General features: G+C 39.7%; 50 protein-coding genes and 1 tRNA gene (2 of these 51 cut by a window edge). 23 read left to right on the top strand and 28 right to left on the bottom strand.

All coding sequences use genetic code 11. The features are described 5' to 3' along the window. Nucleotides 1-1,045, top strand: the 3' portion of a protein-coding gene (locus tag OB69_RS17035; RefSeq protein ID WP_053224965.1) for a UDP-N-acetylmuramoyl-tripeptide--D-alanyl-D-alanine ligase. It extends 245 nt beyond the left edge of the window; the window shows 1,045 of its 1,290 coding nt (coding positions 246-1,290); the start codon falls outside the window, past its left edge; its stop codon occupies nt 1,043-1,045. Nucleotides 1,046-1,154: 109 nt separating this feature from the next. Here OB69_RS17035 and OB69_RS17030 read toward each other — a convergent pair whose 3' ends face one another. From OB69_RS17030 to OB69_RS17015, 4 genes are read right to left on the bottom strand one after another with little or no spacing between them, the layout of a single operon-like run. Next, entirely contained in the window at nt 1,155-2,117 is a 963-nt protein-coding gene (locus tag OB69_RS17030; protein ID WP_053224964.1) for a FecR family protein, read from the bottom strand. A gap of 54 nt (nt 2,118-2,171) precedes the next feature. After that, entirely contained in the window at nt 2,172-4,850 is a 2,679-nt protein-coding gene (locus OB69_RS17025; protein WP_157608620.1) for a TonB-dependent receptor domain-containing protein, read from the bottom strand. A gap of 3 nt (nt 4,851-4,853) precedes the next feature. Beyond that, nucleotides 4,854-5,759, bottom strand: coding sequence for a FecR family protein (locus OB69_RS17020; protein WP_053224962.1), 906 nt, complete (start codon nt 5,757-5,759; stop codon nt 4,854-4,856). Between the two features lie 13 nt (nt 5,760-5,772). Further along, nucleotides 5,773-6,264 (bottom strand): RNA polymerase sigma-70 factor, encoded by a 492-nt coding sequence (locus tag OB69_RS17015; protein ID WP_053224961.1) that lies wholly within the window; start codon nt 6,262-6,264, stop codon nt 5,773-5,775. 164 nt (nt 6,265-6,428) lie between these two features. Here OB69_RS17015 and OB69_RS17010 point away from each other — a divergent pair. Further along, nucleotides 6,429-6,503: transfer RNA gene (locus tag OB69_RS17010), tRNA-Val, on the top strand. 39 nt (nt 6,504-6,542) lie between these two features. Then, the gene (locus tag OB69_RS19000) at nt 6,543-6,827 is read left to right on the top strand and encodes a GIY-YIG nuclease family protein (protein ID WP_071426811.1); all 285 of its coding nucleotides are present in this window, start codon (nt 6,543-6,545) and stop codon (nt 6,825-6,827) included. 198 nt (nt 6,828-7,025) lie between these two features. Here OB69_RS19000 and OB69_RS17005 read toward each other — a convergent pair whose 3' ends face one another. The 3 genes from OB69_RS17005 to OB69_RS18735 form a co-directional block, all read right to left on the bottom strand. Beyond that, a complete protein-coding gene (locus OB69_RS17005) occupies nt 7,026-7,508 on the bottom strand; it encodes an MgtC/SapB family protein (RefSeq protein WP_053224960.1) in 483 nt (160 codons plus the stop codon). Nucleotides 7,509-7,582: 74 nt separating this feature from the next. Next, nucleotides 7,583-8,551, bottom strand: coding sequence for an MBL fold metallo-hydrolase (locus OB69_RS17000; protein WP_053224959.1), 969 nt, complete (start codon nt 8,549-8,551; stop codon nt 7,583-7,585). Between the two features lie 3 nt (nt 8,552-8,554). Beyond that, the gene (locus OB69_RS18735) at nt 8,555-8,728 is read right to left on the bottom strand and encodes a hypothetical protein (RefSeq protein ID WP_176699979.1); all 174 of its coding nucleotides are present in this window, start codon (nt 8,726-8,728) and stop codon (nt 8,555-8,557) included. Between the two features lie 124 nt (nt 8,729-8,852). Between OB69_RS18735 and OB69_RS16995 the strand changes: the two genes are divergently transcribed. From OB69_RS16995 to OB69_RS16975, 5 genes are all read left to right on the top strand, one after another. Continuing rightward, the gene (locus OB69_RS16995) at nt 8,853-9,419 is read left to right on the top strand and encodes an RNA polymerase sigma factor (RefSeq protein ID WP_053224958.1); all 567 of its coding nucleotides are present in this window, start codon (nt 8,853-8,855) and stop codon (nt 9,417-9,419) included. A 17-nt stretch (nt 9,420-9,436) separates the two neighbouring features. Continuing rightward, nucleotides 9,437-10,312 (top strand): DUF4097 family beta strand repeat-containing protein, encoded by an 876-nt coding sequence (locus OB69_RS16990; RefSeq protein ID WP_157608619.1) that lies wholly within the window; start codon nt 9,437-9,439, stop codon nt 10,310-10,312. 5 nt (nt 10,313-10,317) lie between these two features. Next, complete coding sequence (locus tag OB69_RS16985) at nt 10,318-11,115, top strand: HEAT repeat domain-containing protein (RefSeq protein ID WP_053224956.1); 798 nt, start codon at nt 10,318-10,320, stop codon at nt 11,113-11,115. Between the two features lie 25 nt (nt 11,116-11,140). After that, nucleotides 11,141-12,112, top strand: a complete 972-nt coding sequence (locus OB69_RS16980; RefSeq protein ID WP_053224955.1) for a DUF4097 family beta strand repeat-containing protein — start codon at nt 11,141-11,143, stop codon at nt 12,110-12,112. 170 nt (nt 12,113-12,282) lie between these two features. Beyond that, on the top strand, nt 12,283-12,879 hold the full coding sequence (locus OB69_RS16975) for a hypothetical protein (RefSeq protein WP_157608618.1): 597 nt from the start codon (nt 12,283-12,285) through the stop codon (nt 12,877-12,879). Between the two features lie 30 nt (nt 12,880-12,909). On the opposite strand, the gene OB69_RS16970 is transcribed toward OB69_RS16975, so the two are convergent. Further along, nucleotides 12,910-13,848 carry a carbon-nitrogen hydrolase family protein gene (locus OB69_RS16970; RefSeq protein WP_053224953.1) on the bottom strand — a complete coding sequence of 313 codons (939 nt, stop codon included), beginning with the start codon at nt 13,846-13,848 and terminating at the stop codon, nt 12,910-12,912. Nucleotides 13,849-14,337: 489 nt separating this feature from the next. Here OB69_RS16970 and OB69_RS16965 point away from each other — a divergent pair, with 489 nt between their 5' ends. Further along, a complete protein-coding gene (locus OB69_RS16965; protein ID WP_053224952.1) occupies nt 14,338-14,871 on the top strand; it encodes an REP-associated tyrosine transposase in 534 nt (177 codons plus the stop codon). 245 nt (nt 14,872-15,116) lie between these two features. Here the strand turns inward: OB69_RS16965 and OB69_RS16960 are convergent, their stop codons facing one another. The 3 genes from OB69_RS16960 to OB69_RS16950 form a co-directional block, all read right to left on the bottom strand. Next, nucleotides 15,117-16,682 (bottom strand): flotillin family protein, encoded by a 1,566-nt coding sequence (locus OB69_RS16960; protein ID WP_053224951.1) that lies wholly within the window; start codon nt 16,680-16,682, stop codon nt 15,117-15,119. 10 nt (nt 16,683-16,692) lie between these two features. Continuing rightward, nucleotides 16,693-17,274, bottom strand: coding sequence for a hypothetical protein (locus OB69_RS16955; RefSeq protein ID WP_053224950.1), 582 nt, complete (start codon nt 17,272-17,274; stop codon nt 16,693-16,695). 118 nt (nt 17,275-17,392) lie between these two features. Then, the gene (locus OB69_RS16950; protein ID WP_053224949.1) at nt 17,393-18,160 is read right to left on the bottom strand and encodes a DUF6503 family protein; all 768 of its coding nucleotides are present in this window, start codon (nt 18,158-18,160) and stop codon (nt 17,393-17,395) included. 134 nt (nt 18,161-18,294) lie between these two features. On the opposite strand from OB69_RS16950, the gene OB69_RS16945 reads away from it, so the two are divergent. The 3 genes from OB69_RS16945 (at nt 18,295) to OB69_RS16935 (ending at nt 24,372) form a co-directional block, all read left to right on the top strand. Then, nucleotides 18,295-18,606: a DUF6660 family protein gene (locus tag OB69_RS16945; protein ID WP_053224948.1), complete on the top strand. Its 312-nt coding sequence runs from the start codon at nt 18,295-18,297 to the stop codon at nt 18,604-18,606. 183 nt (nt 18,607-18,789) lie between these two features. Further along, complete coding sequence (locus OB69_RS16940) at nt 18,790-23,163, top strand: CusA/CzcA family heavy metal efflux RND transporter (protein ID WP_053224947.1); 4,374 nt, start codon at nt 18,790-18,792, stop codon at nt 23,161-23,163. 15 nt (nt 23,164-23,178) lie between these two features. After that, a complete protein-coding gene (locus OB69_RS16935) occupies nt 23,179-24,372 on the top strand; it encodes an efflux RND transporter periplasmic adaptor subunit (RefSeq protein WP_053224946.1) in 1,194 nt (397 codons plus the stop codon). An 80-nt stretch (nt 24,373-24,452) separates the two neighbouring features. On the opposite strand, the gene OB69_RS16930 is transcribed toward OB69_RS16935, so the two are convergent. The 5 genes from OB69_RS16930 to OB69_RS16910 all read right to left on the bottom strand — a co-directional run bounded on the left by OB69_RS16930 (nt 24,453) and on the right by OB69_RS16910 (nt 30,540). After that, nucleotides 24,453-26,648 (bottom strand): TonB-dependent receptor, encoded by a 2,196-nt coding sequence (locus tag OB69_RS16930; protein ID WP_245620843.1) that lies wholly within the window; start codon nt 26,646-26,648, stop codon nt 24,453-24,455. A 48-nt stretch (nt 26,649-26,696) separates the two neighbouring features. Further along, the gene (locus OB69_RS16925) at nt 26,697-27,008 is read right to left on the bottom strand and encodes a hypothetical protein (RefSeq protein ID WP_157608617.1); all 312 of its coding nucleotides are present in this window, start codon (nt 27,006-27,008) and stop codon (nt 26,697-26,699) included. Between the two features lie 72 nt (nt 27,009-27,080). After that, nucleotides 27,081-29,141: a copper-translocating P-type ATPase gene (locus OB69_RS16920; protein WP_053224944.1), complete on the bottom strand. Its 2,061-nt coding sequence runs from the start codon at nt 29,139-29,141 to the stop codon at nt 27,081-27,083. A 17-nt stretch (nt 29,142-29,158) separates the two neighbouring features. Then, nucleotides 29,159-29,887 (bottom strand): heavy-metal-associated domain-containing protein, encoded by a 729-nt coding sequence (locus OB69_RS16915; RefSeq protein ID WP_053224943.1) that lies wholly within the window; start codon nt 29,885-29,887, stop codon nt 29,159-29,161. Nucleotides 29,888-29,976: 89 nt separating this feature from the next. Next, nucleotides 29,977-30,540, bottom strand: coding sequence for a helix-turn-helix domain-containing protein (locus OB69_RS16910; protein WP_053224942.1), 564 nt, complete (start codon nt 30,538-30,540; stop codon nt 29,977-29,979). A 219-nt stretch (nt 30,541-30,759) separates the two neighbouring features. Between OB69_RS16910 and OB69_RS16905 the strand changes: the two genes are divergently transcribed. Beyond that, nucleotides 30,760-31,227 (top strand): DUF305 domain-containing protein, encoded by a 468-nt coding sequence (locus tag OB69_RS16905; protein WP_053224941.1) that lies wholly within the window; start codon nt 30,760-30,762, stop codon nt 31,225-31,227. Nucleotides 31,228-31,287: 60 nt separating this feature from the next. Here OB69_RS16905 and OB69_RS16900 read toward each other — a convergent pair whose 3' ends face one another. The 8 genes from OB69_RS16900 to OB69_RS16865 form a co-directional block, all read right to left on the bottom strand. Beyond that, the gene (locus tag OB69_RS16900) at nt 31,288-31,740 is read right to left on the bottom strand and encodes a DUF3347 domain-containing protein (RefSeq protein WP_053224940.1); all 453 of its coding nucleotides are present in this window, start codon (nt 31,738-31,740) and stop codon (nt 31,288-31,290) included. A 63-nt stretch (nt 31,741-31,803) separates the two neighbouring features. Next, entirely contained in the window at nt 31,804-33,582 is a 1,779-nt protein-coding gene (locus OB69_RS16895) for an efflux RND transporter periplasmic adaptor subunit (protein WP_053224939.1), read from the bottom strand. Between the two features lie 4 nt (nt 33,583-33,586). After that, on the bottom strand, nt 33,587-34,807 hold the full coding sequence (locus OB69_RS16890) for a hypothetical protein (RefSeq protein WP_053224938.1): 1,221 nt from the start codon (nt 34,805-34,807) through the stop codon (nt 33,587-33,589). Nucleotides 34,808-34,810: 3 nt separating this feature from the next. Beyond that, nucleotides 34,811-35,296 (bottom strand): TlpA family protein disulfide reductase, encoded by a 486-nt coding sequence (locus OB69_RS16885; RefSeq protein ID WP_053224937.1) that lies wholly within the window; start codon nt 35,294-35,296, stop codon nt 34,811-34,813. Next, nucleotides 35,293-35,871: a DUF2911 domain-containing protein gene (locus tag OB69_RS16880; RefSeq protein WP_053224936.1), complete on the bottom strand. Its 579-nt coding sequence runs from the start codon at nt 35,869-35,871 to the stop codon at nt 35,293-35,295. Before OB69_RS16880 ends, OB69_RS16885 begins: the two co-directional genes overlap by 4 nt. After that, nucleotides 35,868-37,259 (bottom strand): TolC family protein, encoded by a 1,392-nt coding sequence (locus OB69_RS16875; RefSeq protein WP_053224935.1) that lies wholly within the window; start codon nt 37,257-37,259, stop codon nt 35,868-35,870. Before OB69_RS16875 ends, OB69_RS16880 begins: the two co-directional genes overlap by 4 nt. Then, a complete protein-coding gene (locus tag OB69_RS16870; protein ID WP_053224934.1) occupies nt 37,256-41,002 on the bottom strand; it encodes an efflux RND transporter permease subunit in 3,747 nt (1,248 codons plus the stop codon). Before OB69_RS16870 ends, OB69_RS16875 begins: the two co-directional genes overlap by 4 nt. 153 nt (nt 41,003-41,155) lie before the next feature. Beyond that, entirely contained in the window at nt 41,156-41,677 is a 522-nt protein-coding gene (locus OB69_RS16865) for an HYC_CC_PP family protein (protein ID WP_053224933.1), read from the bottom strand. Between the two features lie 15 nt (nt 41,678-41,692). On the opposite strand from OB69_RS16865, the gene OB69_RS16860 reads away from it, so the two are divergent. Then, nucleotides 41,693-44,788, top strand: coding sequence for a VPS10 domain-containing protein (locus OB69_RS16860; RefSeq protein ID WP_053224932.1), 3,096 nt, complete (start codon nt 41,693-41,695; stop codon nt 44,786-44,788). 82 nt (nt 44,789-44,870) lie between these two features. Here the strand turns inward: OB69_RS16860 and OB69_RS16855 are convergent, their stop codons facing one another. From OB69_RS16855 to OB69_RS16845, 3 genes are all read right to left on the bottom strand, one after another. Then, nucleotides 44,871-45,434: an outer membrane beta-barrel protein gene (locus tag OB69_RS16855; RefSeq protein WP_185096921.1), complete on the bottom strand. Its 564-nt coding sequence runs from the start codon at nt 45,432-45,434 to the stop codon at nt 44,871-44,873. Between the two features lie 189 nt (nt 45,435-45,623). Then, entirely contained in the window at nt 45,624-46,118 is a 495-nt protein-coding gene (locus OB69_RS16850) for a Cif family virulence factor (RefSeq protein WP_053224930.1), read from the bottom strand. A gap of 126 nt (nt 46,119-46,244) precedes the next feature. Further along, entirely contained in the window at nt 46,245-47,891 is a 1,647-nt protein-coding gene (locus OB69_RS16845; RefSeq protein WP_053224929.1) for a S41 family peptidase, read from the bottom strand. A gap of 179 nt (nt 47,892-48,070) precedes the next feature. Between OB69_RS16845 and OB69_RS16840 the strand changes: the two genes are divergently transcribed. The 3 genes from OB69_RS16840 to def are packed head-to-tail and all read left to right on the top strand — an operon-like array spanning nt 48,071 to nt 49,789. Next, nucleotides 48,071-48,823 carry a hemerythrin domain-containing protein gene (locus OB69_RS16840; RefSeq protein ID WP_053224928.1) on the top strand — a complete coding sequence of 251 codons (753 nt, stop codon included), beginning with the start codon at nt 48,071-48,073 and terminating at the stop codon, nt 48,821-48,823. Next, nucleotides 48,823-49,233 (top strand): Holliday junction resolvase RuvX, encoded by a 411-nt coding sequence (gene ruvX, locus OB69_RS16835; RefSeq protein ID WP_053224927.1) that lies wholly within the window; start codon nt 48,823-48,825, stop codon nt 49,231-49,233. The genes OB69_RS16840 and ruvX overlap by 1 nt, the downstream gene beginning before the upstream one ends. Nucleotide 49,234: 1 nt before the next feature. Further along, nucleotides 49,235-49,789: a peptide deformylase gene (gene def / locus OB69_RS16830; protein WP_053224926.1), complete on the top strand. Its 555-nt coding sequence runs from the start codon at nt 49,235-49,237 to the stop codon at nt 49,787-49,789. A 213-nt stretch (nt 49,790-50,002) separates the two neighbouring features. Here the strand turns inward: def and OB69_RS16825 are convergent, their stop codons facing one another. Continuing rightward, the gene (locus tag OB69_RS16825; protein WP_053224925.1) at nt 50,003-50,590 is read right to left on the bottom strand and encodes a transposase; all 588 of its coding nucleotides are present in this window, start codon (nt 50,588-50,590) and stop codon (nt 50,003-50,005) included. A 556-nt stretch (nt 50,591-51,146) separates the two neighbouring features. Between OB69_RS16825 and OB69_RS16820 the strand changes: the two genes are divergently transcribed. The 6 genes from OB69_RS16820 to secDF form a co-directional block, all read left to right on the top strand. Further along, nucleotides 51,147-52,343, top strand: a complete 1,197-nt coding sequence (locus tag OB69_RS16820; protein WP_053224993.1) for a serine hydrolase domain-containing protein — start codon at nt 51,147-51,149, stop codon at nt 52,341-52,343. A 277-nt stretch (nt 52,344-52,620) separates the two neighbouring features. Beyond that, on the top strand, nt 52,621-54,303 hold the full coding sequence (locus OB69_RS16815; RefSeq protein WP_053224924.1) for an alanine/glycine:cation symporter family protein: 1,683 nt from the start codon (nt 52,621-52,623) through the stop codon (nt 54,301-54,303). Nucleotides 54,304-54,384: 81 nt separating this feature from the next. Continuing rightward, entirely contained in the window at nt 54,385-54,975 is a 591-nt protein-coding gene (locus tag OB69_RS16810; protein WP_053224923.1) for a non-canonical purine NTP diphosphatase, read from the top strand. A gap of 17 nt (nt 54,976-54,992) precedes the next feature. Then, nucleotides 54,993-55,625, top strand: coding sequence for a uridine kinase (gene udk, locus OB69_RS16805; RefSeq protein ID WP_053224922.1), 633 nt, complete (start codon nt 54,993-54,995; stop codon nt 55,623-55,625). 34 nt (nt 55,626-55,659) lie between these two features. Continuing rightward, nucleotides 55,660-56,031, top strand: a complete 372-nt coding sequence (locus tag OB69_RS16800) for a hypothetical protein (RefSeq protein WP_185096920.1) — start codon at nt 55,660-55,662, stop codon at nt 56,029-56,031. Nucleotides 56,032-56,175: 144 nt separating this feature from the next. Continuing rightward, nucleotides 56,176-57,671: the start of a protein translocase subunit SecDF gene (secDF, locus tag OB69_RS16795; protein WP_053224920.1), read on the top strand. Its footprint extends 1,540 nt past the window's final position; the window shows 1,496 of its 3,036 coding nt (coding positions 1-1,496); its start codon is at nt 56,176-56,178; the stop codon falls past the right edge of the window.

Here is a 57,671-nt window from a genome sequence, read left to right as displayed (position 1 = left end):
CTATCATAGAAAGGAGTTGAATATTCCTATTATCGCCATTACGGGTTCTAACGGAAAAACGACTACCAAAGAGCTAACAAGAAATGTTTTGGCTACGAAGTACAAGGTTTACGCCACCATTGGTAACCTTAATAACCATATAGGGGTGCCACTTACTTTGCTGAGTATTGGGCCTGATACAGAGGTGGTCATTGTAGAAATGGGTGCTAATCATGTGGGTGAAATTGCGGCTTTGTGTAAAATAGCAGAGCCCACTCATGGCTTGATTACCAATATTGGGAAGGCGCATTTAGAAGGTTTCGGAGGTTTTGAAGGAGTGATTCGCGGGAAGACTGAAATGTATCATTGGCTGATTGAAAGTGGGGGAACCATCTTTGTGAACTCTCAGAATGAAATTCTTTCGAACATCGCCCAGCGAAGAATTGAATCGCCCATTTACTATCCTGCTAAAGGTGATTATTTAGAGTTGAGTTTAATTGAAGCCAAACCGAATATTGTTTTCGAAGATGCCGATGGTGAGCGAACTACTACAACATTAAGTGGCGCTTATAACTTTGAAAATATTGCTACTGCGCTTTGCGTAGGGAAACACTTTGAAGTAGATATGGCCAAAGCCAAAAATGCTGTGGCCAATTATAGACCAGATAATAACCGGTCTCAAATTTTAGAAAAGGGAAGCAATACCATAATTATGGATGCTTACAATGCCAACCCTACTTCGATGAAGGCGGCATTAGAAAATTTGAGCTTATTAGGTACTGATAACAAAATGGCCATTTTGGGCGATATGTTAGAGTTAGGTGAAACCAGCCAAGTAGAACATGCTGCAATTGGTACATTGACTTCGGAACTAGGAATAGCAGAGGTGATTTTTTGCGGACCACAGATGAAGGCGGCTAAAGATGCAAATCCAAAAGCTTTGTATTTTGAAACAAAGGCGGCATTAAACAACCACCTAATGGCCAATACTATTGAAAACAGAACTATTCTTTTAAAAGGGTCTAGAGGGATGGGGCTGGAATCATTGTTAGATTTTATTGAGTAAAAAAATAGAGGAACGGCACCACCCGTTCCTCAACCTCAACCTAAGAAACTAGTGACATATAGCTTAACCATCTAATAATGCCACTTGTTAATTTTTAACGTTTAGACATTTAAGGTGTCTGAACGCTTCCACTCATTATCTTTACTTTCTTCTCTTCAATTTTAAAATTGAGTCCCATTGGGTTACAAACTAATTGAAGTGCTTCAGTTAAATTTTTGTTGTTAAAATAACCTGTGTAAGGTCTGTCTTGAATATCGTTTAAGTCATATTCAAGATTTACATCATATTGTCTTTCCAATTCTTCAAAAACTTCAGTGAGCATTACGCTTTCAAAGTCGAAGTCGCCCGTTCTCCAATTGTCTATGTAAGAAGGGGATATGGTTGAAACATTCTTAAATTTACCGCCTTTGGTGGTCAGAATTTGACCTGGAGTAATTATTTGATAATCACCGCTAGGCTTGATAATCACCTTTACTTTACCTGTTTTACAAGCTACTTCAAGAATATCTTTTCTTTCTTTAACATTAAAGCTAGTACCTAAAACCACTACATCGCCAAGGTTGGTTTCAACGGTAAAGTCACTTCCTTTTTTCACTTCGAAAAAGGCTTCCCCACTTAACTCTAAAGTTCGTTCCTCCTGCCATTGCCTTTCCGAGAATGAAATTTTTGAGCCCGCGTTCAAGTAAACGATTGAACTGTCGGGCAAGTAAACGGTTTGCACCTCAGCAAGTGAGGTTGCTATAATTGTTTGATTGGTACTTGTTGAGGATTGTTTGAAAATGAAAAATGCGCCAATGGCTAAGATTAATGAAGCGGCAATTCCCATCCAGTACGACCTGTAAAGTGGAATTACTTTTTGAGATTTTTCTTCTGAAATCTTTTTTTCAAGTTCGGCCCAAGCGTTATGCTTGGTTTTTTTACTAGGTGCATCAAAACCACTCGTTTTACTCAAAGCTTTGAGTAAAACCGAATCTGAGTCAATTGAATGCGCTTTTTGAAGAAATTCCTCCGTAGAAATTTCACCATTAAGCCACGCTGACTCGTGTTGATTAGTGTTTTGGTTTTGGTGCATTTGGGGATAATACACGTGTATAAACACATACCCTACCTTAAGGTCTAGAAAAAATTAAAAATAAAGGTTGAGAAATATCGATGGGGTGAAGTCAAGTAATACAATATCTCTATAAAGTTCACTTGGTTCTTCTCTGTTGTTAATTGCGCGTTCTATGGCGCTAACATTTAACCTTCGGTTCTGAATGTTTTTATGGTTGTAGGCATTGAGTATTGAAATGCCAAAGTCTCCTCTAACGTCTTCATTTTCAAATTTTAGGGCTGCAGAAATATCTAGCCTATGGTAAGTTGGTAGTCGTTCTACTGTTTTATTCAGGTTTAGAATTTCGTAATTAATTGCTGTGCCCCCATTGTCTCGAATAAAGTTGAGTTCAGGTTTGAAAAATGGCCTTCCGCTACCATATAGAAAAGTAGCAGATACATTGAATTTTTTAAACTCCAACACGTTAACAAATTTCGCCTCGTTACGCTGGTCTAACCTCGATGGAATACTTTGTCCATCATTAATCTGAGGATAAATACTACTCGATTTACTACGCGTATAGGATAACCAGCCGTGGTATGGCCCTACTTTTTTCTGGATCAGTACATCAAGGCCTCTGATTTTTTCTTCACCAACAGATTCTGTCACTAAGGGTTGAGTGTCATTTGGCATGTTTTGGTCAAACATGTGTGAAACTGTATACTCTACCAAGCCAGAAACATTTTTTTGGTAATACTCCATGTCTACCATAAAGCCATTCTTCGAGTAGTTTATTCCGCCAATCAAGTGCTCAGAGTTTAAGGCGCCAAATGCAGTGTTGCATGCTAAATTCCATCCATCCTGAAGGTTAGAGCGAGGGTCGTCATAGAGTACTTGTCTGGCCAGTTGGTAATATTGGCCATTCGATAATTTTAGTTTTATTGAAGGACTAATCTGATAGGTCAAGCCTAGTCGTCTGCCAAAGTAGTTTTTGTGAGTTAGGTTTGTAGCGGTATATCTGAAGCCCGCATTAAGTCGCAGTTTTTTATTAAGTCGCAGTTCATCTGAGGCATAAAGGGCGAAAATGCCACCCGATTGCTCGCGTTCCCCAAAAGGTAGTTGTATTTGCTCGTCAATGGTTACATCATTAATGGTGGTTATAGCCGACACGTTTAGGCCAAAATCGAGCTGGTGCCTTTCTTTGAACTTAAGTTCATTTTTATAATTGATTTGAAAGTCAGATACATCATTGAGTCGTGTGGCACTATAGGCATTTGTAACCTGACTGTTTTCATTTCGCTCTTCGCTTTCAAAAAGGTAATCGAAGTTATGTCCTGAGTACGCCACCTGAAAACTTGAGTAGTAATTTTTGCTCCAGTTTCTAGACCAAATGCCGCCTATACCTAGGTTTCCCCATTCTGCGATTTCGTCTGTATTTTCCGTTATTATACTCGTTCCGGAGCCTGTAATTTGATCGAAGTCGGTATAGAGTTCATCTCTGCCCCAGTACAACGAAAAACTGGCAATATCTCTTTTTGAGATGTTGTAGGTAGTTTTCAGGTTGACATCATAAAAATGGAAATTCGGTCTAAGCGAATTGTCATTTCCTTGGTCATCTACTTGGTTTGAGTTTTCTCGGTAGTTTTTGTAAAGCTTCTTAAATAGGCTACTTCTGATCACGTCAGTATAGGCTCTTCTTGTACTAAAGTGTATGGCACCTTTGCCTTCGTTTAAAGGAGCGTTTATGCTCATTCGTGCACTTAAAAGGTTTATTCCGAAAGAATATTCTGGCTTATTAAAGTTTCCAGATTTGCCAGTGATGTCTACTACTCCAGAAATTCGGCCACCATATTTTGGCCCAAAGCCCCCTTTGTATACTTGAATATCTCGAACTGCATCAGGGTTAATGGCGCTAAATACCCCAAAAAAATGATCGAGTCGATAAATAGTAAATCCGTCTAATAACACAAGATTTTGGCTTGAAGGGCTATTTCGAATGCTAAGTTCAGATGAAGTTTCGTCTGTACCGCTAATTCCTGGCAATAGTTGCAATGACCTGAAAATATCTAATTCTCCTAAACTCGGTAGCGATGAGAGACTGTTTGGATCTATAGAGATTTGACTGATTTCTTCTCCATACTGAATTGTGTTGTCAGACCTAAGGTCAACCACCGTGAACTCAGCTAAATCTACAGTGTTTTCGGCCATAGAAATACGGAGTGTCTGTTTGGATTTATTAGGGTCTAGTTTTACCGTGTTTTTTTTGTAGCCCAAATAAGTTACCTCAATTGTCGAGGTGTCGGTAGGTACCTGGCTCAAAGAAAAAAAACCGTCTTTATTTGATATGGTTCCTCTGTTTTCTCCCGCTACTCTAATCAATGCATTTGGCAACATTTCGCCAGTTTGAGCATCTTGAATCATTCCGAAAACGGTCAGGTCGAATAAGCTTGGTGTTTGAAGGTCAATATTAATTTGACCAGGTGTGAGAATTATTTTACCATTAAGTACTTGATAGTTTATTCCTTTTGAAGGAAGGATTTCATCAAGGAAAGCAGATAAAGACCTGTTGGTAAATTGGCCATCTATATTAATCCCAGTAACAAGGGCGTCATCATACGCTATTTTAACATCGTACTTATTTTTTAAAATGCGAATAACCTTAGATAATGAAGTCTGTTTGAAAGTTTCATTAATAGAAATATCTGGTAGGGCTTGCGAGTAAAGCAAGCTATTTACAAATAGAAATAGGAGGAGGTAGATGAATTTTCGCACTACTTATTCTACAGTTACCTCTTTGTTGTTAATCTCGAAATCTAAGCCCATTGGCACAAAAACCAACTGCAGGGCTTCTTTTAAGTTGGTTCGACTGAAGAATCCGCTATAATATCTTTCTGCAATATCTGTTTTCACTTTAATTTTTATATCAAACTGTCTTTCCATTTCCTCTATTACCATTTTAAGAGGAGTGGTGTCAAAGTAGAAATCACCTGATCTCCAAGTAGCAATTTTGTCAATGTTGAATTCGCTTAAAATTAGCTTTTTATCCTTGAGAGTTACTTTTTGGCCGGGCTTTAGCTCAACTTGCTGGCCATTTGAAGTGACTAAAACCATGCCCGTAGAACACTCCACACTAAAATTTGAGCCTCTCGAAAAAACATTAAAGCTAGTTCCTAGTACTTGAACCGTTCCATTACTGGTCTCTACTAAAAATTCAGATCCTTCCGTAACCTCGAAAAAGGCCTCTCCTTCGAGCTTTACAACTCGTTTGTCATACCATGTTTGAGGATTGTAAGTAGAATAAGAAGACGAGTTTAATGTTAAGCTTGAACCAATCGGTAAGATCATTCTTTCTACTTTTCCAAGTTCAGCTTTGTTGCGAACCATTTGGTTTTCACCTAATGGATTATAAAGTGTGAGATAACCAGCAATCAACATGGCCGCAATACCAGTGAACCATGCAACCCACTGACTTACTTTTTCCCTTGGTGGAATTAGAGCGCGTTCGTTATCTTCTTTTTGTTCTTCAATATTGCCTAATAACTGATTCCAGGCTTGATCTTTTGATTTCCCAATAGGCACAGCAAGGTTCGAGGAAAAAGCGATGGCCTTTTCTAGTTCTTCTCGTTCTTGGTCAGATGTTTTGGTGTAAAACCAATCCTCAATCGGGTCGTTGTGCTTCACAAATTCAATATAGTTAAATTTTGTGATTCACTTTATCCCGAAGAAAAGATAGTGCGCCATGCATTCGTTTTTCAACGGCTTTCACGCTTAGTTCTAATCTTTCGGCAATTTCTTTGTAGGTCAATTCATCAATGCGGTTCATTAAAAAAACATCCCTTTGTTTTTCGGGCATGGCCGCAATGGTTTGTTCGAGTTGCTGTTTAAACTCCTTTTCTTCTAATGCATATTGCGGTGATTGTTCATTAAAGCGGTCTTTGTTCTTTTCAGCGAAAGTGAACACTACTTTGTCATGTCGAAACTTGTTGAGAAGCATATTGCTAGCAATGGTATAGAGATAGCTTTTTACGGTTTCTTGATTGATCTCCTCGCGCTTGTCCCAAAGTTTCATAAAGACATCCTGAGTGAGGTCTTCAGCCAAATCAACATCTCCCGACTTGTAGTAGAGGAAATTCTTGATCGGGGTGTAATAGAGATCGAATATTTGTTTGAACTCTACAAGCGTCATGTTTTGGTGCGTTCTAGTTTAAGACCCGTGCGAAGTTAATTAAAATATGTGTTTTAAGGTGTTTAAGCCAGTTTTTTGATAGAATGAAAAATATTTCAATTTTATTTTGCTCTAGTGTTTGCAATAATGAAAACCCGTATTACCTTTGCATTCCCAATCAGAAAGGGCGCTTAGCTCAGTTGGTTCAGAGCACCTCGTTTACACCGAGGGGGTCGGGGGTTCGAATCCCTCAGCGCCCACTAAAAGGCAGTCAGAAATGGCTGTCTTTTTTTGTTTTCATGCACTGTGTTTATATTCTATATTCCCCTTCGGTAAATCGCTACTATGTTGGCGAAACTGCTTTTGTATCAGGTCGTTTGGAGCAGCATAACACTGGTTTTTACAAAAATGCAAGTACTAAATCAGCCTCGGATTGGGAGTTGTTTTTAGAAATTGAATGTATTGATCGAAGTCAGGCCTTGAAGGTTGAGCGATTTATTAAGCAACAGAAGAGCAGGAAATTTATAGAGCGGCTGAGGTCTGAGCCAAAAATTATCGAAGATATTTTGCTGAGGTTTTCCTAAGGGTCGGTGGTTCGCTCCGAGGCTTCGGAGCCTCAGCGCCCACTAAAAGGCAGTCAGAAATGGCTGTCCTTTTTTGTTTTCATGCACTGTGTTTATATTCTATATTCCCCTTTGGTAAATCGCTACTATGTTGGCGAAACTGCTTTTGTATCAGGTCGTTTAGAGAATTGAAAGGTTCTTGGTTACTAACAAATAACCTTAATCAGGCACTTTGTCTTCCCCTAAGTTATCAGTGATTTTTTCTTTTATCCTGGTGAAAGAGTAGTTAATGATTAAAATAATAAACGTGATGCCAACTGCGATAATGTACTTATGTAAAGCGGTGGCAATGCCAATTCCAAGGCAGTAAAGTAAGGTGGCCGCAGTAGTTAGTCCTTTTACTTTATCGTTGTTTTGCTTAATGATAGTTCCAGCACCAATAAAACTAATTCCAACTACAAGGGCTTGCAAAATTCTTATAGGGTCTGCTTTAACTGCTTCGTGAAGTTCATAATTATGAATAAAATCGACTAAGGGTAGCGATAACGAAACAATTAAACAGCTAAAGCCACCAACAATCATATTGGTTCTGAGGCCAGCAGGTTTATCTCGGCTTTCGCGCTCATAACCTACAATACCACAAAGTACTGTGGCAATAACAACGCTCAATAATATTTCTAATTCCTGATGATCAATCTCCATGTTGTTTGAATTTCTACGCTTAAGGGGCTAGAAAAACAACTAAGGAGTAATATAGATTGTTGTGATCGATGTTATTAAAACTCCATGATTTGTCCTTCATAAGCAATCTTAAAACCTTTCTCTCTAACCAATTTCGATTCATCACTATCGCTGAAGTTCAGTGGATTGGTATGGTTAAAATGAATGAAATAAACTTTTGCCTTGTCTTCATCCGATAGTTTGCCAAACAAGCTCATACTTTCCTCAACAAAGGGATGTGGTATTTCACTCATGTCGCGCCCAGGTATTTCGCCATTTTTAAAGAAAGAAGCATCTAGTAGTGCCATGTCGCTTTTTCGAATTGCTTCAATAATGTCTTGATTCCATTTACTCCACTTGTCAATATCTGGAATGAAAATGATGGACTTATCCTTGACTCTAATTTCGTAACCAACAGTTTCTGAAAACTCATCCCGGTGTGGAACGGTAAAAGGTGTAACGGAAACACTACTGTTCAATTGAATGGTAATGCTATCCTGTTGAGGTTTGATTTCAATATTATTTAAATCAACCAGCTGGCTCCATGGTCCGTTTTCTTCCAAGAAAGCCTTCATTTTAGGCATAGCATAAACAGGAACCCCCGAAGTGCCCATCACTTCTCTGCCTAAATGAATGAGCCCAGTGTAATGGCCAATATGCGCATGTGTTAAGAAAATTCCATCTAAAGGGTAATTGTTGGTTTGGGAAACATCATCCAACATTTGCAGCTGAAGTTTAAAATCAGGGGTAGCTTCAAATAACCAACGCTGTTTTGTGGTAGGGTCAACAAGGCCAAGCGCCACTGCGTTTTTTGGCTTTGCGGCTCTTTCTTTAATTAATTCCCATTCTTGTTTTTGACCGGCCTGTGGGTAGCCAGCATCTTGAGCAACACCCAAAACCACAATGAAAGGGGCTTCTGTAGGAATTTCTCTTTGGTTATTCGTTTCGCTACAAGCGGTAAAAAGAAATAAAAAAAGAGCCAAAAGAGGCTCAATTTTTAAGGTTGAATTTGGTGCTATTTTCATGGCTTAGCTTCCACAGCCTACACATTCAAAAGATGAATCCATAGGTTTTACCCCATTCAGTTTCATCGTTAAATTGTGTATTTGATCCTTAATGTCCATGTCTTTAAACATGTCTCCAGTAAGCTGCGCTGTCAGCGCTTGAATTTCTTGTTCTAGGCTTTCTTTTGTTATTTCCATTGTTCTTTTATGCTTAGGGCATTTGAATATAGGGTATATCTGAATAAAATCAAAAAAGTGTACCTTGACTTGTAACCTTTCTAAAAAGCTTAGGTTTCCCCCATTGAATTCTTAAAAAAGACGATTGGATTCTCTCTCTGACAACGCGTTAATGCTACAAGTAAAGGAAGGACAGCTCGATAAACTCGGGTTGTTGTTCGAGCGATATAACAAGAGCCTTTATGGGTTTTTCTATCGCTTAACCCTTGATCGTGAGGTGAGTGAGGATTTAGTTCAAAATGTGTTTTTGCGAATGATGAAGTACAAACACAGCTATAAAGGAGACGGCCAGTTTAAAACCTGGATGTACCATATGGCTCGAAATCTTTTTGCCGATCATTATCGGAAAAATAAAAAGATGGGCTACAAAGAAGATGTAGAGGTGACTGATAAATACTTCAGAAACGAGAATAATGCAGAGTCGAATAGAATTCAAAGGGAGGAAATGGATTTGCTGCAGCATGCCATGAATCAACTGACTTTCGAAAAGAAGGAAGTGCTTATTCTCAGTAAGTATCAAGAAATGCGATATAAAGACATTGCCGACTTACTGGGAATTACTGAAAGTGCAGTGAAGGTGCGAATCTTCAGAGCATTGAAGGATTTAAAAATGGTCTATATGCAGTTGGAGGCAACTCCTTCTGCGCAGTGAAACAACAAAATAGCTGAATGATGAAAGTGATAAAGTGTATGGTTTTGCTTATGGCATTTTTGCCAGCCCTGATGGTTAAGGGGCAAAGCGAAACCGAAACGGTAAAGAAGAGCTTTACGGTAAAAAATGAAAAGGCAACATGGTTTGCTGTGTGCAATATCGAGGGGAATATTGAAGTGGAAGCCCATGATGGCAACACCATAGAAATTGAAGTTGAGAAACGAATTTCGGGAAACCAATCAGAGATTAAACAAGGAATGGAAGAGGTGAAGCTTGATTTTGCTCAAGGCGATGATTTTGTGCGAGCCCGTTTCACTACTCCAAATAATCAGGTGAGGGAAAAAGATGATCCTCTGGCTTGTGGTTGGGACTGGAATCAAGACCGGGAACGAGTTAATTACAGGGCAAGGCTTGACTACAAAGTGAAAGTACCCAGAAACATCAGCGTGAAAATCTCTACTGTAAACAATAGCGACCTCTACATTAAAGGTGTGAAAGGTGAAGTTTATGCCAACAATGTGAATGGCGATGTAAGGTTGATTGATGTAGAAAGCAATACTAAAGCCAGTACGGTAAATGGTAAAATCGAGGTGAATTATTTAAAAATGCCTACCGAGTTTGCTGAGTTCCAAACGGTGAATGGGGAGATAGAAATATTTGCTCCAGCTAATTTGGGGGCCATTTACAACTTCGAAAGTCAATGGGGAGAGGTGTACAGTGATTTCGATTTCTCTCAAAAGCTATCGCCAAAACTAGTAGCCAATAAGGGCGAGCGCGGAGGTACAAAATATAAGATTGACAACTCCAATAGCTACCAAGTAGGAAACGGAGGGCCAGAGTTTTCATTCAAAACACTGAATGGAGATATAAGGGTAATGAAAGCTAAAAAGTAAATAAGATGGAAGAAAAATATATGTCAATGATTACTGAGTTTATTGATGGCACACTTTCGCCTGAAAGGGAAAAGGAATTCCAACAATACGTTCGAGAAGGGCATATTGATATGGCTGAGGTCGAAGAGATGGCTAAAATTCAGGGGGTAATGCTGAGTTCATCCGCACCTGAACCTTCGTCTGAGCTGAAAGAAAACTTCTACCAAATGCTGAATGAGGCACAGGAAAAACAGCCTGAAGCCAATTATGGATCTTCCTTATTAGAAAAAATAAAGAGTTTCCTTTTCGTTAACCAGTATGGTAGAATGGCCTTTGGGATTGGCCTGTTAGTTATTGGTCTTTTCTTCGGAACAACTTGGGGAAATAACTCATATAAGGAGGAACTCTCAGACTTGAATGGTCAGATGGTAGAGATGCGAGAAATGATGATGATGGCCATGTTGGAAAAAGAATCAGTTTCGGACAGATTGAAAGGCGTGCAAATGTCGTCTCAGCTTTCCTCTTCCAATCAAAAAGTCATCGATGCACTTTTTCTTACCCTCAATAGCGACCCAAGTACGAATGTGCGGATTGCTGCCTTGAATACATTGGCAGAGTTTGCCAATGACCCCAAAGTAAGAGAAGGATTGGTGAACAGTATTTCAAAACAAAAGTCGCCTTTAATGCAAGTGAACATGGCCGAATTGATGGTGAAGCTACAAGAAACAAAAGCGAAGGGTGAATTGAATTCTATTCTGGAAAATGATCAAACGCCAGAAGATGTAAAAATGACGCTCAAAGCGAGCATTGAAAAAATTATTTAATCAAAGACTCAAAAGAACAAGTAATATGAAAAAGGTAAGTGTAATACTGTTAATGATTTTATCAGCTTTTAGCATGAATGCTCAAAAGGATAAGGTAGATGCAAAAATGAAGGTTAAAGTAACTCCAGATCTAAAGATGACGATGGGGCCAGATTTTGAAATTGATCTTGGTGCGCATATTGAGCAAGCCATGAGCAGCATCGAGGGCATATTTGAAATGAACTTTGGAGATGAAGAAGGGGCATGGAAAGAAGCGTACCAGCAAGACACCGAGGAACTTGAAATTCCTTTAAGCAAGCCGGGGGAGAAAGGAAAACTACAAGTTGAATCGCATAATGGAACCGTTAAGATTTCAGCTTATTCGGGGCCTACGGTTAAGGTTAAAATGATAAAGTATAGTAAAAAGGTAGAACGTGAATCTAATGAAAATGGCATGCGCTTGTTGAGTAGCGGAGGATTTAATGTGGAAGCCGAAGAGCGAAATAACACTGTGAGAGTAGAAACAGAAGGTTGGAATAATCGAGTTGACTTTGAGATTCAGGTACCGACAAATTTTAGCCTTGAGGTAAAAACCTATAACAACGGAGCCATTGAAGTTGAGGGCGTAAATGGCGAGCACAGCATAGAAAGTTATAATGGGCCTATCACATTAAATAATGTAAGTGGCTCTGCGAGTGCTAGTACTTATAATGGAGAAGTAAAGGCTACTTTCAGTTCTGTCACTGCGAATGCACCAATGATTTTCACTACTTATAATGGCAATGTCGATTTGACCGTACCTGCTGGTACTAAGTTTAGCACGAGAATGAAAACCCATAGAGATATTTTTACTGATTTCGAAAATTTTGCTCTTCAAAAAACAACACCTAAAAAGAGTAAAGAAGGCAATGGTTATAAAGTTAAATATGAAGATTGGGTGGAAGGTAAACTCAATGGTGGCGGAGCCGAAGTAACCATGGAAACCAGAAACGGAAATATATATATCCGAAAAGGATAGCCGAAAAGAATAGTAATTTCAATCCTGTGGGTGTAAATTCACAGGATTTTTTTATTTTTACCTTCCTCAATTAATCTAAATACCGTCACATTCCTTTTTTCCATCGAGGAGAAATTGATTTTCCAAAACTAAAGTATGTACTGATGAAACGCACTGTAAAGATTTTTTTAATGTCACTCTTATGTGTAGTGTCTTTAAACCATGTTCTATCTGCCCAAAATGCAGATGCCTTGGTGACCAAACTGGCCAATAAGTATGGTAGTGTTCCTAATTACAAGCTCAATATTGTTTATGAAGCCAATAATGAGGATATGGGTTTTAAAAATGTTCAGGAAGGAACACTGGTTGTGAAAGGCGAAAAATATATTTTGAAATATGGGCCTAATGAGACTTGGCTAAACGATGGTAAAGTGGAGTATGTAGGAACAAAGGAGGAAGATCATTCCCAGATTCTATATTTCTGCCCTGGTAAGAACACAGAGGCTATTGTAGATTATGGCAACTTGTTGACTTTCTATGCTTATGAGCATAAAGCAACAATGGACGGAAACATGATTAAGTTAGTACCTACTACTACTAGGCCGTATACAGAATTACACTTGACGGTGGATGGTGACAACCTCACTAAGATTTCAGCCATTGATAGCATGGGAACTGTTTATACTTACTCACTTTCTGGTTTCAGCACTAGCATTGGTGATCCTAAGTTTGTTATCAATAAATGGGAATATGCTGAGACAATTGACGAGCGTAAAGACTGTAAGTAACTTAGCCCAAAAGAGATATAAAAGACCGATTTACTTCGGTCTTTTTTTGTTTACAGTCAGCTCAAAAACATCGTGGCGCTGATAATGTCCGGTTACATCCAAAGCCAATCGTTCTTCATAACATTTGTTAAGGTCTACTTCGGCAGTGAATATACCTTCAACACCCCATTGAGGAGCTAAAATGGTTTCTCCACTTGGTCCAAAAATACAGCTGCCACCATTCAGAATCATATGTTCGGGTTTGCCTTCAAATTCTGGGGGAAGTTTAAGCTCAGAAGGAATGTCTTTCACCCGCATAATTTGTCCAACACCAACGGCAAAGCAACGGCCTTCAAATGCATAAGAACGTGTTGCTACTTGTAGCATTTCATGAACTTTAGGCCAAACGGCCACGTGAATATGTTCACCAGAATTGTGCATGGTTTGGCGTGTTAGCGGCATCCAATGCTCCCAACAAATCAATCCGCCAATTCGTCCAAAAGGGGTGTCTACTGCTTGCAACCCTGCACCATCACCTTGACCATAAAGTAACTTTTCTGTATGTGTTGGCATTAGTTTTCGGTGATGGTTGGCAAGTTCTCCTTTTTCACTCCATGTCAGAAGGCTGTTATAAATCGTGCCGTTGCCGATTCCAGAAGTTACTTTTTCATTGATACCCATCACCACCACTACGCCTAGTTCTTTGGCCCATTCCCCAATTTGTTTTACCTCAGGCCCATTTACATCTAAACTATGTGCATGTGTTCTGGCGAAAACGGTTTTGGTAGCGGGAAAGTCCCAACGGGCGTACTCATCGCAGTAGTCAATCCAAGCGGGGTAGCCAGTAAACCAAGTTTCTCCAAAAGTGACAAGCTGAGCCCCTTTGGCAGCAGCTTCTCTTAAAAGTGCTTCCACCTTTTGCATGGATTTCTCAACGTTTAGGTATTCTGGTGCAGCCTGTACAACTCCGATGGTTACTTTCTTATTCATGCTGCCATATTACACAATCGCTGAATAAAATGTAAGAGTGGATCATTAGAAAGGAAAAGGTTACTACTAGTTTTTATCATGTTGTCATTCAATTGACTAAGAATAAGGTTGGCAAGATGCCAAAACGCTAATTGTCACTCGGCACAGCCGAGCGACTGTTAAGATAATTAGATTCAAAACTCAGTCGCTCGCTTGTAGCGAGTGACGGAAATCTATTCCTTCAGGGATTAACTATATAGTGAGCAAAACGCAGTAAACTATCTATCACTCGGCACAGCTGAGCGACTGTTCTGCAATAAAAAAGTCAAGCCTTTCGACTTGACTTTTGATCTTATTGTTAACCGATGTGACTAGTTGGACTATCACTCAGTAAAGCCTAGCGACTGTTAAAATATTAATGCTCAGAACTCAGTCGCTCGCTTGTAGCGAGTGACGGGTAGTTTTTAAAACTAGGGTTTATTATATTCAAAGAATACTTTGATTAAATCTATGTCAGAATTAAGGAAGTCGAATACTGATCTGCCCTACTTTATTACACTAACCGTTGTAGATTGGATTGATATATTTACTAGGCAGGCCTATTGCGATAAAATTGTTGAGAGCCTTAACTTTTGTATTAAGAATAAAGGTTTGATAGTTTTTGAATATGTAATTATGCCCAGTCATATTCATATGATTGCTCAATCTTTAGATGGAAATTTGAATTTCATATTACGTGATTTTAAGAGCTTTACTGCAAAACAAATCATAAAGGAAATAGGAGAGAATCAGCAATATGAGAGTCGTTCGAAATGGCTTTTGCATATGTTTGAGTTCAATGCGAAATACTATCGGCAGAATGCAAAATATATGTTCTGGCAAAAAACTAACTACCCAATCGAACTTAATTCTGCCCATATTCAATACCAGAAAACTGAATACATTCGAAATAACCCTGTTGAAGCAGGCTTGGTGACGGATGGGGAGTTTTGGCAGTATTCAAGTGCAAACCCCAATTCACCACTGAGAACTAGCAGAATGTAATGTTGGCAAGATGCCAAAACGCTAATTGTCACTCGGCACAGCCGAGCGACTGTTAAGATAATTAGATTCAAAACTCAGTCGCTCGCTTGTAGCGAGTGACGGAAATCTATTCCTTAAGGGATTAACTATATAGTGGGCAAAACGCAGTAAACTATCTATCACCCGGCACAGCCGAGCGACTGTTCTGCAATAAAAAAGGTCAAGCCTTTCGACTTGACTTTTGATCTTATTGTTAACCGATGTGACTAGTTAGACTCTTCTTCAGTTTCTCCTTTGGCCTTAATTTCTTCGGCCATTTCCTGAATTTCGTCAACATTTTTACCTTTCAAATATTCAGGTAATTGCATTCCAGCCATATTAAACATCTCTTGTAAAGGAGGTACTGATTTGTAAAGTCCAGAAATAAAATTAGCAGTAGAGCCTTTTGTTTCTGGTCCATTACCACCACCGTTGTCCCATACTGTAACCTTATCAATTTTAATGTTCTTGATGGCCTCAGTTTGAAGTCTTACTAATTCAGGTAGTTTATCTGCAATCATAATCATTACAGCGTCTTTACTGTCATCACCTGCTGCTTGAACAAGTTGTTTAAAGCCTTCTGCTTGTTTACTTAATATCTCATAGATACCACGTGCCTCAGCGTCCATTTTTAAGAATATTGCATCCGCCTCACCTTTTGCTCTTCTTCTTACATTCTCAGCTTCAGCTTCAGCATCAATCTCAATCTTCTTTTTGCCTATTTCGGCAGGTATAACAATGTTAGCGTTTTGCGTAGAACGGTCTCTTTCGGCTCTAGCATTTTCTGCTTCTTTTTGAGCTTTATAGGCCTCCTCTAATGCTTTGGCCTCTTTTACTTTTTCTGCGGCTATGGCCAACCTTTCTGCTTCTGCTTGCTCTGATCTTCTTTCTGCATCAGATTTAGCAATAATAATTCTAGAGGTGTTTTCACCTTCAACTGCTCGAGCATTTGCATCGGCAATTTTTATTCTTTCGTCTTTTTGAGCATCAGCTTCTCCCATTTTGGCCAGCGCTTCAGCATTTGCGATTTCAATTCTTTCATTTTTCTGCGCATTAGCCTCACCAATCTTTGCCTGTGCTACCGCTGCTGCTACTTGAGTACGTTGATCTTGATGAGCATTTGCTTCACCGATAAGTCCATCCCTGTTTTTCTCAGCTACACTCTGGCGAGCATCGTTAATGGCTTTTGCTGCGGCTTCTTTACCTAACGCTTCAATATAACCCGACTCATCCTTAATGTCGGTTACGTTTACGTTAATCAGCTTTAAACCAATTTTTTTCAATTCCGCTTCAACATTAGAAGCTACGTTGGCCAAGAATTTATCTCTATTAGAATTAATTTCTTCAATATCCATAGTAGCAACCACCAAACGCAACTGACCGAAAATAATGTCTTTGGCTAGGTCATGTATATTTTGTTGAGAAAGACCTAAAAGTCTTTCGGCAGCATTGGTCATTACACCTTCTTCAGTAGAAATACCCACCGTAAACCTTGAAGGAACATCCACACGAATATTTTGTCTACTCAGTGCATTGGTTAAGTTTACTTCAATAGAAATAGGAGTGAGGTCTAGAAAGGCATAGTCTTGAATTACAGGCCAAACAAATGCCGCACCTCCATGGATACACTTTGCAGAGCGGCCAGTGTCGGTGCCGGCATTGTTCCCTACTCTTCCGTAAACCACTAAAATTCTATCTGAAGGACATCGTTTGTACCTCTTAAAGAGGCCAATCAGCATTACAAAAATAAAGACCGTGACAACGGCAATTAAAATGATAAAAGTTTCGCTCATATTGATTAGGTTAATTTTTAGATACTAAAAGTATATTGTTGTTGATGACGTCTTTTACATTGACAACCGAGCCCATTGGGATGTCTATTTCGTCATCGGTTATGGCTTCCAGTTCTCTTAAAGAGCCCTGCACCTTAATCAATACTCTACCTACATTACCTCTTTCTGCTGAGATACGCATATACACTTCACCAATTCCGCCTTTTGCATTGTTGATGTTCATGGTGCCGCTGTCGGTAAGTTTACTGAAAAAGTAGAAAAGTGAGGCCATTATGGTCATCATAATCAGGCCTGATACTGTAGCGATGATTAGCGTTGTCAGGCCGCTATAGCCCGAATCTATTGATGCAATTCCTGCCCAAGAAAAAATGGTAAAGAAGCCAATAAAGTTTTTTAAGGTGAAAAACTGGAAGCCCGCACCGCCATCATGGTCTACGTCAAAATCTGGGTCTCCATCAACATCTACTTCACCTCCAACAAAGGTCAAGATCATTTGGATAATGAAAATGATGGAAAATGGAATGGCCAAACCCCAATAAATTTTATGGGTAGTTTCAAGGGTATCCCACCATTCTGAAAAATTAAAAGACATAGCAATAGAATTATATGTCTTAAATTATTGATTTATTTTTTTAGCGTATTCAGCTTTTTGTCGAGGTGGTTTAAAACTTATGGTGAAAGGTTAGTTGGGAGGTTAACCACTTTCAACTTTACTTATTGAGCGTAAACTTTACATCTTCATTTATGATCTGAGAAAGTACCTCAAGTTCGCCAGCGTTATACAGTTCTGCTATATTCATAATGTCCATTCGCTCATCTTCTGGCTTTAGGTTTACGTAGTCTTGAATCAGAACTCCTTCAATTCTTCGTGCATTAATTGCTTCGCGAAAACGCATTCCTCCTCCATCGGTATGGTATAAATAGGCCAAGTAATCCATACTGTAATCTTCTTTATCAAACCAATAAAGAAATACATCATCAAAATCTTCACCGCCACCTTCTTGGGCAAAAGTGACTTTTACCTCGTAATAGGTTTTGCCCTTCACTTCTTTTTCGCCCACATAAGTTTTATTTACCGCGGCATCATTTAACCCAAAGGGTAATCGAAAAAAGTAAATAACAGAGTTAACAGAACGGGTGTAAGCAGCTCTTTTCTCTTCCGTAATTTCTGTGGTGTCGCCATCAGTTAGCCTTACCAAACCATTGTTATTCATTATATCTAAAACCGTTTGGCCAATACTGTCGGTTTGGGTGCGGGTGTACTCAAACATCCCGTTGTTGTTTTTATAAGTGTAATCAATATTTCTGAAGGTGAGTGAAAACTCAGCCTTGTTTAGGCCTTCCATACCATGAAATGCAATGGCTTTATCTACAATTTCTTGAACTTTAGATTTGGGTTTTGCTTTCTCCGTTTTTTGTGGCGAAGAACAGGCCATGACAAAGGCAGATAGAAGTAGGGCAGATGTTTTAAGGTTCATTTATTTAATATTATGAATGGGCTTACGGCTAAGGTATAACAAAGTTAGTGATCTCAGCCTGAATCTATACACCTGGTAATTTACCTGACCTTTGCAATCCAGTTGCACATGCTTTTGCCCTACATTTGCATTTAATGAAACTTATAACGCTCTTTTTGGCGCTTACCATTTTCGGGTTGTCTACTTTCCCTTGTGGGGATGGAGCACCTGTAAGCGGAGAAGTACAAATAGAGGCTTCCGTTTCATACTTGGAGCTAACAGCTGCCCCATTGCCTCACTTAGATTTATGTTCTCCGTTTTGCAGTTGCCATTGCTGTCATACCCATATGGCTACTTCAATTGTAGCTAATTTTGTATTTGAAAAGCCTTCTACATTTTATCAAGAAGGTGTGAGTAAAGGTGTGGTAGCGCCTGATTTTGGCTTTTTTCAACCACCCAAGCTTTAGCATTTCATATCGATTTTATGTTTCTACATACAGTAGTGTGGTAGAGGCATACTTCAAATTTCATTAAGAATTTTTCAAATTTTTGAGCAGTAATCTATTGCCTTGGTTAAAGCAAGGCTGATTATCGGCATGCCCGATTTTCATTAGATCCATTCGCTCAAAGCAAATCATCAATGTAAAAGCATGGATAAACTCATTTCATTTTCCATAAAGAATAAGCTGATCATTGGGTTATTTACCCTAGGTCTGATTATTTGGGGTGGTTATTCATTAACCCAACTCCCCATAGATGCAGTGCCCGACATCACAAACAATCAGGTACAAGTAATTACTACCTCGCCTGCTTTAGCAGCCGAAGAAGTAGAGCGGCTCATTACTTTTCCCATTGAAATTACAATGGCCACGATACCTCAAATTGAAGAAATAAGATCTTTTTCAAGGTTTGGTCTTTCGGTAGTTACTATTGTTTTCGAAGAGAAAGTAGATGTGTATTGGGCACGTCAACAAGTAAACGAACGATTGGTTGAAGCCCAAGAGCAAATTCCTGCTGGGGCTGGAATGCCAAGTATGGCGCCAGTAACCACAGGTTTGGGCGAAATTTATCAGTATGTGGTAGAGCCTAAGCCCGGTTATGAAGATAAATATGACGCCAGAGAATTACGCAGTATTCAAGACTGGATAGTGCGAAGACAACTGCTGGGAACACCCGGAGTTGCTGATGTAAGCAGTTTTGGTGGCTACTTAAAGCAGTTTGAAATCGCAATTGATCCAGACCGCTTGAAAAGCATGAATGTTTCCATTGCCGAAATTTTTAAGGCACTGGAAGATAATAACCAAAATACGGGCGGTGCTTATATAGAAAAGAACGAAACAGCACTCTTTATTAGAAGCGAAGGCTTGGTGAATGATTTGGATGACATTCGGAGCATCCTCATTAAGAACAACAATGAAGGAATTCCAATCCTTATTAAGGATGCAGCAAAGGTACAGTTAGGAAGTGCGGTGCGCTACGGAGCAACCACCCGTAATGGAGAAGGCGAGGTGGTCAGTGCCATTGTTATGATGCTGAAAGGTGAAAATTCGGCAGAAGTAATCAAGAATGTTAAAAATAGGATTACCGAAATTGAAAAAACACTTCCAGAAGGTGTAGAGATTAGACCTTTTTTGGATCGAAGTAAATTAGTAGATCATGCCATTGGCACTGTGACCAAGAATCTTATTGAAGGAGCCTTAATTGTAATTTTCATTCTCCTTTTGCTGCTTGGCAATTTTAGGGCAGGCATTATTGTGGCTTCTGTAATTCCACTGGCTTTGCTCTTTGCTTTTTCCATGATGAACCTCTTTGGGGTATCGGGTAATCTGATGAGTTTAGGAGCTATTGATTTTGGTTTGATTGTAGACGGAGCGGTGATTATTGTAGAAGCCACAATGCATCATTTAACCAAGCTTAAGGTTAATCGAAAACTCACTCAGTTTGAAATGGATGATGAAGTCTACAAGGCCGCTAGTAAAATTAGAACCTCAGCTGCCTTTGGTGAAATCATTATCCTGATTGTATACTTACCAATTTTAGCATTGGTGGGAACAGAAGGTAAAATGTTTGGCCCAATGGCCCAAACCGTAGCCTTCGCCATTCTTGGAGCATTCATTCTTTCACTTACCTATGTGCCTATGATGTCGGCTTTGGTGATGAGTAAAAGGCCGAGCCAAAAGAAGAATGTTTCTGACCATATCATGGCTTTCTTACACAGACTTTACGATCCAGTGATTCGGTGGGTAATGCACAAACGCCCATTGATTATCGGCTTTTCTGTACTGTTGTTTTCAGCCGCATTATGGGTGTTTTCTAATATGGGAGGTGAATTTATTCCTACGTTGGAAGAAGGTGATTTTGCCGTTGAAACACGAGTGTTAACGGGCAGTTCGCTTCAAACTACAATTGAGGCAACTACTCAAGCAGAGAAGATTCTTCTCGATCAATTTCCAGAAGTAGAACAAGTAGTGTCAAAAATTGGAGCAGGGGAAATTCCAACAGACCCAATGCCACCTGAAGCTGCCGACATGATGATCATTTTGAAAAACAAAGATGAATGGACTTCAGCCACCAACAGGGAGGAACTGGCCAATAAAATGGGAGAGGCCTTGGAGGTAATTCCCGGAGTAACTTTTGGTTTTCTTCAGCCCATTCAAATGCGCTTTAACGAATTAATGACTGGCGTTCGGCAAGATGTGGCCATTAAAATTTATGGTGAAGACTTAGACCAACTTTCAGCATATGCCAATCAAATTGGCGAGATCGCCAATACCGTTGAAGGTGCGGTAGATCTGTATATTGAAGAGGTTACTGGGGTTCCTCAAATTATAATTGACTATAAAAGAGACCAGTTGGCAAAATATGGTTTGAGCGTAAAAGAGGTTAATCAAACCGTACAGACAGCATTTGCTGGAGCCTCCGCAGGCGTAGTTTATGAAGGCGAACAGCGTTATGATTTGGTGATTCGGCTAGAAGAAAACAGACGTGAAAGGCTGTCGGATGTGAGCAACCTTTATATAAGCCGGGCAGATGGACATCAAATTCCACTTTATCAAGTGGCCGATGTGCAAGTAAAAGAAGGGCCTTATCAAATTCAACGAGACGATACACGCAGAAGAATCATTGTCGGTTTTAACGTAAGAAACCGTGATGTACAGAGCATAGTCACCGAAATTCAAGAAAAAGTAGATACCTCTGTTGAACTAGCAACGGGTTATACAATCACCTACGGAGGCCAGTTTGAGAATTTGGTTGAAGCCAAGAAGCGTCTAAGCGTGGCGGTTCCATTGGCTTTACTTTTAATTTTTGTACTGCTATATTTTACGTTCCGTTCGGTAAAGCAAAGCCTTCTGATTTTTACCGCTATACCACTTTCAGCAATAGGCGGAATTTTCGCTTTATCGCTTAGAGGAATGCCTTTTAGCATTTCGGCTGGGGTTGGTTTTATTGCTCTTTTTGGGGTAGCGGTGCTCAACGGAATTGTATTGATTGCTGAGTTCAACAGCCTTAAAAAAGAAGGAGTTACCGATGTTTTTGAGCGAATTTATAAGGGCACATTTGTAAGGCTTCGCCCGGTAATTATGACGGCCTCTGTGGCTTCTTTGGGCTTTCTTCCAATGGCGCTTTCCAATACATCAGGAGCCGAAGTACAAAAGCCACTCGCCACCGTAGTGATTGGTGGTTTGGTTACGGCCACCTTCCTTACTTTGGTAGTGCTGCCTATTTTGTATTACTATTTCGAACGAACGGTAAAAGTAAGAAGGAGTACCGTGGCTTTGTTCTTTATTCTGGGGCTTGGCATGTTATCACCTGTCAATATTCAGGCGCAAGAAAGACCATTGGTTTTTCCATCCGTTGACTCAGCCATAGCCACAGCCATTAAGAACAACCCAACTTTAAGAGCTGCCCAAATAGAAACGCAAGAACAGCAAGCCTTGCGCAAAGGCAGTTGGAATTTGTCGAAGACTAATTTTGGCTTAGAGTACGGCCAAACCAACAGTGATTTTAACAATGACAGCCGCATATCCGTTAGTCAGAGCTTTGCTTTTCCAACCCTATATACCAACCAAGGCAAATTGGCTGAGGCGAGAATAAAAGGTAGCGAATGGATGGAAACGGCTACCCTAAACGAACTGGTACAACGTGTTAAATCTACTTGGTTTGAATTGTGGAAGGAGAAAAACAAACGAGATTTACTGCTTGAGCAAGACCAAATTTATGAGCGTTTTGTGCGCGCAGCAGAATTACGTTTTAAAACAGGCGAAAGTAATTTGTTAGAGAAAGCTACGGCAGAAGCACAAGTGGCAGAAATCAAAGTGCTGATTGCCCAAAATGAGGCTGATATTCAGATTTTAAAACATCAGCTAAAAGCTTTACTCAATGTGTCGGAAGAAATTGAAATTGCGGAGGATGATCTTGATCAGCGAAACATTGAAGCAATGTTGGTATCACCTCAAGTTTCAAATAACCCCACCTTGGCTTGGTTTAAACAGCAGATAGAAATAGCTGAAAATGAAAAGCAGGTGGAGCGTTCAAGGATGTTGCCCGAAATAAACCTCGGCTATTTCAACCAATCGTTTAATGGGCCTGGCGAAACGAGGGCTGGTGTGCCTACCAACTTCAGTTCTAGCGACCGTTTTTCGGGCGTTCAAATTGGTCTTGGGATTTCTCTTTTCGGAATGAAAGCGCAGCGTGCCAATGTAAAAGCTGCCGAGTTGAGAAAGGAACAATCTAGTGCTTTACTCGCTGCCAAAAGCAATGAACTACAGAGTCAGCTCAGTTCACTTTTTCAACAATACCAAAAGGCATTAACAAGCCTTGAGTATTACAAAAAAGAAGCTTTACCGCAATCTGAGCTTATTTTGAAGCAGGCACAAAGGGGATTTGAAAGTGGTGAAATTGGTTATGTAGAATACATTGACGGACTCAACAGAGCGCTTTCCATTGGTTTCAATCACTTAGAAATCCTTAATCAGTACAATCAAATTACTATTCAAATTGAATTCATTTCTGGGGTTCAATAATCAAAATATATAGAGATGAAAAAGACAACAAATAAATATATCAGAAATGCATTCCTCTTAGCACTTGTTGTGCTTACGATGGCTTGCGGTAATAATTCAGTTGAGTCTATAGAAATTGGAGAAGAAGGTGAAGAGCACCTTGAATTTACGCAGGCCCAATACGATCAGGCCGATATTCAAATAGGAAGTATCAAGAAGCAAATTATTGGTTCCGAATTAAGCGTAAATGGAGTGATTGACGTACCGCCACAAAGTAATGTTTCAATCAATATGCCTTATGGTGGTTTTGTGAAGTACACAGAAATGTTGCCTGGCACGCAAGTGAAAAAAGGTCAGTTATTGGTGGAGATCGAAAATCCAGAGTTTATTCAATTTCAGCAAGAGTATTTGGAGAGTATGGCCAACCGCGAATTTCTAAAAACAGAATTTGATAGACAGGAAGCCCTTTATGGAGAAAATGTAGCATCAGGTAAATCTTTTCAGCAAGCTAAAAGTGTGTACCTAATGAATGAGGCCAAACTTAAAACCATGGAGCAGAGGCTAAAACTCATTGGCTTTTCACCAGAGAAAATTGTAGGGGGCGAGGTAACTTCTTCCGTTAAAATATATTCACCAGTGTCAGGCTCCGTGCGCGATGTATACACCAACATTGGTAAATATGTGTCGCCTCAAGATGCCATCATGGACATTACAAATGCTGAAGATTTGCATGTTGAACTCACGGTGTATGAAAGTGATATTCCTAAAGTGAAAAAAGGTCAACGCATTCGTTTTAACCTTACCAACTCAAATGGGCCAACCCTCGATGCGGAAGTGTTTTTGGTAGGCAGCGGGGTGCGAGAAGACCGATCCATGACCGTGCACGGTCATATGGAAGAGAAATATGAAGGCTTATTACCTGGTATGTATGTTTCCGCTAATATTGAATTAGGTAGTCACGAGGCATGGGTGGTGCCAGACAACACCATAGTGCGTTTTGATGGCAAACATTATGTATTTGCTTATGGTGAAGAAAAGGAAGAGGAGGGTACAACAATGCACGAATTTGAGATGCTAGAGGTAGTAAAAGGCAATACGGAGGAAGGCTATACCGAAGTTACTTTCACTGACCCTTCTATCGAAATGTCGGAAGTGCAGTTAATTATTAATGGTGCCTATGCCTTATTGGGAAAAGCCAAGAACAGCGAGGGCGGAGGTCATGGTCACTAAGAATTGATCTAGCCTTTGTTCCATTTTTGATGAAAATTAATAAGCCACGCTCCAATAATATTGGAGCGTGGCTTTATTGTTTAATGATGTTCTGAATGACCAAAGTCGATTATGACTCCAAAGTTCACCACAAAGCCTTCTAGTGGTGCCCAGATGTCAAGGTCAGATGGACTCATATTGGAACCCAAATCGATGTTTTCGAACTTAGATTGACGTGTGTCAGAAAAGTTTTCGAAGTTACTGTAGAGGCTAATGTGCTTGAATTTACGCAACACCATTAAGCCAGTAATCCAGTAATTGTCCGTTCTGGTCAAATCTCTTCGGTATTGTTCGCCAGTGTAGTAGGCCTCAAGCCCAATTCTCCATTTCCCTTCTTCTTCATACACCAAAACCGCCCCAATGTTATGTTTGGCCGTCAATGGCTTTTGGTCGTTTCGGTTGTCAAACTTCTCTTGCGCATCAATTAGGGCATAATTGAAGAACAATTTGAAATCATTGTAAGTCAGTTTTAAATTGGTTTCCAAGCCTTGAGATCGCATATGGTCACTAGCATTTTCGAACCTGAATGAACTCGTAAGTGGAACCTGACGAAGCGCCAATGGATCGTTTAGTTGGGTATAGAAAAACAACTGATTTACACTGAAAGTCCAACGTTCGCCAATGGCGGTTTTGTAGTTGATATCGAAGTTTCCACCAAAAGATTTTTCGGCATCAAGGCTGGTTAAGTTCGAAGCATCTAAACCTCTGAAAGATAACCGCTCGGTATCTTCTGTAAAGATGGTTGGCGTTTTGTATCCAAGTCCACCGCCCAGTCGGTAAGAAAACTTAGAAGCAGGGTTGTAGAAAAGTGCTACTCTCGGAAGTGCAAACCAACCATAATCATTGTTGTAGTCAAGTCTAACGCCTGATTCGATTGAGAATGTTTCTGAAACTTGTTCTACTTGTTGAATAAAAGCACCAGTAGTTATTTGCTCATAATTACGATTATTGTTTGTGCCACTGTCTTCCGTAAAGTTGTCAGAATAAAGGTTTGCACCTACAATCCATCTGCTTTTGTCTCTTCCGAAAGAATAAGCCGCCTCGCTGAAAGTGGCGTATTGCTGACCATTAAACGTCAAGCTTGGCTCCTGAATAGTGCGGTCAAAACTCAACAAACTGTTTTTGATTGTGAACGACCTGTTCGCATCCCAATTCTTCTCATAACTCAACTGGTAAGAAAGCCTATTGGTGTTATTCTCTTGTAAATAAGCGTTTGCGTTACTTTGTTCCGCATCAATAGCGTCTAAATTTCCACCCAGTCGATCTTCAAAAGTACCACTTAGGGCCAGTCTGATTTTACTGTCGGCACTTGGGTAATAAAAGAAAGTAGGGTTGAAGGTTAAAGCTTTTGATTCAGGGATGTCGGAGAAATTATCATCGTTTACATCGTAAGCTTTTTGTAAACCGCCAGAAGCAAATAAACTCATTCCAAATTTGTCGTTTCGTTTGGCGTAAAAAGTGTTCACGGTTGTACCTCCGGCCGAAGTTTGATCTAGCATTAACCTAAATCTTGCTTCGTCTTCGGGCTGAATACTTACCAAGTTTACCAAACCCGCAATGGCACCACCACCATACAAAGTGGCATTACTGCCTTTGATAACTTCAACTTGTTTTAGGTCTAAAGGTGGGATTTGCATAATGCTCAAACCGCCAGAAAAACCACCATAAAGTGGAAATCCGTCCTTTAATAGTTGAGTGTAACGTCCGTCTAAACCTTGAATTCTGATGCTCTGATTGGCCGAGCTTGGTGAAGTAATCTGCATTTGGATACCCGTACTTTCGCGAAGCAGCATGGCAATGTTGGCCGATTTCATCACTGCTTTTTCTTCCAACTCCTCTGTTCCTAAAAACTCGATTCGCGTTGGAATTTCCTCAATACTTCTACTGGAACGGGTGGCTGTAACAATGGCTACTTCCTCATGCTCTTCAGTAGCCGATTCCATCATAATTTTGATGGTTTCGTTACCTACTTCGCTAAAAACATAAGTGTTGGTTTGTGTTTCATAACCTACAAAAGAAAAACGAACTTCTACTTGTGTTCCACTTAAATTGGTGAGCGTAACAAACCCTTGACTATCCGATATTCCGCCTTTGGTAGTGCTTACAAAAGCTGTAGCTCCGACAAGTGGTTCGTTGGTTTCTTCATCAAAAACCTGAAACCTAATGCTGTTTTGACCAATGGCCATATGGGTGAAAAGCATCATTAATACAGATGCTAAAAAGAATCTTTTGATCATTTTTTAATTGAATTTGAATTGAAAATCTAACTGTATTCTGAACGAATACTAGATTTTAGGAGGCTGCCAAATTTCAAATAGCGGAGGGGTAATACTTCCCGATACTTCAACTATGAAATCAACAGGTGGGTCGTTTTCAGGCATTTCTAGAAATAAGTAGGTTGAAGTGAGTGGAATATGGCAGCAAGCGCAAGCACAAAATGGAGTGCAAGTGTCTGTTTCTTCATGCGAATCTATTGGCTCAGATTCTGCGTGAATTCCATTCTCGTTTGCGCAATTATCTACTTCCCAACCTTCGGCACAAGGCATAAGGCTAAAAAAGAGAATTAATAAGGCCATGAAGGTCTTTGACCACTGCATGTCACAAATCTAATTCAAGATACCTTGCAATAGTGTTTCAAATGGATATTTATTTAGTTGAACTTAATTATTTCAACCTTCTTTATTGCTGATCTGTTTTTTCAGAAGCTGTGCATTTACTGCACATACAATGGTGCTTAAACTCATTAGTGCGGCCCCCACGGCTGGACTAATCATAATGCCCTGGTTAAAAAGTGTTCCGGCAGCCAATGGTATTGCTACCACATTGTAGCCAGTGGCCCAAACCAAGTTTTGTATCATTTTACGGTAAGTTGCTTGTCCAAATTCTATCAAACGTGTGATGTCTTTAGGGCTACTTTCTGTTAAAATAATATCTGCTGTTTCGGCAGCCACATCGGTACCTGACCCAATTGCTATTCCTACATCGGCTTTGGCCAATGCCGGTGCATCGTTTACTCCATCGCCAGTCATTGCTACAAAGTTTCCTTTCTGTTGAAGCTCGGTTATGATTTCGGATTTCTGATGTGGCAATACTTCACTGTAATAACCATCAAGCCCTAATTGATCGGATACAGACTTGGCGGTTTGGCTGTTATCGCCAGTGGCCATATAGGTTTTAATTCCTTTTTTCTGAAGAAGATGGATGGCATCTTGACTTTCATCTCTAATGCTATCGGTCAGTTTAAGGTAACCTGCTAAAGTGTTTTCCTTTAATATAAAAACTACAGTTTCAGAGGAATTGTCAAATGCTTCATTCGGTATTTCAAGACCAACTTCCTTCAAGTATCCAGGGCTAACTATTTTGAATTGTATGTCATCAATTAGAGCTTCAACCCCCTTTCCTTTTTCTGCCTTAAAGCTGCTAATGGAAGGCAAGTTGAGTTTTTGTTTTTTGGCGTGCCTCACAATACCTTTAGCAATAGGGTGCTCCGATTCTTGCTCTATTGCTGCGGCAACAGTTAACAACTCATTTTTGTCTATGTTGCTATCCATTACACAGATTTCTTTCACACCAAATTCACCTTTGGTCAAAGTGCCTGTTTTATCAAAAACAATGGCGGTAATCTTTCTTGAGTTTTCAAAGGCAGTTCGGTTTCTGATCAACAGGCCGTTTTTGGCTGAATAGGTAGTTGAAATGGCTGATACCAAAGGCACAGCAAGCCCCAAGGCATGGGGACATGTAATGATCATGACCGTGACCATGCGTTCCAAAGCGAAGTTGAAATCTTGATCGCTAAAGAACCACCAATAAATCAGGGTGGTTAGACCGCCAATTATAGCCACATAGGCTAAGGCTCCAGCTGCCTTATCTGCTAGGTTTTGTGTTTTCGATTTTGTTTGCTGTGCTTCCTTTACCAGTTTAATTACCTTGTTCAGATAGCTGTCTTCGCCAGCGGTATTCACTTTTACTTTAAGCGATCCATCAATATTGATTGCACCTCCGATCACTTGATCATCAATGGTTTTACTAACAGGCTTACTTTCACCAGTAAGTGCGCTTTCATCCAATTCGCTTTCACCTTCAACAATAAGCCCATCTGCTGGGATTTTTTCTCCGGGTTTAATAAGTATAATATCTCCTTTGTGTATCTCATTCAGTTTAATGTCTTTAACCCCATCTTCTGTAACTAAATGGGCTTCAGAAGGCATAAGCTCGGCCAGCTTTTCTAACGCCTTCGAAGCACCCATTACAGATTTCATTTCGATCCAATGACCCAAAAGCATAATATCTATTAGGGTAACCAATTCCCAGTAGAATACTTTTCCTGATAAACCGAAAACAACTGCTGTGCTGTATGCCCAAGCTACGGTGATGGCTATGGCTATTAGTGTCATCATGCCAGGCCCTCCCTTCGAAAGCTCATCTTTCAAGCCTTTTAAAAAGGGCCACCCTCCATAAAAGAAAATGAATGACGATAGGGTTGCTGAAACATAAGAAGCACCACCGAATGTGAGTTCAAACCCGAAGAATCCTTGAATCATGGGGGAAAGCACTAAAACAGGAATGCTGATTAAAAGACAGATATAAAAGCGTCTTTTAAAGTCTTCAATCATGTTGCCGTGATCGTGACCGTGGTGACCATGGCCTGCATGTTTATGATGTTCCTTATGATTTTCATGCATGGAATGGTCATGGTGTATGTGAGGGCCTTCGTGATTTGTGTGTTCCATAACTCAGGAATTAAGATTTAAACATTCAACATAAATGCGGCCATTGCCACCATGGTAACGTCTTCAACAACAGTTACAGTGCTCATAGGAAGATTAAATACATCGCCAAGGCAAGCGCACTTAATTTTTCGTTTGTTCAAGTTACTTTTTACTACGCCAATAGTGCTTACTCCCAGTACTATAACAGTGGTCCAATTGGTAATATTGGGATTCCAATTTGTAAGATAAGCCAAGCCTAAGGCTAACTCAACAAAAGGATAGATGTAGCCCCAGCCTTTCCATTTTTCAGCAACTATATCATACATTCTATATGAATCGGCAAAGCCTTGAAGGTTGAGTAGTTTAAAAAATGAGAAAACAATAAAGAAGCCTGCCATAAAATAGCGCATCCATAGCATTCCAGAAAATGAATCTAAAGGGGTTTGAGTCAAAACACTTACTCCTGCTATAAAAGTAACAATTAAGAGAAGCGGCTTATAGGTGGCAAAAAAGCCTTTTGGTTCTTCTTCCATGGTCATTGTGTTCATGGGGTTTGAGTGTACTTCGGAGATGGTGTAATTGCCTTTTTCTGATAATGCTGATTGAAATTGAGCGGTGTTGACATGACTATTCATTTTGATGGTTGCAATGCCATCTGCCAAGTTGATGTTGGCTTCTGTTACTTCAGAGAAAGCTTCTAAAGTTCTACGCACTTTAGCTTTGCAGCCTTCACAAGTCATTCCGGTAATTTGATATTGATGTTCCATTTTTGATTTAGAATTTGTTGGAACAAAGGTGGTGAAGTGGAGAAAATGATAGCGTACACAAAATCAGATTGGATGTACGCTTTTTCTAGCTAATGGTAATCTATAGATTTTCGAAGCCCTAATTTTTTAAACTCCGAGGGTGTCATGCCTGTGGTTTTTTTGAATTGTGCCGAAAGGTATTGTGCACTGTTATACTCCAGTTGGTCGGCAATGGCGGCCAAGCCTAGCTGGTCGTAAATAATGAGCTCTTTGGCGCGCTCAATTTTTTGAAGTGTAATGTATTGGCCAATGGTTTTTCCTTCTAAAGAAGAAAATAACTCATTTAAGTAGGAGTAGTCGTATCCCATTTTAGAAGCAATGAAAACAGAGAAATTTTCATTCTCTTGTTTTAAACCTACGCCATGATGAATTTCATTAATAATGAGGCTTTTGATTTGTGTTACTCGTTCTGATTTTTCATTGTCGAGCAACTCAAAACCAAGTAATTGGAGTTGGGTGTCAAGTCGCTTTTTTTCTTCATCTGAAATAGGGGAGGTGAGTTCTACTTCTCCAAGTTGAATGTGGCTTATTTGGATGCCAAGCGTATTAGAAACTGCGTTTTCTACTGCTATAATGCAGCGGTTACATACCATATTTTTTATGTGCAGTTTCATGACCCCAATTTATTAAAATGGAATGGCATATTTGGGTGTTCTGTGGTTTTTTCTCCCTTAAACATGAGGTTCGTTTTCTACAAAAAGACTAAAAGAGGGAGGGCAGATTGCTTAGGAATTACTTCTTTCAAGAATGATGATTTCGGCATGGTATTTTGACTTAATTATCTGATAGATAGGTTGTTTTAACCTGCTGTTTTTAAACTAAATCATGTTGTTATGAATAACCCAAACCAAAAGTTGTCACCCTACTTAAAGTTTCTATTTATGATGCTCGTCTCATTTATGATGATGTACGGAATCATGTTTTTAAACGTGGCTGAAATTGATCATATTTTGCTGAGCACCACCCGAACCTACATGAGTTTACTGATGGTAGCTCCAATGGCTATTAGTATGATGTTGTTTATGTGGGGAATGTATGAGAATAAAAGACTTAATACAGTGATTATTTCAGGGGCTGCAATCGTGTTTATTGTTGTATTAACTGCATTGAGAACGCAAACTCCAATTAAGGATGTACAGTATATGAAGGCCATGATTCCTCACCATTCTTCGGCCATCATGGTAAGTGAAAATGCAACGTTTGAAGATCCTGAAACTGCTGAATTGGCAAAGCAGATTATTGAGGCCCAAGAAAGAGAAATTGCTCAAATGAAAAGAATTATTGAGCGGTTGGAAAAGTAACGTGGTTATTTTGGGATAAAGTAGAGTTATCTACTTTATCCCGGATCTTTGAGATTGATTTTACTGATTGATAGTTTCTTGAACACTTCCACAGTGAAGCATTCTATCACCGAAGTATGGATTATTTACTTGCTCTTCGGCTGCTAACCAATAGGCTCCTTTGTTGTTAAATGCCATTGGACAATACTGCTTGTAGAGCACAGTTTCTGAACCTCCTGCCTTTACGATTGAATACATGTTTGCAGATAGACCTTCAAATGCAATGCGTTGAGTAGCCACATCAGTGCTACCAGCTATGGCTTTCAAGTCTGCTGTTAAAGCATCGTTGTTGTTTACTTTAAGAAAATCGTTGGCGGCTTTTTGAGCTTTAGCACCATCGGTGGCTACTAAGGCATCTTTTAGAGCCAAGTAGTTTTCTACCAAGTTTACTTTCGCTGTTGATTTTTCTTCTTTGTTTCCACCGCAGGCAACCACTGTGGCTACCAATGCGATTAATAGAATTGCTCTTTTCATTATCGTTTTATGTTTGTTTCGTTTTTCTCTATTGACTATTGACTATTGACTATTGACTATTGACTATTGACCAATCACCGACTCCACGCTTCCGCAGGTCAGCATCATGTCTCCAAAATATGGGTTAATAATGTTCTCGTCTTTGCTTATCCAAGTCGCTCCTTTGTTGTCGTTTGCCATAGGGCAAAACTGAACATAGAGCGGGCTATTAATATCGGTGCCGAACGATTGAACCGCATTGATTAAGGCTTTAGAAAGGTTAATGAACTCTAGCCTTTGTTGGTCTCTGTTGCTACTTCCTTCTATTTTCTTAAGGCTTTCATCCATTGGGTTCAGCATGGCCATCCAGTGTGTATGGGCTTCACCTTTGGTCAGGCTCATATCTACTTTAGACAGCAGTTCCTTCACTTTTACAGCTGCACTTTTAATACTATTGGGCTCACCTTTTACCATTTTATCTTTTAAGTCGATATAGGCTGTGGCTACTGTTCCAAGCTGTTTTTGGAAAGGAGCCGCCACAAGACTTTTGAAATCTTTTGATTCGGGTAAAGTGACTACAGGAAAACCAGAGCTAGAGGCTTCTGCTGTATTTTTTCTAGGATTCATCATGCTTATTTTGCCTTTGAGCTGCGACTCAGAGTCTAAAGTGAATGCGCCATTGGTGACCACTTCGTCACCGATAGACAGGCCAGATTTTACTTGATAATAGTCGCCTGAAGCATCGCCTAAGGTTACTTCATTCAACATAAAGTATTCGTTGCCTTCTTCATTCACTTTGGTGTAAACTACAGAACGTTCGCCTGTCCATAAAACAGCTGATTTAGGCACCATCAGACCACCACTTTCTGAGTTCATGGTTACTTTACCTTTCAAGAAAACATCAGGCTTTAGTGCCCCATTCGCGTTATTAACATCTACTCGAACTTCTACAACTCTGCTGCTTGCATTTAACACCGGCTCGATAAAGGCTATTTTTCCTGAAAACTGCTGACTTGAAATTGATCTAGCAGTGAAGTCAATTTGCTGGCCGACACTTAAGTTTTTTAAGTCTCTTTCATATACTTCAAATACCGCCCAAACTTTAGATAGATCAGTGATTTCCAGAAGCACTCCACCTTCATTAAGGTGGTCTCCATTACTCACCATTTTCTTGCTTATAACTCCATCATAATCAGCAAGTAAATCAAAGGTGCGCATGGGTGTATTAGAGCTTTCAATTTTCTGAATTTGCTCCATGCTCAACTTCCAATGGTGAAGTTTTTTACGCGCAGCTTCGAGCAAAATAGGATTGGAATTTTCAACCTTTTTGGCTTCAATGAGCTCTTCTTGCGCGGTAACCAATTCGGGTGAATACAACTCAGCTATTTTGTCGCCTTTGCGTACGGTTTCACCCTCAAAGTTTTTGTATAGCTTTTCAATTCTGGCAGCAAAGTGAGTGGTTTGTACATTTACTCTGCGTTCATCTGCTTTTACTTTTCCGTTCAATGTTAACCCTGCTTCAGGATTCCCGCTTCCAATGATGGAAGTTTGAATATTGGCCAACTGAATTGCTGCATTCGACATTTTCAGCATTTTCGGATTGTCGCTACCGCTTTCTTCCTTTAAAGGAATTAAATCCATACCGCAGAAGGGGCAATCGCCTGGTTCTGGCTGCCGAACTTGAGGATGCATTGAGCAGGTCCATAGCCCAGATGCAGTTTGCTCTAGCTCATGACCTTCACCTTCATGTCCATCAAGTTGAGCGGTGGGGTTGGGGCTTCCTCCTAAAAACAGTGCTCCAATAAGTAGCCCTAAACCGAGGGTTACTAAGCCTGTTATTACTATTGATCTGTTTATTTTCATCGGCTTATAAATTAACTTTTGCTGTTCTCACCATTGAAGTCTCACCAATTTCTGTCCACGAAACATAAACATCTTCCTTGTTGCTGGTGAGCACAGGAAATCCGCTGCTTCTTGATGAGGATGATTTGGCTACTTCCATTTTTTGAAGCAACTCTCCTTTTTGATTGTATTGTGCTAACATGATTTGTGCTGCGTCATTCTTGGTTTCCATATAGCTTACCAATACCGTTTGGTCTGGCAGCATAGTAGCATCTACTCTTCCGCTTGTTATTTTTTCACTCACTACAATTGGGGCTGAGAATGTAGCGCCTGCATCGGTTGAAATGGCAAGTTTAACAGTAGGAACGCCTCCGCTGGCGGTAAACCAAGCTACTGCAGTGTTTTGACCGCTTGAGGTTACAGATGGGCCATTTACTGGGCAACCTGCTATTTTCCAATCGTCTGCATTAATGATTTGCGGTGCTGTCCATTCGCCATTTACATAGCGTACAATGGCCATATCTCTAATTTCTTCTTCGGAACGATTTCTATAAACTACTACAGGGCCGTTGTCTGTCATGGTAACAGATGTTTGGCAACAATCGCATACACGATTGTCTAACTCCCATTCTTCTGATATCTCTCCTGTTCTGTCAAAAATAGCAGCCCTTAGTGTCATGGCTCCACCTCCCATTGAATGGCCATCTGCACTTTCGTGTCCTTCACCTTTGGTAAACCTTCCGTCAAGCCAAGTCGCTATCATTCTGTCCTTATCAATAGGCATCATGCTCACGAATCCATGTTCTGCGGCTATGTTGTCTTTGTGTGGAATAAACGATTCCATCCAGTTATTTCCAGAATTACTAGCTGTGGTGATATGCACATCGTAATCGTAAGTACTCTCGGTTCTTTTTTGTAGCCAATGTGCGGCCATCCAGTCTTCATTGACAGCAATGGAAGGGAAATCGGCCCAGTTCAAAAACCAGTTGCCTCCTTCTGCTATCTTTTTAGGAGAAGTCCATTGGCCATTTTCTAATTTAGAAAACGAGAGAATCGCTTTTTTTTCTTTTTTCTCAACCCACGATAAATAAACGTTCCCTTTTTTATCCGTAAAGAGGTTTGGTTCTTGGCTTCCTTCTGCGGCAGGACTATCAATATTGGTAACTGTAGGCTCTACTTCCTTTGCCGACTGGCAGGAAGAGGCTGCAACAATTGCAATGATTAAAATTGAATAAATCTTTTTCATGGTTTAATTTTTAAGGTGGGATTTGAACAATGAAATATTTTCTGGGCTGTCCCATTCTTTGGCACCCATGTGTTCGTAAACGAGATTACCGTTTCCATCTATAATGTATGAGGCTGGAAGAGAGTATATATTGAGCGCTTCAAGCCCCATTCCTAACTTGGCAAAATCAAATGTGTAATCATTTTTTGCAATGAAGCTTTCTATTTTATCATGCTCTTCATTAGAAACAGCAATGAATACATAGCCTTCGTTTTCCAATTTTGCTTTAGCCCTTTCTATTGAAGGCATTTCTTTCAAACATGGGCCACACCAAGTGGCCCAAACGTTTACAAAGGCCATTTTTCCGTTTAAATCTGCTACGGTCAGTGCTTTACCGTCCATGGTTTTTAAATCTAGCTTATCGAAAAATGGCTTCTCTTCTTTAGCGTTATTGCAGCCTACAAGTAGTCCGATAAGACCAAAACTCACTATATATCGAATGTAGGTCATGATGTAGCTATTTTGAATGATACTTTTATTTCAGCCCAACTGATTGAAATTTCTCCGGTATTGTTATCTACAGAATTAACCTCGTAGAGTAAATGTTCCTGAATAGTTTCTAGTTTTTCAGGCACCAGCTGTAGTCTTAAAACATCCTTAGCTTGGTCATAGTTGTCGGCCAAATGCTGGTTGTAATCGGTGTTTATGATCAACGTCCATTCATTTTTGTCCGGTATGGTAAACAAGGCGTATTTGCCTTTGCTTACCTTATTTCCATTAAGCTCAACATCGGTAGAAAATTCTATAGAAGTGGCACTGTGCGCTCCTGTTACCCATACTTCATTATAGGCAACCAAGCCTCCATAAATATTTCTTCCTCTTACTCCTGGTGAATAATAGTCTATTTGTACCTGAGTGTTTCCAATCGTGTTTTTGGCGGAAGCTGCTGGGCTTTTGGGCTTAGCTACTTCTTCACTGGCTGTAGGCTCTTTAAGCTCTTCAGCCTGCTTCTTTTCTCCAGCGCATGCATAAAGCATAAAACTTAGCGCAATGCTAAAAAGTAAGGTTATAGTTTTCGGTTTCATTTGAATTGGTTTAAGGTTGAACCAGTGAGGTACTCTCTCTTGTAAAGCGCCTCTCTGTGTTTGATTTTAGATTTGATTTTGGTTAGCTGTAACTGCAATAGCTTTTGTTGCGTGGCCAATAAGTCTTCGAAATTGCGGTTGTCATTGGTGTATTCGCTGATCAGAATACTTAGTAAAGTCTGTGTTTTATTTACCTCACTATTAATTTGATTCAATTCTTTAAGTGCAGCTTGAATATCGAACTCGGTAGTGTTCCAGGTGTTTCGTAGCTGATTTTGTAAACCGTAATACTGTCCTGCAATCACTTCTTTTTTAAGCTCTGCTTCTTTAATAACAGATTGATTTTTTTTACCGAAAATAGGTAAGCTAACGGTTACCATGGGCATTAACACATCTTTACCGTTGTCGGCCATGGTCATGTCTTTGCGCTTGTTTACCATTACATAATCTAAGCCTACGCCTATATTGGGCTTTCTTTTAAGCTGAGCAAGAATAACCTCGCTGTCTACGGCTTCTAAATTTGCTTGAACAGCCTTAATTCCTGGTTGATTAACCAATACTGAATCTAATGAGGCACCATGCTGGTTATTAATTTCTAACGACTCGTTGATAATTACCTCGGTATTTAAGTCTCGATTGAGTAAGGTATTGAAATCTCCAAGTAGGCTGGCTTTTTTAAGCTCAAGTAATTCTAGTTTTGTCTGCGACTGCTCAATGGTAATCTGAACTCTCACTAAGTCTGTTAATGAGACTAAACTGGCTTCGTACTTTGTTTTGGTGATAGGTTCATAGGAACGCAGAATTCTTAAGTTTTCTGTGGTGATCCTTATTTCTTCTTGAACCTCAAAAAGAAGCAACCATTTGGTTTTCACGTTAAGAAAAAGAAGGTTTTTAGCTTCTTCAAACTCTTCGAACCTAGCCTTGGCAATACTTGTTGTGGCTTGCTCTTTGGTTTTGAGCGTACCCATCCACGGAAACATCTGTGAGATGGACAATTTAAGCTGTTGAGCACCTACACGGGTTTCTACTGGAGAAATGAAATAACCAAAACTTAAATTTGGGTCTGGTAAAACCCCTTGTTGATTAACATTTTCTAAGGCAACTAAGTATTGATTGTATTTGGCTTTTAGAGCTGGATTTTGCTCAGCGGCAATCATGAGGTAATCATTAAGAGGGGATTGAGCCCGAAGGCCCATTCCCATCAATATCCATACACCACAGATATAAAAAATGTTTTTTCTTAAGCGAAAATTAACAACGCTTTTTAGTTGATATTCAATAGTTTGAATGTTTGAAAGTAACTGAAAACTCACTAACTGAATAAGCTTAATGGTAAGAGCGGTATATTTGTTTAATTGATATATTAAATTGTATGATGGCTGGTTCATAGCGATTTCATTTTTAATGTTGATCGGAACTGTGCATCCTTGTAAAAAGAGTAAAGTACAGGTACCACGAACAGTGTAATTAAGGCAATAAGCATTCCTCCAAAGGATGGAATCGCCATTGGGATCATCACATCAGCCCCCCTTCCTGAAGAAGTCAAAACAGGCAATAATGCTAGTAGGGTAGTGGCGGTTGTCATTAAACAAGGGCGTACTCTTCTTTTGCCTGCCTCAATGACTAAGGCTCTTGTTTCTTCCTTGTTTAGGTTCTCCTTTCCTTCAAAAGATTGGGTTAGGTAAGTGGCAATTAAAACACCATCGTCCGTAGCAATTCCAAACAGCGCAATAAAACCTACCCAAACCGCTACACTTAAATTGATTGGGCTGATTTGAAACAGCTCTCGCATATTGGTGCCGAACAAACTGAAGTCGAGGAAGCCATCCCAACCATATAGGCCTAACATTAGGAATCCTCCGCCAAAGGCTACTGCAATTCCAGAAAACACCATAAGCGTAACAGGTACCGATTTGAATTGAAAGTAGAGGATTAGGAAAATAACGGCCAACACAATTGGAATAACTATGGCAAGCCTAGCTTCTGCTCTTTGTTGATTTTGATAGTTTCCAGCAAACTGGAAGGAAACGCCAGAAGGAACTTTCAACTCACCGTTTTCAATTTTTTGGTCGATTAAGTTTTGCGCTTGTTCCACCACATCAGTTTCGGCATACCCCGTGTTCTTATCGAAGATCACATAACCCACAAGGAAAGTGTCTTCACTTTTAATCATTTGAGCGCCTTGAGTGTATTCTATACTGGCCAATTGCCCAAGAGGAATTTGGCCATTTGAAGGGGTTGGAATAAGAATATTTTTAAGTGCTTCTGGGTCATCTCTCAATTCTCTAGGATAACGAACCCTAATTGGATATCGCTCTCTGCCTTCAACCGTTTTGGAGAGTTCCATGCCCCCAACCGCTACTTGTAAATATTGCTGCACTTGTACAACGCTTAAACCATATAAGGCCAGTGCTTCTCGATCTAAGTTGATAAGCAGATAAGGCTTGCCTACAATTCGTTCAGCAAAAACCGATTGCGTTTTTACCGAAGGCACTTCTTTCAGAATATCTTCAAGCTGTAGACCGAATGCCTCAATGGTGGCCAAATCTGGGCCTTTCACTTTTATGCCCATGGGGGCTCGCATGCCAGTTTGCAACATCACAAGACGAGTTTCTATGGGTTGTAATTTTGGGGCTGAAGTAACGCCCGGTAAACGAGTAGCTTCTACAATTTCATTCCAAATATCATCTGGGGAAGAAATATGGTCTCGCCACTGGCGAAAGTAAGAACCATCTTCATCGGGAATTAAGTTGCCTTTTTCATCGCGTATAAATTCTCCACCCTCCTTTTTAAAGCGAAGTCTTCTTCCGTTTTCATCGGTGAGGTATTCACTTTTGTAGTTGATGATGTTTTCGTACATCGAGATGGGCGCAGGATCCAAAGCGCTTTCCGTTCTTCCTAATTTCCCCACTACAGATTCAATTTCAGGAATAGCAGTTACCGCCATGTCTAGAGTTTTGAGCACTTCAAGATTTTGCGCCATTCCTGCGTGAGGCATACTAGTAGGCATAAGAAGGAAAGAACCTTCGTCTAATGAAGGCATAAACTCTTTTCCAATACCTGGGAAAGTATGACTCAGGTTTGAATAGGTTTTGTTCGTGCGAACTGAGTCACCGAAAGTGGCGGGAATAAAACCAAACACCTTATCGAATCCCTGCCAAATGGTAATTCCTAATAAAACAATGAAAGTCGGCACAAGTAGGAATTTCAACCTGTTTTGTAAACACCAATCCAGAATTCTTGGGTAGAAGTGAATAAACAGATTAAAGAAGCCTAAAGTAATTCCTATGATCAGCGCAACGAAAATAAAGTTAACCAAGCCACTTACTTGAGCCCCAAGTGGCATCCATTCTTGACTTAGTAGTATGGTAATGGCCAATAAAGAAATGGCAATAGTCCCGTATTTCAAGAAGCCAAGAGAGGGAACAAAATGGCGAATGATATTTAAAATACCGAAGGCAATCAATATCCAGCCGGCAAAAGAATAGGATAGAGTTAAGGCCCAAACTCCAAAAGCAATCAGCCCAATGTTGAGTGCTAACTTTAGGTTTTTGCCTTTAGGTTTAAAGCCAAAGCACCAATAAGCCATTGTGGGCAGAATGATTAGGGCAACAATGATGGCCGCAATGAGCGCGAAACTCTTAGTGTAAGCCAAAGGAGAGAATAATTTGCCCTCCGCAGCCTGCAAAGTGAACACGGGAATAAAACTGACAATTGTAGTTAGAACAGCCGTGATAATAGCTGAGGCAATTTCTTGACTAGCCTCTAAAATTGTTTTCAAAAGTGGCTGATCCTTCTTCTCATTCAAGTGTTGGGTAATGTTTTCGGTGAGCACAATCCCCACATCCACCATAGTGCCAATGGCAATGGCAATTCCTGATAGCGCAACAATATTGGCATCTATACCAAAATAACGCATGGCAATAAAACACATGAGTACAGCAATGGGAAGCAAGCTGGAAATCAGAATTGAGGCTCTTAGGTTAAAGAGCATCACCAATACCACCACAACCGTAATTAGAATTTCTAGCGTTAACGCTTCTTCTAAAGTGCCGATGGTTTCCTTAATCAACTTGGTGCGATCGTAAAAAGGCACAATAGTAAGTTTGGAAACGGTACCGTCTGCCAATGTTCTTGAAGGAAGGCCTTGACTGATTTCTTCAATTTTTAGCTTCACATTATCAATCACTGCCATTGGGTTAGCTCCATAACGAGCCACTACCACACCGCCCACAGCTTCTGCTCCCGATTTATCCAAAGCACCTCTTCTGGCCATTGGCCCTAAAGAAACATGGGCCAAATCTTTGACTAGAATTGGTGTATTCGAATTTGATTTTACAACTGCATTTTCTAAGTCAGCAAGACTTTTAACATAGCCTAACCCTCTTACTAGATACTCTGCTCGGTTAATTTCTAAAGTTTTTGCTCCAATATCTTGGTTCGATTCCTTTACAGCCTTGACCACTTCATCTAAAGAAACACCATAACCTTCCATGGCATTTGGGTCAATGTCCACTTGGTATTCTTTGACAAAACCACCCACAGAAGCAACTTCCGATACACCTTCGGCTGAGGCCAGAGCATACCTGACAGTGTAGTCCTGAACCGTTCTAATTTCTTGTGGATCCCACCCGCCAGAAGGGTTGCCATTCTCGTCCCTTCCTTCAATTGTATACCAAAAAATTTGACCCAACCCTGTAGCGTCAGGCCCTAAGGCAGGCTGTACTCCATCAGGTAAAAGGCCTTTGGGCAACGAATTCAGTTTTTCTATAATTCTACTTCTGCTCCAATAGAATTCTATGTCCTCATTGAAAATGATGTAAATGGAAGAAACTCCAAAAATTGAGGAACTCCGAATGGTTTTCACCCCTGGAATACCCAATAAGGAAGAGGTAAGCGGGTAAGTGATTTGGTCATCAATGTCTTGTGGCGACCTTCCAGCCCATTCGGTAAAAACGATTTGTTGGTTCTCACCAATATCAGGAATAGCGTCTACGGGTACAGGGTCTTTGGGTAGGTTGATATCCCAATCGAATGGTGCTGTTACTAAGCCCCATCCCACAAAGGCCACCATAAAAAGAAAGGTGACAAGTCGGTTTTCTAAAAAGAATTTAATTAGTCTATTGATCATTGAAATGTGCGTTACAATCAGAAAATGACGGTTTTGCCCAAGGGAAGGGCAGATCAGCACAAATCAATTCAATTAGATTTTATTCCAGATTAAAAATGGAATAAGATGGCTTTCTAAAAAGGCACAGCTAAATCTAACCTATGATAAGGCTGATTAAGACTGTAATGCCGCAGGAATTTTAAGAGAATGGTATGCGATATAGAGGTCAAGTTTGGGGACATCGGGTGGGCCTGTGTTCTTAACTTCTACTTTTTCTTCTTTCTCGTCCATAACAACAAGTAACTCGCTGTATGGCACTTCATAAAGAAGATGATAATTGGCATTAGGAATGCCGTTAAGTGCGGAGGCCTGTTGTGTGTCTTCGATTTTGGTTAAAGACCACTCATCCTCACAACAGTCTTTCATGCTTTTATGCATTTCGGCAGACATGTTGCACTTTTTTTCCTGTTGTTTGAATAGTGCAGTCTCCTTTACTCTACCCATGCATACATGCTGACCAATCAATATTCCTGTGCTGGCTAGCAAGTAAAGTGTAGTGAATAATATGGTAACTGATTTTTTCAAGCTGGCCAAATATACGGAAGTTTTAGAATATGGTTTAATTAATGGCAAATCTCCTTCTATCCGATACTGTTTCCATTGTTTAAATGGGCTTACTACTTTTCCATTGATCAACCATATTAGTATATCATGAATAAGAAAATTTTACTTACACTAATGGTCTTTATAGGGCTGTTAGGCTCCGTTTCTGCCCAAAAAATCGATATGTCACTTTTGGAAGACATGAAGCCAAGGAGCATTGGTCCAGCTGGAGCAAGTGGTAGGATAACCGCCTTTGATGTAGAGCTTAATAACCCCGATATAATTTACGCTGGCACAGCTGCTGGCGGTTTATGGGTGTCTGAAAATGGAGGTTCCACTTGGGATGTGTTGTTTGATGACGGCAAGTCAGCTTCAATCGGTTCTATTGCCATTAATCAAAATAATCCTAATGAAATTTGGGTAGGAACGGGCGAAGGAAACCCACGAAATAGCATGAACAATGGTGCTGGAATTTATAAGACCATTGATAAAGGTAGAACTTGGGAATTTTTAGGATTAGAAAAAACCAATGGTATTCACAGAATTATCCTCAACCCTAATGACCCCAAAATAGCAGTAGTTGCAGCTACGGGTACACCTTGGGGAGAAAATCCAGAACGAGGTATTTATAAAACCACAGATGGCGGTAAAACTTGGAATAAGACTTTGTACATAGATGTAAAAACAGGAGCTGCCGACTTGGTGGTCGATCCTTCAAATCCAAATAAACTCATTGCTGCCATGTGGGAACACAGAAGATGGCCTTGGTTTTTCAATTCAGGCGGACCTGGTTCTGGTATATTTGTGAGTTTAGATGGCGGAGACACTTGGAATAGAAGAACAGCAGAAGATGGTTTGCCAAAAGGCGATTTAGGTCGTATAGGTTTGGCTTTTGCCCCTTCAGATCCCAACAGGGTTTACGCATATGTAGAATCAAAATCGAATGCAATTTTCCGTTCAGATGATGGCGGTTTTAATTGGAGACAGGTTTCGAAAGATGGGGACAGAAATATAGGTGGAAGACCTTTTTACTATGCCGATATCTATGTTGATCCGATTAATGAAAATCGAATTTACAGTATCCATTCTACCGTTACGGTTTCTGAAGACGGAGGAAAAACTTGGGGCAGTTTTGTTTCTGGCGGAAGAGTACACACCGATCACCACGCATGGTGGATTCACCCAAAAGACCCTTCTTATATTTTAGATGGCCATGATGGCGGACTTACTTATACCAGAGATCGCGGTAAGAACTGGCATTTTGTAGAGAGCCTTCCGCTTACACAGTTTTACCATGTTCGAGTAGATAATGACATCCCTTATAATATTTATGGCGGAGCGCAAGACAATGGTTCTTGGAGAGGCCCAAGCCAATCGTGGTTCAGAGGCGGAATACGTAATTTTTACTGGCAGCGACTGAGTACTGGCGATGGCTTTGACATGGCACCCGACCCAAGAGATAACCGCTACGGCTGGTCAATGGGGCAGGGCGGAAACTTGAATTATTATGATCGAGTAACGGGCTTAATGAATAAAGTTCGTCCGGTTCACCCAGAAGGTGTTGCTTTACGCTTTAACTGGAATGCTGCTTTAGAAGTAGATAAAATTGATGAATCTGTCGCTTATTACGGCAGTCAGTTCTTACATAAAACCAACGACCGTGGTGCATCATGGGAAATCATTTCTCCGGATTTAACTACTAACGATCCTGCCAAACAAGATTACAAATCAGGAGGACTTACTTATGATAATACCGCTGCTGAAAACCACACAACGATTACGGCTATTGGACCAAGCCCGAAGCAAGCAGGTGTAATTTGGGTAGGTACAGATGATGGCAATGTTCAAGTAACTCAAGATGGAGGTAAAACCTGGAGCAATGTGGTGAGCAACATGAAAGGACTTCCTGCCAATGCTTGGATTACTCAAGTTCAACCTTCTGAATACGATGCCGCAGAGGCTTTCGTGGTTATAGATAACCACAGAATGCATGACTGGACGCCTTATGTTTATCATACCAAGAACTTTGGCCGTACCTGGACGAGGCTTGTGGATGATACCAATATGAGAGGCGCAACCTTGAGTTTTGTACAAGACCCAATTGAACCAAAATTGATGTTTACAGGCACTGAGTTTGGTCTTTGGGTAAGTATAGATGCTGGTGCAACTTGGTCGCAATGGACCAATGGTTACGGTACACTTCCAACTCAAGACATGGTGATTCACCCTAGAGAACACGATTTGGTGATTGCTACTTTTGGCAGGTCTTTCTGGGTATTGGACGATATTCGTCCGCTACGGGCAATGGCGGCCATGGGAATGAAAAAATTACTTGATAAGCAGGTACAGGCTTTCGATGCGCCAGATGCATACAAGGCATTTATTGGTGAGTCTTTTGGCTACCGCGCCAACCTAGTTGGTGATGCCATTTTTGAAGGCGACAATCGCTCTCCTAACGCCATGATCTCTTTCTATTTTAAAGGGAAAGACGATAAAACAGAGCGCGTTAAGATTGAAATTCTTGATGACAAAGGAGTGGTGGTGAAAACCATAAATCAAAACGCAAAGAATGGTTTGAACCGATTAGAGTGGAGGCTAGATTCTGATGGGGATCCATCAGCAGGTCGTTTTTCTCGTGGCCCAGATGTTTTCCCAGGTACTTACACCATTCGCGTAAGCTATAAAAACGAACAAAGCGAAGCCAAAGTGAATGTTTTTGCAGACCCTAGAATGGAAGTGAACATGCAAGACATGATTGCCAAAAGAGCATTTATGGAGAAGTATAATCAGTTGCAAAGTCAAGTGAGTTCCATGACCACCGATTTGCGAAATGCAAAAGCTGCTATTGAAAAAGTGAATGCAAGGGTGAGAGAAGAAGAAAAATCGGTGGCAGACCCAGTAATCAAACGTGGACAAGAAATGATTAAAGCCATTGACGAATTGTATTACCAGATTAACAGCAAACCTGCACCTCAAGGAAGTTACAGTGACCGAACGGTATTGTCTGCTAAATTAGGCTTGGTAAGAGGAGCAATGCAGTCGGTACAATTGCCAATCACCAAAAACGATGAAACGGCCATGAAGCTTATCGAAGCTGCTATTCCTCCAATGGAAGCCAAGGTAAAAGTGCTTTTAGCCAATGACTTTGCGGCTTACAAAAGCTATGTGAATGGGTTAGGTTTAAAACTGATTTCTGATAAATAGCATTGATGAATGCCTAAAAACACAAAAGGTCGAGAGTTTCTTTAAGCTCTCGACCTTTTGCTTTTTTTGTTGATTACAGAGTTTAACGGATATAAAAACTAACCCCTAAATTAATATTGCTCATGTTAAGGTTCAAGCCGTAGTTTTCATTTACGGTTTCAACAGTACCGAATTTTGTGGTTTCTTTAGAATAGTTCAACATTCCCCAGTTCATATCTAAAGCAAATTTAGGAGACAAGAAGTAAGTCATTCCTGGAGCAAGCCTTACATCGAATGAGTTAATATCGGCATCGCCTCCACCTACTTCTCTATTCCCAAAACCAAAAGTTAAAGAAGGCTCTAAGTACAGATAGAAGTTTTCAACCATAGGTTTGTGAAAACGTGCGTAGGCACCAAGGCTGAACCTATCAGATTTAGATCCATTAAATTTACCGCTTGTGTACCCAACAATACCTCCTAAACTAGTTGTCTCCGATACGAAAACACCAGCTTTTGGTAACAGCGAAAAACTAGATGTTTCTGTACCTGAATTGTTTGTTTTTTGAATTCCAACATTTCCAGTTATCTGTATATCTCCTTTTTGAATTTGGGCAAAAGCCATGGTACTCACCAATAGAATTGCCATTGTAAAAATTAACTTTTTCATGATTTTGTTTTTGAGTTTTAAAAATGATTTAACCTTTAGACAATTTGTAAGCATTGAGAATCTTCCTTTTAATGCTACTGGGTAAATAATTATTTTAGCGGAAGTAATTGTCTGTTAACAAGTAATTGATCTAAAAATAGATCAATTAATGATTTGAGTTTGCTTTGGTTTAAAAGCCTGTGTTTTTAGTTATTGGAGTGCTTTTGTTTTAAGAAAATCACTTTCACTAACCGTAGCTTTTTCGCTAGTGTCCGCATCCATATAGATTTTCCAAGTGCCATTCACTTTTTTTAAGGTGACATTAAACTTGCCATAGTGGTGTTCTGGGGTATAGCCATTATAACGTGTAAGCCTATAGATGCCTGTTTCATAAGCCCAATCTCCTTTTTGTACTCGATTAATAAAACCGAACTGAATCCGCTGTTTGATTTTACGCTCATTCCATAAGTTGAACATATTGAGATTAGAATCTTTGTACTCCCTGCCTATTAGTATTTGATTTTGATCAATGGGTATTCTGAGTACATCATCTGTGTGAATGTAATTGAAAAGACTGGCATTCAAATCTTGATATGCCTGCATAAAATTATACCAAACGTCTTTGTTGATTTTGTTTTGTTCCGACTGTGCAAATGTATTGGAGCAGCACATAACAAGCATGGCTCCGAGTAATATCTTCTTCATAATTTAATGACCTTACAAATGCAACGGAGAGGAATCTGGAATCTTGCTTTGATCGTTGGCTTTTAGGAAATAAAAAGCCAGAGTCACTTAAATAACTCTGGCTTGAAAGTCGGATTTAGTAAATACCTAGCGCTTTTGTAGCAATAAACTGTTTGATTTATCTTTCAATAAACTTGGGTTTTGAAAGAGCAATACGGCTTGGTTATATACCTCGTTAGTCTGATTGTAAATTTTGTAAAAGGCGTTATCGTCATAAATATCGCGGGCCAATTGAGCTTTAATTAAGAAGACTAAAAACGCTTTCGATTTAATGTATTCCCTTTCTCTGAACCTAACCCCGTTGGTTTTTCCAATTTCAATTACTTGGTTCAGCATGGCTTCGGTAACTTCAAATTCTTTATTGAATTTTTCAAAATCCCATTCGTTTAAATACTTGTGGTTGTCTCTGTAGTCTAGCGTAAATTCTTTTACAGAATTGCTTGAGAATAATCGGTTTACATAGGCCGTAGCGTAAGTCGTATCTAATGGAACAAAGTAGTCGGGCATAATTCCGCCACCGCCATAAACAGTTCTTCCCGAAGTGGTTTCGTAGGCTAAGTCTTCATTAAAATGCACGCTGTCTTGACTGAAGAGTTCACCAGAAACAAAGCGTTGATAATAATCAGACGCATAAGCTTCTTCGCCTTCACTATAAGGTTTTTGAATAGAACGACCACTTGGAGTATAATATCGGGCAATGGTCATTCGTAATTCTGAACCATCTTTGAGGTCGAAAGGCAATTGCACCAAACCTTTGCCGAACGACCTTCTTCCAATAATCAAAGCTCTGTCGTTGTCTTGCAAAGCGCCAGCCACAATTTCCGAAGCAGAAGCACTTCCTTCGTTCATGAGTACAGTAACCGGTCCTTCTTCAAAAATACCTCTTTTGGTAGCTCTTGCTTCAGAATCATATTTCGACCCTTGACCTTTCTGACTTACAATTAATTTGCCGTCTGAGAGTAGTTCGTCAGAAATGCCAATGGCAGCACTCATATAGCCACCACCATTATTCTGTAAGTCCAAGATCAGCTTTTGCATGCCTTGTTCCTTCAGGTTTTCTAGTGCCGATTTAAATTCAGCATAAGTATTCTCGGCAAACTTATTCACCTTAATGTACCCAACTTCATCATCAATCATATAACCCGCATCTACAGAATATTGCGGAATGGCATTTCTGATTAGATTAAAATCGAGTAGCTCATCTTCTCCTTTTCTTAAAACAGTAATGGCCACCTCTGTACCTCTTGGGCCTCTGAGTAAGTTAAAAACTTGGTTGTTGTCCATTCCGATTCCGGCAATGTTTTCACCATCCACTTTTATAATTTTATCTCCAGCCAAAATCCCAGCTTTTTCTGAAGGGCCACCGGCCAAGGGAGTCACAACATATAGAGTGTCTCTAAGTAAATTGAACTCAACTCCAATACCATCGAAGCTTGCGCGCAATTGGCTTTCGGCAAGCTCTCTGTCTTGTGGAGGAATGTAAATTGTATGTGGATCTAACTTATCTAGCATTTGACTGATAGATTCTTCGAGCAATTCTTCTGTATCTACCGAGTCTACATAGTCATGTTCTATGTAGTCCATAAGTTGCGTGAATTTTTGAATAGAAGCGCTGTATTTGCTATTTACTCCTGGGAAAGAAAAGCTTGAACCAATCCAGATGCCTAAAACAACGGCAGCAGCAAGTAAAAGGGGTAAACGTATTTGACTTTTAGAATTATGGGTATCACTCACGGTGTTGTAAAATTTTGAATTCGGTAAAATTAACTATTTAGGTCAAACAAAATATTCCGTTTGAGCATAGTAACATAGAAACGAAATGCGTTGGTTTGTGTTTAAATTAAAATTTAAGCGTGTATATCGATATATAGATCGCTCAAAAATTATTATTTTAGCTGAATAGTCAATTTCAAATGCAGGGTATACAAGAACGAACGATCAATGATTTAGTGGCCGAAAACCATGTCAGGGCTTCGGTACTGTACTACTTCGGGGTAAATTTTTATGATAACGAGGAACGTACTTTGAAAGAAGTATGCACTTCTTGCGGCTTAAATATTAAAACGGTAATCAAAAGTTTAGAGGCTGAACCAAAGAAAACCGATGTTAATGAGCTCAGGCTAATGGCCTATCCAATCGACCTTGTTGTAGAATATTTAAAGCATTCTCACTCTGTATTTGTAAAAAGGCGTTTGGCTTACATTGCTCAGTTAATTGACAGTTTGGGAGCGGTAAACTATCGTTACCAAAGTTTGGCTAACGACCTAAAAACGGTATTTCCTTTATTTGTAGAAGACTTTATTCATCATATTCACGAAGAAGAAGATTCACTTTTTGTTTACATTCAACAGCTTAGAGATTTTCTTTCGGGAGAAAACCATGGCACCAAGCTATTCTATACCATGGAAAAAATATCCATTCATGAATTTGCAATAGACCATGAAGAGCATGAACATGAAATGGATGGGCTTCGAAAAATCACCAATAATTACACCTATTGCGAAGAAGCCGATTTGCATATTAAAGTGCTTTATGAAGAGCTGAAATCCTTTGAAGAGGATTTACTTTTACATGCTAAAATTGAAGATGACATTCTTTTACCAAAGGCACTTCAATTAGAAAAACTGGTTAAACTTCGTTTTTACGATATTATCAAACAGAATTAATGGGTAGAATCCTCGCCATAGATTATGGCAGAAAACGCGTTGGTTTGGCCGTTACCGATCCACTTCAAATTATCGCTTCTCCTTTAGAAACCGTACACAGTAAAGATGTGATTCAGTACTTAAAGGATTACGACAAGGTTGAAAACCTGGAAGCAATTGTGTTAGGAATGCCCATGAACTTGAATAACCAACCTACAGATGCTACACTAGGTGCAAAACAATTTGAGAACCTACTTAAAAAGCATTTTCCAGAAAAACCCGTTTATTTGCAAGACGAAAGATTTACCTCCAAAATGGCCATGGATGCGATGATTGCCGGAGGGATGAAAAAAAAGGATAGAAGAGAAAAAGGGAATGTAGATAAAATAAGCGCAACCATTATTTTACAATCCTTTTTGGAAAGCAGATAGCATGATTTACCCAATAGTAGCTTACGGAGACAATATTTTAAGAAAAGAAGCTGAAGAATTTCATCGAGATTCTGAAGACCTTACCAAGCTAGTTGAAGCTATGTACGACACCATGAACAATGCGAATGGTGTGGGTTTGGCAGCTCCACAAATAGGGTTGTCTAAAAGACTTTTTATAATTGACTCTACTAAAATGGAAGAGGAAGAAGGAAAAGGCATTAAGCGCGTTTTCATTAATCCTGAAATTCTAGATGAATACGGTGAAGAATGGAGTTTTGAAGAAGGCTGCTTGAGTATTCCAGATGTGCATGGCGATATCCTTCGTCCTGAAAAACTCACCATTCGCTATTTCGATGAGTTATGGAACGAACACGAAGAGGAGTTTGACTCTATGACCGCCCGAGTAATTCAGCACGAATACGACCACCTCAATGGCGTTCTTTTTACGGACTACATAAAAGGGTTGAAAAAGCAGATGCTTCGAGCAAAATTGCTCAATATCTCAAAAGGCTCGGTAAAAGCAGATTACCGAATGCGATTCCCAAGTAAGAAGTAATTCAGCGTTTAAAGAGAAACCCTTTAGGGTTTTACCCAAGTCGGACAGCACGTCAGACTTGTATACTAGGTAATGAACTACGAATATTTGCTTAAAAAAATGGAGGCTTTAAGTACTATAATATCAGGTCTGACCTTTGGTGCCGACCTTGCAATTATTGAGAATACGCTCCTCCATCAAAGTAGGAATGCACGTCAGACTTAGATATTAGCTTTAGTTAAATAAAGCCTTTCTTGATTCTTCATGAATCGCCACTCCGTAGGAATCTTCTACAAAGGTTTTTTCATTCACATTAATGAGATTAAAGGCAATCTCCTTATTACAAAGCGAGCCGTTTCTCATGAGTGAATAATCCCTGAAAGATGAAAACTCCCAATCTTCCATTTTACCGACCAAGCCAGCTTTCCAGGGGTTTTGGTGGATGTATTGAAAACAGATAAAAGCTTGATTCGAATCAACCATTAATTTGGATTTAGTTTTTTGCCGAAATAATGATCCTGAACGATCATGCTTTTTATTAAAATCTAAAGCATATTGACTCAGTAGTAACCTAAAGCTATTACTAAGTCGGGTAACTTCTATATTTCCTTGCTCAACAAGCTCAGTTGACTTTTCTGTTACATTAAGAAGAAAATGGAAATGGTTTGGCATCAGGCAATAGGCCAAAATATCACAATGGGGTTTTACAAATTGTCTCACCTTTTTTAAGAACATTAGATAGTCATTGTAACCTTCAAAAATAGCTTGTCTATTGTTTCCTTGGTTGTAGACATGATAGATGTTGTCTGATTGTAATTCCATAATCCTTCAAATTATGAATATTCCTTAAAAGATATAGGCCTTTATGTTTCAGATCATTCGGTCTGACCTACGGTGCCGACCTAACTCAGAATTAGATCAAAGTCGGACGGCACGTCAGACTTGTATACTAAGTAATGAACAAAGAATATTTCCTCAAAAATATTTGAGACTTTAAGTTCTGTAAAGTATTCCGAACAAGAGAGTCAAATACCTACAAGATTTTTGTAACCATTTTTTTACTTCTAGGTATTACCTGAAATTATACTTAGAAATAAGGAAATCATTATTCGTAAAACATTAGGAGATTTCTTTAACAGCAGGATTGGCATCCTTCTTTATAAATCTATTCGAGTATTGGAGTTTACGCTTATAGAATTGCTTCTTCAAGCCTTATAAATACCTGATGGATAGGTAAATAGTCATTGTGGCTATACCCCTTACCTTGTCAGAAGTTGATTCCTATGGGTGAATTGTATCAAATGCCTTCCTGAAAGTATAAAGGCGCTGCTATTGGTGGTGAGCAAAAGAAACAGCATCAACTAAAAAGGTGAAAATTATGAAAATAGTAAAGTATAGTCCTCTACTCATCTTAATGATAATATGGGCCTGTCAATCAAAAAAGGACAACAGCTTATCATCCCAACACGAAATTTCTGCTCAAGTACTGTTCGAAAACAACTTTTACAGAATAAATGAAGATGGAAACAACGACTCCAGCGCTATTACATTGGAGTCAAGAATGGAAGAGTTAAATATCCCTGGTGTCAGCATTACGGTTTTTGACAACAACCAAATACTTTGGTCCAAAGGGTATGGTCTGAAAAATAAAGAGACGGGAGAAAAAGTAAACGAGAATACAGTTTTTCAAGCGGCATCAATTTCTAAACCAGTTGCAAGCGTTGCGGCATTTAAACTTATTGAAAACCATAAGCTTACGCTTGACGAAAATGTAAACTTAAAATTGAAAAGATGGCAAGTACCAGACAATGAATTTACAGAAAAGGAGAAAGTTACATTAAGTAGAATTATGAGCCATACTTCTGGCTTAGGCACTTCTGGCTTTCAAGGTTACTGTATAAAAGATTCAATTCCTACATTGATAGAAATATTGAGGGGTAGTGAAATAACAAATTCAGAACCTGTAAGGGTTGTCCAAAAGCCTGGAGAGTCTGAGCTGTATTCGGGGGGCGGAATGGAAGTATTACAAATGTTAATGGAAGATGTAAGCGGAAAGGAATTTCATCAACTACTTGATGATTTAGTGCTAAGCCCTACTGGTATGAAAAGTAGCTCATTTAAATTTCCTCTTCCAGAAGCGCTCCGTAAACTGACCTCTAATGGATATGACGAAAATGGAAATGTAGTTTGTGGTGGTTATCATATCTACCCCGAGAAAGCAGCCGCAGGCTTATGGGCTAGTCCATCTGATTTAGCTCGTTTTATGATAGCATTAGGGAAGTCGTATAGAGGAGAGGACACTGGTTTATTGAAACAAAGCACTGCTGAAACCATGATGACCCGAGTGCCAAACGCAGGTGGAATCGGAATAGGAATAGACGGAGAGGGAAAGGCTTTTCGTTTTAGACATACGGGTGGGAATGCAGGTTTCACTTGCTACGCAATATCTTTTGCCAACACAGGGCGGGGAGTTGTGATTATGACTAATTCAGATAACGGTTTTCCTCTTATCCATGAAATTGTAAGAACAGTTTCTAGAGCATATGGTTGGCCACCAATGTTTATGGGCGAATAAAGCACAATGCTTTTTAATACTGAAAAACCCAAGTTCTATAGAACTTGGGAATGATGTCAGCCACTTACTTTGCGGGTAAAATTATGGTAAAGTGATAAAATTTATAGCCTTTAAAATTACCAATGAGGATAGCACTTTGGTTGGGAAGTGCTCATAATCTGCCATTACGGATAGGTTTACCGTTAACAGGAATCATTAGCATAATACACGATACAAGCTTTGTTCAGAAGCATTAATCCCTATTTTTGTGGATTCCTTAAAACCATAAAACTGGATTATGCAGCAACTCAACAATTTTCTTTCTACAATAGATAGCTACATTGGTAGTGCAGGATGGTTCCCTTTTGCTTTATTGGGCGTGGGTCTGTTTTTCACTATTTATCTAAAATTCCCTCAAATAAGATATTTCCGATTTGCTTTTAAGGTAGTACGTGGAAAATTTGACCGTGCAGGAGATCAAGGAGATACTTCTCACTTTCAGGCTTTGACTACAGCACTTTCAGGCACTGTAGGCACAGGTAATATTGCAGGTGTTGCGCTAGCTGTTCATTTAGGTGGGCCTGCAGCACTGTTCTGGATGGTGGTTACTGCCGCTATTGGTATGTGTACCAAATTTGTGGAAGTTACGCTTTCTCATAAATACCGTGAAGTAGCCGAAGATGGTACGATGGCTGGAGGACCGATGTACTACATGAAAAACAAGTTGAATATGAAGTGGTTGGCGGTTGTATTTGCCATTGCTACTGTTCTTTCTTCTTTCGGAACGGGTAATATGCCTCAAATCAACAGTATTTCTTCTGCCTTAAAATCTACTTTCGCTATTGAGCCTTGGATGACAGGAGCCGTTTTGTCACTTATTTTGGCATTTGTAATTATTGGAGGAATCAAAAGAATTGCATCAGTTACTGAAAAGCTAGTGCCAGCTATGGCCATTGTATATTTCTTGGGTTGTTTTTCCGTAATTTTTGCAAACATCGGAAACCTGATACCGTCTATTGCTTCAATCTTTTCGAGCTTGTTTACAACTACAGCCGCTACTGGTGGTTTCTTGGGAGCCACGGTAATGTATGCTTTCAATGTAGGGGTAGGTAGAGGTTTATTCTCAAATGAAGCGGGTCAGGGTTCTGCGCCAATTGCGCACGCATCGGCCAAAGGACACGAGCCTGTGTCTGAGGGGATGGTTGCTATTTTGGAGCCGTTTATCGATACCATTGTTATTTGCTCTATCACTGGCCTTACGCTGCTTTCTTCAGGCGTTTGGCAAGAAAAACACCTAAATGATTTTGCAGTAACCGATATGTCGATTCTCGCTGGGCATGATTATACTGATGATAACAAAGCAGGACGAGTAGCATTGAAAGAGCACTTGTCTGGTGAAAATCCACTACCCGTATTTGATGGTATGCTTCAGGTAGAAAATGGAAAAATAACCAGCAATGTTACGGTAATTCACGCTAGATCTTTAGCTGAAGATATCGTTGTAAATGAATCTTTTGGAGGTGCACCGCTCACGGGTGAAGTGGAAATATCTAATGGAAAACCGGTAGACGGCAGTATTTCTTTCTACGGTAAATCACTAATTCACAGTGTTCCGCTTACGGCCATTGCCTTTACCAAAGGTTGGTTTGGTGAATACGGACAGTACATTGTGTCTATTGGGATTTTATTGTTTGCTTTCAGTACAGCAATTTCATGGTCTTACTATGGAGATAGAGCCATGACATTCTTATGGGGTTCTGGTTCAGTTAAATATTATAGAATTGTGTATGTGGCAGGTTTCTTCATCGCTGCTGTTGCAGATACTACTATTATATGGACAGTGGCCGCTATTGCCATTGCCGTAATGACCTTGCCTAACTTGTTGGGTATTTTCTTATTAAGAAAAGATATGAAGAGCACCATTGCGGATTACTGGAAAGGAATGAAAGAAGAATTCCCGGATGAGAAAACCCCTGAATAATTGTTCAGTTTAAAAAATTATTGGAGCCGTCTTAATTAAATTTGAGACGGCTCTTTTTGTTTCATTCCATTAAATTGCGGCATGAAAATTTGCTTTGCCACAAATAATAAAAATAAGCTTGATGAAATCTCTCAGATTTTAGGAGACCAATTTGAACTAGTTTCTTTAGAAGAAATTGGCTGTACTGAAGAGCTGGAAGAAACCCAAGAAACCCTTGAAGGAAACTCACTGCAAAAAGCTGCCTATGTTTTTAAGCATTATGGCATTCCTGTTTTCGCTGACGATACAGGCTTAGAGATAAATGCCTTAAATGGCGAGCCAGGGGTGTATTCAGCCCGTTATGCTGGGCCACAAAGGGATTCAAGTATGAACATGGCAAAAGTGCTGGAAGGACTAAAAACGGCTAATGATCGCTCTGCAAAATTCAGAACAGTAATTACTTATATAGAAAATGGTGAGCCTATTCAGTTTGAAGGAATTGTAGAAGGGGATATTACCAAAGAGGTTAGTGGTAAAGGTGGTTTTGGCTACGACCCTATTTTTCAACCAAAAGGCTATGATAAAACCTTTGGTGAATTATCGTCAGAAATAAAGAATACAATCAGCCACAGAAAAAGAGCCTTCGATAAACTTATTATTTTTTTAAAAGGCAAAGAAGGTAAATCAGTTTAGGTTACTATTTTTGCAAAATGTCTGAAAATAAGCCGTATATCATTGGAATCACTGGAGGGAGTGGATCGGGAAAAACACGTTTTCTTCGTTCGTTAATCGAAAGCTTCGATTCAGGTGTTGCCAGTATTTCTCAAGATGATTATTATAGGCCACGTGAACATCAACTGGTAGATAAAAACGGAGAATTCAATTTCGATAGACCAGAGTCTATTGATTATGAGCATTTCGCAAGTGACCTTTTGGCTCTAAGCAAAGGCAACGATGTTGAAAAACAGGAATACACCTTCAATAACCCGAATATTCAACCCAAAAACATACTGATAAAGGCTGCGCCAGTAATTTTGGTGGAGGGAATTTTTATCTTTCACTATCAAAAAATTTCTGAATTAATAGATCTAAAGGTCTTTGTAGATGCGAAGGACTATATAAAACTTCAGAGAAGATTAACGCGCGATAGGGTAGAAAGAGGGTATGATGCTGATGATGTGCTCTATAAATATGAGAATCATATTATGCCATCGTATCAGAAATATATCGAACCACATAAAGAACATGCAGACATTGTAGTACCTAATAATACTGACTTTGGAGTAGCATTAGATGTGCTTAAGGCATTTATTCAATCGAAAATAAATGAGTATACTGTATGATTCTAAAGTCTATTCTATAAATTTGACACGCTAAATGAAAATGTCACCAAAAATATCGGGCATCAAAAGTACCCTCTTCTATATACTAGGGGTGCTAGTGGCTGTATTTGTAGTGGCACAAGAACTAATAACCTATCAGGGTTTAAAGATTGAATTTGCGTCAGAAGCTACAGATCAGCAGCAAAACGATGATCAAGGCGATGAAAAGGAAGCGGTATATGAATATACTTGCGAATTGGCATTACCATCTACGGTAGTTCAGCTTCAAGCGTTTATTCCTGTTTTTATAGGAACAGTAATAAGAGAATCGGAAGACAAGGAGATTCAATACCCGAGCGTTCCTTTGTACGATTCACCTCATTATAAAACTCTTTTCCGAAAGAAAATTTCCCCGAATGCCCCATAGGCTTTCTTTTGTTGCATCAAAATGATGCGATAACCCCTCACAAATACAATAAACTTTATTATATCAGGAGTGCCTGAAATTGGTAGTCATTCATTTGATAACTAACTCAGAAAACCTTCAAACGATTAACTAACATACACTAAAATGAAAAATAAGAATACCATAGTCTTTTTGACAGTGATCATTACGGCTCTGTGTCTTTATTACTTAGGAATCACCTTTTTTTCAAGAGGAATCCAGCAAGACGCAGTTAATTATGCTAAGAATGAAGCGGGTGTAATAGACCAGCAAAAGAAACAATCATACCTTGACTCTATTTGGAGAGAGCCTGTGCTTAATATTCTAGGTGCAGAATTTACCTACCAAGAAATCAAAGAATATGAGTTGAACCTTGGTCTCGATTTACAAGGTGGAATGCATGTTACTTTAGAAGTTTCTCCAGTAGCGATTATTGAAGGGCTTGCAGGAAACAGCAAAGATCCACAGTTTAGAGAAGCATTAGCAAAGGCCGATGAAGCGCATAAAACAAACACTCAAACACCATATGCTAGTTTGTTTGAAACAGCTTATGCCGAAGTTACCTCAGGTGGCCAGTTAAGTAAAATATTTGCGAACGCTGCTAATAAAGGTAGAATTGAATTTGGATCTACCAATGCAGAGGTAATGAAGGTTATTAACGAAGAGGTGGATAATGCCATCGATCGTGCCTTCCAAATTCTTAGAACTAGAATTGATAGATTTGGTACATCACAACCAAACATTCAAAGACTTCAAGGAACAGGTAGAATTCAAATTGAATTACCAGGTGTCGACAATCCACAAAGGGTAAGAAAACTGTTACAAGGTGTAGCGAAATTGGAATTCTGGGAAGTATACTCTATCAGTGAAGTTTCTCCTACTCTTTCTGCCATCAACGATGCGCTATTAAAAATCGAAGCTGCTGACAAAACCGCGAAGCCTACAACTGATTTGGCTTCTGAATTGAAAGCTGAAAGTGCTGAAGGACAAGAAAACTCTCTTGAAAATGAATTGTCGGGCGACACTACCAATACTGCTGAAGAAGAATTGGCTACTCCAGGTCAATCAAAGTTCTTTGCTCTAATGAAGCAAGGGCCTTACGAAGGCTTTTACTACTCGTTAGAAGATACTGCTCAAATTAACAGGGTGCTTAAGAACCCAAGTATTACAAGACTATTTCCAAGTACTTTGAAATTTTTATGGGGAGTAAAACCTGTTGAGGGAACTGAATTACTTGAGCTTTTTGCAATTAAAATGGGCAGAGGAGGAGAGTCTCCTTTAACAGGTGAAGTAATTACTGATGCTCGTCAGTCGTTAGATCAATTTTCAAGACCAGCGGTAAGTATGCAAATGAACGCCATAGGGGCGAAGAAATGGAGAAACATTACTGGGGCTAATATTCAAAGAAGAGTAGCGATTGCCCTTGACAACTACGTATACACTGCACCAAATGTTAATCAGGAGATTGATGCAGGTAACTCACAAATCAGTGGAAACTTCACTATCGAAGAAGCAGAAGATCTTGCAAACATTCTAAAAGCAGGTTCACTTCCAGCGCCAACAAAAATTGTAGAAGAAGCTGTGATCGGACCAACCTTGGGTAAAGAAGCTCAAAAACAAGG

Source organism: Roseivirga seohaensis subsp. aquiponti, assembly GCF_001267955.1.
Lineage (GTDB): Bacteria > Bacteroidota > Bacteroidia > Cytophagales > Cyclobacteriaceae > Roseivirga > Roseivirga seohaensis.
This window is presented reverse-complemented; position numbering and strand designations above follow the sequence as displayed.

Coding starts and splice junctions, on each gene's coding strand:
- OB69_RS17030 (WP_053224964.1), bottom strand. CDS start 2,117: ATGCACCAAAACCAAAACACTAATCAACACGAGTCAGCGTGGCTTAAT.
- OB69_RS17015 (WP_053224961.1), bottom strand. CDS start 6,264: ATGACGCTTGTAGAGTTCAAACAAATATTCGATCTCTATTACACCCCG.
- OB69_RS19000 (WP_071426811.1), top strand. CDS start 6,543: ATGCACTGTGTTTATATTCTATATTCCCCTTCGGTAAATCGCTACTAT.
- OB69_RS17005 (WP_053224960.1), bottom strand. CDS start 7,508: ATGGAGATTGATCATCAGGAATTAGAAATATTATTGAGCGTTGTTATT.
- OB69_RS17000 (WP_053224959.1), bottom strand. CDS start 8,551: ATGAAAATAGCACCAAATTCAACCTTAAAAATTGAGCCTCTTTTGGCT.
- OB69_RS18735 (WP_176699979.1), bottom strand. CDS start 8,728: ATGGAAATAACAAAAGAAAGCCTAGAACAAGAAATTCAAGCGCTGACA.
- OB69_RS16990 (WP_157608619.1), top strand. CDS start 9,437: ATGATGAAAGTGATAAAGTGTATGGTTTTGCTTATGGCATTTTTGCCA.
- OB69_RS16985 (WP_053224956.1), top strand. CDS start 10,318: ATGGAAGAAAAATATATGTCAATGATTACTGAGTTTATTGATGGCACA.
- OB69_RS16980 (WP_053224955.1), top strand. CDS start 11,141: ATGAAAAAGGTAAGTGTAATACTGTTAATGATTTTATCAGCTTTTAGC.
- OB69_RS16975 (WP_157608618.1), top strand. CDS start 12,283: ATGTCACTCTTATGTGTAGTGTCTTTAAACCATGTTCTATCTGCCCAA.
- OB69_RS16970 (WP_053224953.1), bottom strand. CDS start 13,848: ATGAATAAGAAAGTAACCATCGGAGTTGTACAGGCTGCACCAGAATAC.
- OB69_RS16965 (WP_053224952.1), top strand. CDS start 14,338: ATGTCAGAATTAAGGAAGTCGAATACTGATCTGCCCTACTTTATTACA.
- OB69_RS16960 (WP_053224951.1), bottom strand. CDS start 16,682: ATGAGCGAAACTTTTATCATTTTAATTGCCGTTGTCACGGTCTTTATT.
- OB69_RS16955 (WP_053224950.1), bottom strand. CDS start 17,274: ATGTCTTTTAATTTTTCAGAATGGTGGGATACCCTTGAAACTACCCAT.
- OB69_RS16950 (WP_053224949.1), bottom strand. CDS start 18,160: ATGAACCTTAAAACATCTGCCCTACTTCTATCTGCCTTTGTCATGGCC.
- OB69_RS16945 (WP_053224948.1), top strand. CDS start 18,295: ATGAAACTTATAACGCTCTTTTTGGCGCTTACCATTTTCGGGTTGTCT.
- OB69_RS16940 (WP_053224947.1), top strand. CDS start 18,790: ATGGATAAACTCATTTCATTTTCCATAAAGAATAAGCTGATCATTGGG.
- OB69_RS16935 (WP_053224946.1), top strand. CDS start 23,179: ATGAAAAAGACAACAAATAAATATATCAGAAATGCATTCCTCTTAGCA.
- OB69_RS16930 (WP_245620843.1), bottom strand. CDS start 26,648: ATGATCAAAAGATTCTTTTTAGCATCTGTATTAATGATGCTTTTCACC.
- OB69_RS16925 (WP_157608617.1), bottom strand. CDS start 27,008: ATGCAGTGGTCAAAGACCTTCATGGCCTTATTAATTCTCTTTTTTAGC.
- OB69_RS16920 (WP_053224944.1), bottom strand. CDS start 29,141: ATGGAACACACAAATCACGAAGGCCCTCACATACACCATGACCATTCC.
- OB69_RS16915 (WP_053224943.1), bottom strand. CDS start 29,887: ATGGAACATCAATATCAAATTACCGGAATGACTTGTGAAGGCTGCAAA.
- OB69_RS16910 (WP_053224942.1), bottom strand. CDS start 30,540: ATGAAACTGCACATAAAAAATATGGTATGTAACCGCTGCATTATAGCA.
- OB69_RS16905 (WP_053224941.1), top strand. CDS start 30,760: ATGAATAACCCAAACCAAAAGTTGTCACCCTACTTAAAGTTTCTATTT.
- OB69_RS16900 (WP_053224940.1), bottom strand. CDS start 31,740: ATGAAAAGAGCAATTCTATTAATCGCATTGGTAGCCACAGTGGTTGCC.
- OB69_RS16895 (WP_053224939.1), bottom strand. CDS start 33,582: ATGAAAATAAACAGATCAATAGTAATAACAGGCTTAGTAACCCTCGGT.
- OB69_RS16890 (WP_053224938.1), bottom strand. CDS start 34,807: ATGAAAAAGATTTATTCAATTTTAATCATTGCAATTGTTGCAGCCTCT.
- OB69_RS16885 (WP_053224937.1), bottom strand. CDS start 35,296: ATGACCTACATTCGATATATAGTGAGTTTTGGTCTTATCGGACTACTT.
- OB69_RS16880 (WP_053224936.1), bottom strand. CDS start 35,871: ATGAAACCGAAAACTATAACCTTACTTTTTAGCATTGCGCTAAGTTTT.
- OB69_RS16875 (WP_053224935.1), bottom strand. CDS start 37,259: ATGAACCAGCCATCATACAATTTAATATATCAATTAAACAAATATACC.
- OB69_RS16870 (WP_053224934.1), bottom strand. CDS start 41,002: ATGATCAATAGACTAATTAAATTCTTTTTAGAAAACCGACTTGTCACC.
- OB69_RS16860 (WP_053224932.1), top strand. CDS start 41,693: ATGAATAAGAAAATTTTACTTACACTAATGGTCTTTATAGGGCTGTTA.
- OB69_RS16855 (WP_185096921.1), bottom strand. CDS start 45,434: ATGAAAAAGTTAATTTTTACAATGGCAATTCTATTGGTGAGTACCATG.
- OB69_RS16850 (WP_053224930.1), bottom strand. CDS start 46,118: ATGAAGAAGATATTACTCGGAGCCATGCTTGTTATGTGCTGCTCCAAT.
- OB69_RS16840 (WP_053224928.1), top strand. CDS start 48,071: ATGCAGGGTATACAAGAACGAACGATCAATGATTTAGTGGCCGAAAAC.
- ruvX (WP_053224927.1), top strand. CDS start 48,823: ATGGGTAGAATCCTCGCCATAGATTATGGCAGAAAACGCGTTGGTTTG.
- def (WP_053224926.1), top strand. CDS start 49,235: ATGATTTACCCAATAGTAGCTTACGGAGACAATATTTTAAGAAAAGAA.
- OB69_RS16825 (WP_053224925.1), bottom strand. CDS start 50,590: ATGGAATTACAATCAGACAACATCTATCATGTCTACAACCAAGGAAAC.
- OB69_RS16820 (WP_053224993.1), top strand. CDS start 51,147: ATGAAAATAGTAAAGTATAGTCCTCTACTCATCTTAATGATAATATGG.
- OB69_RS16815 (WP_053224924.1), top strand. CDS start 52,621: ATGCAGCAACTCAACAATTTTCTTTCTACAATAGATAGCTACATTGGT.
- OB69_RS16810 (WP_053224923.1), top strand. CDS start 54,385: ATGAAAATTTGCTTTGCCACAAATAATAAAAATAAGCTTGATGAAATC.
- udk (WP_053224922.1), top strand. CDS start 54,993: ATGTCTGAAAATAAGCCGTATATCATTGGAATCACTGGAGGGAGTGGA.
- OB69_RS16800 (WP_185096920.1), top strand. CDS start 55,660: ATGAAAATGTCACCAAAAATATCGGGCATCAAAAGTACCCTCTTCTAT.